The 56,489-nt window shown below is 62.4% G+C and carries 50 protein-coding genes (2 of these 50 running past the window's edge); 24 read left to right on the top strand and 26 right to left on the bottom strand.

All coding sequences use genetic code 11. The annotated features are described in order from the left end of the window. Positions 1 to 978: the 3' portion of a molecular chaperone DnaK gene (gene dnaK, locus ACB028_RS01475; RefSeq protein ID WP_042028401.1), read on the top strand. Its footprint begins 951 nt before the window's first position; only the last 978 of its 1,929 coding nucleotides appear in the window; its start codon lies off the left edge, out of view; it ends in the stop codon at positions 976 to 978. 106 nt (positions 979 to 1,084) lie between these two features. Then, positions 1,085 to 2,227 (top strand): molecular chaperone DnaJ, encoded by a 1,143-nt coding sequence (dnaJ, locus tag ACB028_RS01470; RefSeq protein WP_042028402.1) that lies wholly within the window; start codon positions 1,085 to 1,087, stop codon positions 2,225 to 2,227. An 82-nt stretch (positions 2,228 to 2,309) separates the two neighbouring features. On the opposite strand, the gene ACB028_RS01465 is transcribed toward dnaJ, so the two are convergent. The 3 genes from ACB028_RS01465 to ACB028_RS01455 all read right to left on the bottom strand — a co-directional run bounded on the left by ACB028_RS01465 (position 2,310) and on the right by ACB028_RS01455 (position 4,164). Continuing rightward, a complete protein-coding gene (locus ACB028_RS01465) occupies positions 2,310 to 3,038 on the bottom strand; it encodes an MgtC/SapB family protein (RefSeq protein ID WP_371143316.1) in 729 nt (242 codons plus the stop codon). Positions 3,039 to 3,244: 206 nt separating this feature from the next. Then, on the bottom strand, positions 3,245 to 3,619 hold the full coding sequence (locus ACB028_RS01460) for a hypothetical protein (RefSeq protein ID WP_371143315.1): 375 nt from the start codon (positions 3,617 to 3,619) through the stop codon (positions 3,245 to 3,247). A gap of 359 nt (positions 3,620 to 3,978) precedes the next feature. After that, positions 3,979 to 4,164 (bottom strand): DUF2892 domain-containing protein, encoded by a 186-nt coding sequence (locus ACB028_RS01455; protein ID WP_026456403.1) that lies wholly within the window; start codon positions 4,162 to 4,164, stop codon positions 3,979 to 3,981. 107 nt (positions 4,165 to 4,271) lie between these two features. On the opposite strand from ACB028_RS01455, the gene ACB028_RS01450 reads away from it, so the two are divergent. The 5 genes from ACB028_RS01450 to ACB028_RS01430 are packed head-to-tail and all read left to right on the top strand — an operon-like array spanning position 4,272 to position 9,649. Continuing rightward, positions 4,272 to 4,586 (top strand): ArsR/SmtB family transcription factor, encoded by a 315-nt coding sequence (locus ACB028_RS01450; RefSeq protein WP_371143314.1) that lies wholly within the window; start codon positions 4,272 to 4,274, stop codon positions 4,584 to 4,586. Then, positions 4,586 to 4,999, top strand: coding sequence for a YeeE/YedE family protein (locus tag ACB028_RS01445; RefSeq protein ID WP_026456402.1), 414 nt, complete (start codon positions 4,586 to 4,588; stop codon positions 4,997 to 4,999). The genes ACB028_RS01450 and ACB028_RS01445 overlap by 1 nt, the downstream gene beginning before the upstream one ends. Before the next feature lie 13 nt (positions 5,000 to 5,012). Beyond that, entirely contained in the window at positions 5,013 to 5,447 is a 435-nt protein-coding gene (locus ACB028_RS01440) for a YeeE/YedE family protein (protein WP_042028409.1), read from the top strand. Positions 5,448 to 5,487: 40 nt separating this feature from the next. Then, on the top strand, positions 5,488 to 6,513 hold the full coding sequence (locus ACB028_RS01435; RefSeq protein ID WP_371143313.1) for an efflux RND transporter periplasmic adaptor subunit: 1,026 nt from the start codon (positions 5,488 to 5,490) through the stop codon (positions 6,511 to 6,513). Further along, entirely contained in the window at positions 6,476 to 9,649 is a 3,174-nt protein-coding gene (locus ACB028_RS01430) for an efflux RND transporter permease subunit (protein WP_371143312.1), read from the top strand. The genes ACB028_RS01435 and ACB028_RS01430 overlap by 38 nt, the downstream gene beginning before the upstream one ends. Before the next feature lie 69 nt (positions 9,650 to 9,718). Here ACB028_RS01430 and ACB028_RS01425 read toward each other — a convergent pair whose 3' ends face one another. Beyond that, entirely contained in the window at positions 9,719 to 12,202 is a 2,484-nt protein-coding gene (locus ACB028_RS01425) for a diguanylate cyclase domain-containing protein (protein ID WP_371143311.1), read from the bottom strand. Positions 12,203 to 12,667: 465 nt separating this feature from the next. Here ACB028_RS01425 and ACB028_RS01420 point away from each other — a divergent pair, with 465 nt between their 5' ends. Further along, positions 12,668 to 13,684, top strand: a complete 1,017-nt coding sequence (locus ACB028_RS01420; RefSeq protein ID WP_371143490.1) for a lipoate--protein ligase A — start codon at positions 12,668 to 12,670, stop codon at positions 13,682 to 13,684. A gap of 189 nt (positions 13,685 to 13,873) precedes the next feature. Further along, positions 13,874 to 15,568, top strand: coding sequence for a pyridoxal-dependent decarboxylase (locus ACB028_RS01415; protein WP_124240136.1), 1,695 nt, complete (start codon positions 13,874 to 13,876; stop codon positions 15,566 to 15,568). 124 nt (positions 15,569 to 15,692) lie between these two features. Here the strand turns inward: ACB028_RS01415 and ACB028_RS01410 are convergent, their stop codons facing one another. The 3 genes from ACB028_RS01410 to yiaY all read right to left on the bottom strand — a co-directional run bounded on the left by ACB028_RS01410 (position 15,693) and on the right by yiaY (position 18,022). Then, positions 15,693 to 16,322 (bottom strand): NAD(P)H-binding protein, encoded by a 630-nt coding sequence (locus ACB028_RS01410; protein WP_342009533.1) that lies wholly within the window; start codon positions 16,320 to 16,322, stop codon positions 15,693 to 15,695. A 65-nt stretch (positions 16,323 to 16,387) separates the two neighbouring features. Beyond that, positions 16,388 to 16,726 carry an outer membrane protein assembly factor BamE gene (gene bamE / locus ACB028_RS01405; protein WP_026457574.1) on the bottom strand — a complete coding sequence of 113 codons (339 nt, stop codon included), beginning with the start codon at positions 16,724 to 16,726 and terminating at the stop codon, positions 16,388 to 16,390. A gap of 144 nt (positions 16,727 to 16,870) precedes the next feature. Beyond that, positions 16,871 to 18,022 carry an L-threonine dehydrogenase gene (gene yiaY, locus ACB028_RS01400; protein ID WP_371143310.1) on the bottom strand — a complete coding sequence of 384 codons (1,152 nt, stop codon included), beginning with the start codon at positions 18,020 to 18,022 and terminating at the stop codon, positions 16,871 to 16,873. Between the two features lie 392 nt (positions 18,023 to 18,414). Between yiaY and udp the strand changes: the two genes are divergently transcribed. Then, complete coding sequence (udp, locus tag ACB028_RS01395; RefSeq protein WP_042072075.1) at positions 18,415 to 19,170, top strand: uridine phosphorylase; 756 nt, start codon at positions 18,415 to 18,417, stop codon at positions 19,168 to 19,170. 138 nt (positions 19,171 to 19,308) lie between these two features. On the opposite strand, the gene ACB028_RS01390 is transcribed toward udp, so the two are convergent. After that, positions 19,309 to 20,040, bottom strand: a complete 732-nt coding sequence (locus ACB028_RS01390; protein WP_371143309.1) for an RluA family pseudouridine synthase — start codon at positions 20,038 to 20,040, stop codon at positions 19,309 to 19,311. A gap of 163 nt (positions 20,041 to 20,203) precedes the next feature. Here ACB028_RS01390 and rihA point away from each other — a divergent pair, with 163 nt between their 5' ends. Both rihA and ACB028_RS01380 read left to right on the top strand, forming a co-directional pair. After that, entirely contained in the window at positions 20,204 to 21,139 is a 936-nt protein-coding gene (rihA, locus tag ACB028_RS01385) for a pyrimidine-specific ribonucleoside hydrolase RihA (RefSeq protein WP_371143308.1), read from the top strand. A gap of 33 nt (positions 21,140 to 21,172) precedes the next feature. Then, positions 21,173 to 21,643, top strand: coding sequence for a hypothetical protein (locus tag ACB028_RS01380; RefSeq protein WP_371143307.1), 471 nt, complete (start codon positions 21,173 to 21,175; stop codon positions 21,641 to 21,643). Between the two features lie 86 nt (positions 21,644 to 21,729). Here the strand turns inward: ACB028_RS01380 and ACB028_RS01375 are convergent, their stop codons facing one another. The 3 genes from ACB028_RS01375 to ACB028_RS01365 form a co-directional block, all read right to left on the bottom strand. Then, positions 21,730 to 22,026 carry a helix-turn-helix domain-containing protein gene (locus ACB028_RS01375; RefSeq protein WP_124240130.1) on the bottom strand — a complete coding sequence of 99 codons (297 nt, stop codon included), beginning with the start codon at positions 22,024 to 22,026 and terminating at the stop codon, positions 21,730 to 21,732. Continuing rightward, entirely contained in the window at positions 22,023 to 22,553 is a 531-nt protein-coding gene (locus tag ACB028_RS01370) for a DUF1523 family protein (RefSeq protein WP_201940221.1), read from the bottom strand. The genes ACB028_RS01375 and ACB028_RS01370 overlap by 4 nt, the downstream gene beginning before the upstream one ends. Positions 22,554 to 22,722: 169 nt before the next feature. Further along, positions 22,723 to 24,345 (bottom strand): methyl-accepting chemotaxis protein, encoded by a 1,623-nt coding sequence (locus ACB028_RS01365; protein WP_371143306.1) that lies wholly within the window; start codon positions 24,343 to 24,345, stop codon positions 22,723 to 22,725. A gap of 231 nt (positions 24,346 to 24,576) precedes the next feature. On the opposite strand from ACB028_RS01365, the gene ACB028_RS01360 reads away from it, so the two are divergent. After that, positions 24,577 to 25,209, top strand: coding sequence for a LysE family translocator (locus tag ACB028_RS01360; RefSeq protein WP_026456777.1), 633 nt, complete (start codon positions 24,577 to 24,579; stop codon positions 25,207 to 25,209). Between the two features lie 63 nt (positions 25,210 to 25,272). Here the strand turns inward: ACB028_RS01360 and ACB028_RS01355 are convergent, their stop codons facing one another. From ACB028_RS01355 to ACB028_RS01345, 3 genes are read right to left on the bottom strand one after another with little or no spacing between them, the layout of a single operon-like run. Then, a complete protein-coding gene (locus tag ACB028_RS01355) occupies positions 25,273 to 26,484 on the bottom strand; it encodes a cation:proton antiporter (RefSeq protein WP_371143305.1) in 1,212 nt (403 codons plus the stop codon). Positions 26,485 to 26,523: 39 nt separating this feature from the next. Then, positions 26,524 to 27,627 carry a beta-N-acetylglucosaminidase domain-containing protein gene (locus ACB028_RS01350; protein ID WP_371143304.1) on the bottom strand — a complete coding sequence of 368 codons (1,104 nt, stop codon included), beginning with the start codon at positions 27,625 to 27,627 and terminating at the stop codon, positions 26,524 to 26,526. A gap of 39 nt (positions 27,628 to 27,666) precedes the next feature. Further along, positions 27,667 to 29,394, bottom strand: a complete 1,728-nt coding sequence (locus ACB028_RS01345) for a potassium/proton antiporter (protein WP_042028431.1) — start codon at positions 29,392 to 29,394, stop codon at positions 27,667 to 27,669. 355 nt (positions 29,395 to 29,749) lie between these two features. Here ACB028_RS01345 and ACB028_RS01340 point away from each other — a divergent pair, with 355 nt between their 5' ends. Further along, positions 29,750 to 31,021, top strand: a complete 1,272-nt coding sequence (locus ACB028_RS01340; RefSeq protein WP_371143303.1) for a diguanylate cyclase — start codon at positions 29,750 to 29,752, stop codon at positions 31,019 to 31,021. 98 nt (positions 31,022 to 31,119) lie between these two features. On the opposite strand, the gene ACB028_RS01335 is transcribed toward ACB028_RS01340, so the two are convergent. The 5 genes from ACB028_RS01335 to ACB028_RS01315 all read right to left on the bottom strand — a co-directional run bounded on the left by ACB028_RS01335 (position 31,120) and on the right by ACB028_RS01315 (position 34,038). Beyond that, a complete protein-coding gene (locus ACB028_RS01335; protein ID WP_124240348.1) occupies positions 31,120 to 31,266 on the bottom strand; it encodes a hypothetical protein in 147 nt (48 codons plus the stop codon). Next, entirely contained in the window at positions 31,263 to 31,952 is a 690-nt protein-coding gene (locus tag ACB028_RS01330) for a M15 family metallopeptidase (protein ID WP_371143302.1), read from the bottom strand. The genes ACB028_RS01335 and ACB028_RS01330 overlap by 4 nt, the downstream gene beginning before the upstream one ends. Before the next feature lie 52 nt (positions 31,953 to 32,004). Further along, positions 32,005 to 33,132 (bottom strand): succinyl-diaminopimelate desuccinylase, encoded by a 1,128-nt coding sequence (dapE, locus tag ACB028_RS01325; protein WP_042028436.1) that lies wholly within the window; start codon positions 33,130 to 33,132, stop codon positions 32,005 to 32,007. 22 nt (positions 33,133 to 33,154) lie between these two features. Then, positions 33,155 to 33,505, bottom strand: coding sequence for an ArsC family reductase (locus ACB028_RS01320; RefSeq protein ID WP_223380230.1), 351 nt, complete (start codon positions 33,503 to 33,505; stop codon positions 33,155 to 33,157). A gap of 218 nt (positions 33,506 to 33,723) precedes the next feature. Next, positions 33,724 to 34,038, bottom strand: a complete 315-nt coding sequence (locus ACB028_RS01315; protein WP_042072059.1) for a hypothetical protein — start codon at positions 34,036 to 34,038, stop codon at positions 33,724 to 33,726. Positions 34,039 to 34,323: 285 nt separating this feature from the next. On the opposite strand from ACB028_RS01315, the gene dcuC reads away from it, so the two are divergent. Together dcuC and ACB028_RS01305 are read left to right on the top strand one after the other, a co-directional pair. Next, on the top strand, positions 34,324 to 35,700 hold the full coding sequence (dcuC, locus tag ACB028_RS01310) for a C4-dicarboxylate transporter DcuC (protein WP_042028438.1): 1,377 nt from the start codon (positions 34,324 to 34,326) through the stop codon (positions 35,698 to 35,700). A 104-nt stretch (positions 35,701 to 35,804) separates the two neighbouring features. Further along, positions 35,805 to 36,944: a M20 family metallopeptidase gene (locus ACB028_RS01305; protein ID WP_371143489.1), complete on the top strand. Its 1,140-nt coding sequence runs from the start codon at positions 35,805 to 35,807 to the stop codon at positions 36,942 to 36,944. A gap of 77 nt (positions 36,945 to 37,021) precedes the next feature. Here the strand turns inward: ACB028_RS01305 and ACB028_RS01300 are convergent, their stop codons facing one another. The 3 genes from ACB028_RS01300 to asnS form a co-directional block, all read right to left on the bottom strand. Then, the gene (locus tag ACB028_RS01300; protein WP_371143301.1) at positions 37,022 to 37,678 is read right to left on the bottom strand and encodes a hypothetical protein; all 657 of its coding nucleotides are present in this window, start codon (positions 37,676 to 37,678) and stop codon (positions 37,022 to 37,024) included. Positions 37,679 to 37,803: 125 nt separating this feature from the next. Then, a complete protein-coding gene (locus tag ACB028_RS01295) occupies positions 37,804 to 39,147 on the bottom strand; it encodes an anaerobic C4-dicarboxylate transporter (protein ID WP_042025567.1) in 1,344 nt (447 codons plus the stop codon). A 365-nt stretch (positions 39,148 to 39,512) separates the two neighbouring features. Further along, positions 39,513 to 40,913, bottom strand: a complete 1,401-nt coding sequence (gene asnS / locus ACB028_RS01290) for an asparagine--tRNA ligase (protein ID WP_042025569.1) — start codon at positions 40,911 to 40,913, stop codon at positions 39,513 to 39,515. A gap of 188 nt (positions 40,914 to 41,101) precedes the next feature. On the opposite strand from asnS, the gene ACB028_RS01285 reads away from it, so the two are divergent. Beyond that, entirely contained in the window at positions 41,102 to 41,446 is a 345-nt protein-coding gene (locus ACB028_RS01285; protein ID WP_026457027.1) for a hypothetical protein, read from the top strand. Here ACB028_RS01285 and ACB028_RS01280 read toward each other — a convergent pair. Further along, complete coding sequence (locus tag ACB028_RS01280) at positions 41,443 to 42,258, bottom strand: HAMP domain-containing protein (protein ID WP_216992697.1); 816 nt, start codon at positions 42,256 to 42,258, stop codon at positions 41,443 to 41,445. The two genes, ACB028_RS01285 and ACB028_RS01280, sit on opposite strands and share 4 nt — an antisense overlap. Positions 42,259 to 42,400: 142 nt before the next feature. After that, positions 42,401 to 43,675 (bottom strand): adenosylmethionine--8-amino-7-oxononanoate transaminase, encoded by a 1,275-nt coding sequence (gene bioA / locus ACB028_RS01275; protein WP_371143300.1) that lies wholly within the window; start codon positions 43,673 to 43,675, stop codon positions 42,401 to 42,403. Between the two features lie 188 nt (positions 43,676 to 43,863). Between bioA and bioB the strand changes: the two genes are divergently transcribed. The 5 genes from bioB (at position 43,864) to htpX (ending at position 48,699) form a co-directional block, all read left to right on the top strand. Beyond that, complete coding sequence (gene bioB, locus ACB028_RS01270) at positions 43,864 to 44,961, top strand: biotin synthase BioB (protein WP_371143299.1); 1,098 nt, start codon at positions 43,864 to 43,866, stop codon at positions 44,959 to 44,961. After that, complete coding sequence (gene bioF, locus ACB028_RS01265; RefSeq protein ID WP_371143298.1) at positions 44,958 to 46,154, top strand: 8-amino-7-oxononanoate synthase; 1,197 nt, start codon at positions 44,958 to 44,960, stop codon at positions 46,152 to 46,154. Before bioB ends, bioF begins: the two co-directional genes overlap by 4 nt. Then, positions 46,147 to 46,968 (top strand): malonyl-ACP O-methyltransferase BioC, encoded by an 822-nt coding sequence (gene bioC / locus ACB028_RS01260; RefSeq protein WP_371143297.1) that lies wholly within the window; start codon positions 46,147 to 46,149, stop codon positions 46,966 to 46,968. Before bioF ends, bioC begins: the two co-directional genes overlap by 8 nt. 71 nt (positions 46,969 to 47,039) lie before the next feature. After that, the gene (gene bioD / locus ACB028_RS01255) at positions 47,040 to 47,717 is read left to right on the top strand and encodes a dethiobiotin synthase (RefSeq protein WP_371143296.1); all 678 of its coding nucleotides are present in this window, start codon (positions 47,040 to 47,042) and stop codon (positions 47,715 to 47,717) included. Between the two features lie 109 nt (positions 47,718 to 47,826). Beyond that, entirely contained in the window at positions 47,827 to 48,699 is an 873-nt protein-coding gene (gene htpX / locus ACB028_RS01250) for a protease HtpX (protein ID WP_042025577.1), read from the top strand. 60 nt (positions 48,700 to 48,759) lie between these two features. On the opposite strand, the gene ACB028_RS01245 is transcribed toward htpX, so the two are convergent. Next, the gene (locus ACB028_RS01245; RefSeq protein WP_042072046.1) at positions 48,760 to 50,472 is read right to left on the bottom strand and encodes a methyl-accepting chemotaxis protein; all 1,713 of its coding nucleotides are present in this window, start codon (positions 50,470 to 50,472) and stop codon (positions 48,760 to 48,762) included. A 229-nt stretch (positions 50,473 to 50,701) separates the two neighbouring features. Further along, complete coding sequence (locus ACB028_RS01240; RefSeq protein ID WP_371143295.1) at positions 50,702 to 52,510, bottom strand: MOSC N-terminal beta barrel domain-containing protein; 1,809 nt, start codon at positions 52,508 to 52,510, stop codon at positions 50,702 to 50,704. Positions 52,511 to 52,874: 364 nt separating this feature from the next. On the opposite strand from ACB028_RS01240, the gene ACB028_RS01235 reads away from it, so the two are divergent. Together ACB028_RS01235 and nifJ are read left to right on the top strand one after the other, a co-directional pair. Further along, entirely contained in the window at positions 52,875 to 54,521 is a 1,647-nt protein-coding gene (locus ACB028_RS01235) for an NAD(P)-binding protein (protein WP_371143294.1), read from the top strand. Next, positions 54,518 to 56,489, top strand: the 5' portion of a protein-coding gene (gene nifJ, locus ACB028_RS01230) for a pyruvate:ferredoxin (flavodoxin) oxidoreductase (RefSeq protein WP_371143293.1). 1,604 nt of this gene lie beyond the right edge of the window; the window shows 1,972 of its 3,576 coding nt (coding positions 1–1,972); its start codon is at positions 54,518 to 54,520; the stop codon falls past the right edge of the window. Before ACB028_RS01235 ends, nifJ begins: the two co-directional genes overlap by 4 nt.

Here is a 56,489-nt window from a genome sequence, read left to right as displayed (position 1 = left end):
GAGCCGGTTCGTGTCGCCCTGAAAGACGCCGGTCTGGCAGTAGGCGAGATCGACGACGTCATCCTGGTGGGCGGTCAGACCCGTATGCCGCTGGTTCAGAAGACCGTTGCCGAGTTCTTCGGTAAAGAGCCGCGCAAAGACGTCAACCCTGACGAAGCCGTGGCCATGGGTGCTGCCATCCAGGGTGCCGTACTGTCCGGTGACAAGACCGACGTACTGCTGCTGGACGTGACCCCGCTGTCTCTGGGTATTGAGACCATGGGTAGCGTGATGACTGCGCTGATCGAAAAGAACACCACCATCCCGACCAAGAAGTCCCAGGTGTTCTCTACTGCCGAAGACAACCAGTCTGCCGTGACCATTCACGTGCTGCAGGGTGAGCGCAAGCGCGCCAGCGACAACAAGTCCCTGGGCCAGTTCAACCTGGAAGGCATCCGTCCGGCACCGCGTGGTCTGCCGCAGATCGAAGTGACCTTCGACATCGATGCCAACGGTATCCTGCACGTCTCCGCGAAAGACAAGGAGACCAACAAGGAGCAGAAGATCACCATCCAGGCCTCTTCCGGTCTGTCTGATGAAGAGATCGAACGCATGGTACGCGAGGCCGAAGCCAACGCGGCCGAAGACAAGAAGTTCGAAGAGCTGGTGCAGACTCGCAACCAGGCTGACGGTCTGGTCCACTCCGTGCGCAAGCAGATCACCGAAGCCGGTGATGCCCTGCCTGCCGACGACAAGACCAAGATCGAAGCCGCGGTCAGCGAGCTGGAAGCTGCCCTCAAGGGTGACGACAAGGCTGCCATCGAAGCCAAACAGCAGGCTCTGCTGGAAGCGTCCCAGAAGCTGATGGAAATTGCCCAGCAGCAGGCTCAGGCACAAGGCACCGCCGGTGCTGATGCCGGTCAGTCCTCCTCTTCTACCAAGGCTGACGACGACGTGGTCGACGCCGAGTTCGAAGAAGTGAAAGACGACAAGAAGTAAGCCCTACCCAGATGGGCGAGGTCCGCTTCGCCCATCGGCTTAAGTCTATGAATTCACGGGCGTTGGGTGACCAACGCCCGTCTGCATAACTGCTAACAGGATGAGTATGTCGAAGCGCGATTTCTATGAAGTGCTGGGGGTATCGAAAGATGCCGACGAGCGCGAGATCAAGAAGGCGTACAAGCGTCTGGCCATGAAGTATCACCCTGATCGTAATCAGGGCGATGCCAATGCCGAAGAGAAATTCAAAGAGGTCAAGGAGGCCTACGAGGTCCTGACCGATGCCAACCTGCGTGCCCGTTACGATCAGTATGGTCATGCCGGTGTCGATCCGAGCCAGGGTGGCGGCGGCCACGGTGGCTTTGGCGGCGGCGCCGATTTCGGCGACATCTTTGGCGATGTGTTCGGTGACATCTTCGGTGGCAGCCGTGGCGGTGGTCGTCGCGGCCCGGCCCGTGGTGCCGATCTGCGCTATACCATGGAACTGACCCTGGAAGAGGCGGTGCGCGGTGTCTCCAAGGAGATCAAGGTACCGACCCTGGTCCACTGTGAGGTGTGTAACGGCTCCGGTGCCCACACCGGGAGCTCTGCCCAGACCTGCCCGACCTGCCACGGCTCCGGCCAGGTACAGATGCGTCAGGGTTTCTTTGCAGTGCAGCAGCCCTGCCCGCACTGTCACGGTCGCGGCAAGATCATCAAGGATCCGTGCCGCAAGTGCCATGGCGAAGGGCGCTACCAGAAGACCAAGACCCTGTCGGTCAAGATCCCGGCTGGCGTCGATACTGGCGATCGCATCCGTCTCTCCGGCGAAGGGGAAGCGGGGGAAGCCGGCGCACCGGCTGGCGATCTGTATGTGCAGGTGCACGTCAAGGAGCACGAGATCTTCGTGCGTGACGGCAACAACCTCTACTGCGAAGTACCCATCAGCTTCACTGCGGCAGCCTTGGGCGGCGAGATTGAAGTGCCGACCCTGGACGGCCGGGTCAAGCTCAAGGTGACCCCGGAGACCCAGACCGGCAAGATGTTCCGCATGCGTGGCAAGGGCGTCAAATCCGTGCGCTCCGGCCAGGTCGGGGATCTGATGTGCAAGGTGGTGGTGGAGACCCCGGTCAAGCTGACCGAGCAGCAGAAGGAGCTGCTGCGTCAGCTGGACGAGTCGTTCAGCGGTGCCGCCGCCAAGACCCACAAGCCGAAATCGGAAGGCTTCTTCGAAGGGGTGAAACGCTTCTTCGACGATCTGACCAGCTGATGTTCGCGACCCAGATATAAAGAGCCGGCCCTGTGCCGGCTCTTTTTTTGCCTGTTCTTCGCCAAAGCCCAATGTATCTGTGTCAATCCGCGGTGCTGGCATGCCAGAACACCTGCTTGATATGAGGGTGAATACTCAGCTTTTGCATCAGGGCATCGAGCTCGTCGCCGTCGATGGAGGTGGCGAGCAGCACCGCCGAGATCTCCAGATCCCGCTCGCCGAACGGCGCTATATCCAGCTCGCTCAAGGGGTAGTCGGCCCGCTCCAGCATCTCTTCCAGCCAGTGCAGCACCTCTTTCTGGTGCTCGCGGGAGGTGAGCGCCGTCACCTTGCAGGTCACCTCGGTATCGAGATTGTCTACCGGGCGGCGGTTGATCTGGTTGACCAAGGGGCGCAGCAGGGTGTTGGCGGCCAGTACGAACAGGGCGCCGAGCACCGCCTCCATGGCGAGGCCGGCACCGCAGGCCGCCCCGACGGCTGCAACGCCCCACAGGGTGGCTGCCGTGTTGATACCTCGGATATTGCCCGATTCGCGCATGATGACGCCGGCGCCGAGAAAGCCGATGCCGGAGACGATATAGGCCACCACATGAACCACGCCATAAGTACCGCCATGCAGGTCGTGGATGCGCTGGGCCAGATTGACGAACAGGGCCGCGCCTACGGCGACCAGCACGTTGGTGCGAAGGCCGGCGGTACGCTGGCGATACTGGCGCTCCAGCCCCACCAGGCTGCCGAGCACGAAGGCCAGCAGCAGGCTGGCCAGGGTGTCGCCCAGGGCGATCACATCGAGTTGTTGCCACATTTTCATGGTTTGCTCCTTCCGGTTGCGAATGGCCTTGCTGCAGGCAAGTGGCTCTGTTGAGCGATCCCGTTGCCAGCAGCTGGCCGTCTCGTGCGCCAGCGACCATGTCGACATGAAAAGGGCGCACGAAGACATGACCCGCCCATGGAGGATGCAAGCGGGTCGTTGGAATGGATGGAAAGGGGCCGGCAGGGCCGGCCCCGGATGTCAGGTCAACTGAGCACGGTCTCGGGGTCGCGACGGGGACGCAGCTCCCAGCGAACCGGATGCTGAACCCCGACCTGGTGCACGAACTGCACCAGATAACGACGCTGGGGCGGGGTGCAGTCGAGGCTCAGTACCAGCTCCCGGCTACCGCCGCGCCCCGGTCGCAGAGACTGAAAGGGATGCAGGCCCGATGGTTGCAGGGTGTGATTGACCATGTCGAGCACCTGCTCCATATCGGCGCGATCCTGGCAGCGGATCTGCAGCCGGTAGTGGTGGCGATGTTGCCTGCGGCGCAGCCAGAACGGCAGCAAACCACGGCCCAACCAGCTCAGTAGGGGATGGGTCCGGACGGTGACAGACGATGTTGAAACAAAACGCATAGCAGCCTCCTTGTGGGAAGCAGAAACTATGCAGGCAAGGTGTCCCGGCCTTGGCCAAGTCACCTGACGTCAAGTGTAAAAAGAGAAAGAGGAGTGGATTTCCGCTTCTCGCAGGGCTGCGAGCAAGCGGCAGAGGAAGACCTGCGGCTAGCTCGCGACCCGGGTACCGACGACGAGGGTCGGTCTACAACTGTCACTTGATGAGTTGCCCACTGATGGTCTCCGCTATTGATAAGAGGCAGGGATCATAGCCAACTAACCAGGCCGGGTAAACCTTCAGGCTCTTTTGGCAACATCTTGCAACAATTGGGCGTTGCCAGGGCCATGCCTGCCTCTTCATGCGGCACCTCGGATCCACGCTATTTAAACCCTATTCGCTTGAGGATCATGGCCGCCGGGCAGAACCCGGTGAACGCGCTCTGGATCAGGTTGACCCCGACGAAGACGCTCAACCAGACAAAGCCCGGGTGAACCCAGTGGGTCAGTGCCAGCGACAGCAGCAGCATGCAGCCTGCGACTATCCTCACGCCATTGTCTACCGTCATGTGTTGCTCCTTTCCTTGGTGTTGGCTGAATATTAAATTAGATGTTGCTAATTTAGTTTTTATTTATAGAATAAAACCAAATATAAGCAACTACTAATTTACTGCTTATGACACAGTTCGATGAGATGACCCGTCACGCGAGCGCGGCGGCTGCGTTACTCAAGGCCCTGGCTCATCCGGAGCGGTTGATAGTGCTCTGTCAACTGGTGGAAGGGGAGAAAGGGGTCGGCGAACTGCTGGCCCACAGCCAGCTGGGGCAGTCGGCCTTTTCCCAGCAATTGTCGGTATTGAAGCGTCACGGGCTGATCCAGTCCCGCAAGGTCTCCCAGCAGATCTTCTACTCGCTGGCGAGCGAAGCGGCGGTCGATGTGCTCGGGGCGCTGCAAGCCCATTTTTGTCACTCTGAAAATAAGGAATCTTGATGATGGAAACGCAATGGCTGCTCTCCTTGGGCGGGGGCATGCTGGCCGGATTGGCCGCTCTGATCCTGTTGTTGTGCAACGGCCGGGTCGCCGGGATCAGCGGCATTCTGGCGGGTGCTCTGCAACAAAAGCAGGCCTGGCGCTGGCTCTTCTTGCTGGGACTGGGGGCGGGAGCTTGGCTGGCTCTGACCCTGGGGTGGGCCAAGATGCCCGACTTCACGGCCCTGCCTGGCTGGCCGCTGGTGCTGCTGGCGGGTCTGTTGGTTGGCGTCGGTTCCCGCCTTGGCAATGGCTGCACCAGTGGTCACGGCATCTGCGGCATGGGTCGCCTGTCCCGCCGCTCCATCGTGGCCACCCTCACTTTTATGACGACCGGCATAGTGACCGTGTTTTTGACTCACCATTTCTTCTAAGAGGCTGATTGCCATGAATTTGCTGACAAGTTTGCTCGCCGGTTTGCTGTTTGGTATGGGGCTGGCCATCTCCGGCATGGTGGATCCGGCCCGGGTCACAGGGTTTCTCGACCTGGCGGGCAATTGGGATCCCAGCCTGGGATTCGTGATGGGGGGCGCCCTGCTGGTGTTTACTCCGGGTTATCTGCTGCTGGTCAAGCCGCGGCGTCTGAGCCTGCTGGGCAATCCCATCGCCGTGGTGCCCAAGCCGGTGCTGGATCGTCGTCTCATCGGTGGCTCGGCTCTGTTTGGTATCGGCTGGGGGTTGGTGGGGATTTGTCCCGGGCCAGCCTTGAGTCTCATTTCCAGCGGCCAGCCCATGATATTGTTGTTCATTGCGGCCATGGTGGCCGGGATCTTGCTGGTAGACAAGGTATGGGTGAGGGCGAGCCAGCCTCGCATTGCCTGATGACATAGCGCGAATCACCATCCAGGGAAGGAGGATTATCATGGGCAACATCCGTTTGCTGGGGGCCGTACTGCTGGCCATGACATCTCCCCTGGCTGGGGCCGCCGAGGCTGGTAACGTCGAGGTGCTGACCGTCTCTCCTCGCCAGATCAGCGACTGGCTGACGCTGGATGGCACTGTCAGCGCCATCAATCAGGGCACGGTGGCGGCCCAGACCAGCGGCCGTGTCTCCCGCATGCTGGTGGATGTGAACGATGAGGTGCAGGCCGGGCAGCCTCTGCTCGAGATCAGCGGCAAGGAGCAGTTTGCCGCCGTCACCGGTGCGCAGGCGCGTCTGGCCCGGGCCCAGGCCCAGCAGGTGGAGGCCGAGCGCCAGCTCGCCCGCTTCCAGGCCCTCATCGCCAAGGGAGTGATCACCCGCGCCCAGCTCGACACGGCCCAGGCCAGCGATCGCGCCGCCCGCGCCGAGGTGAATGCCGCCGAGGCGGCCCTCACCCAGGCCCGCGAGGCCTACGGCTATACCCGCATCCTGGCGCCCTACGCCGGGGTCGTCACCAAACGGCTGGTGGAGCTGGGGGAGACGGTGGCCCCCGGCACCCCGCTGCTCTCGGGCTTCTCCCTCGATGCCTTGCGAGTGGAACTGGAGCTGCCCCAGTCCGCCCTCGCTCTGGCCGGTCAGCCTGTGGATGTGCAGGTATTGCTACCGGATGGCAAGGCCGTTACGCCCCTCAAGTTGACCCGCTTCAACTACGCCGACAACCAGAGCCACGCCTTTCGCCTGCGCCTCGATCTGCCGCCAAAAACCGCCAGGGTACTGCCCGGCATGTGGCTCAAGGTGCAGCTCAAGCGAGGTGAGCGCCAGGTGCTGCAGCTCCCGGCCAAGGCCCTGCTGCGCCAGGGGGAGTTCAATGGTGTCTACCTCAGGCAGGGAGATGGCTGGGCCCTGACGCCGGTGCGGGTCGGCGATTGCTGGCAGGGACTGTGCGAGATCCTGGCCGGCCTGCAAGGGGGTGATCGGGTGGCGGCAGATGCCTGGGCGCGCCAGCAGGAGGTCGCCCATGAGTGATCACAAGCTGGGACCGGCCGGGCGACTGGCGGCGCTGTTTCAGGGCTCGGCCATCACGCCGCTGCTGGCACTGGTGGGGCTCTTGCTCGGGTTGTTTGCGGTGCTGGTGACTCCCAAGGAGGAGGAGCCGCAGATCGATGTCACCTTCGCCGATGTCTATATTCCCTTTCCGGGCGCTAGCCCCGCCGAGGTCGAATCCCTCGTCACCACCCCTGCCGAACAGGTTATTTCCCAGATAAAGGGGATAGACACCCTCTACTCCTTCTCCCGCTCGGACGGCGCCCTGCTGGTGGTGGTGTTCAAGGTGGGGGTGAGCCGCGAGCAGGCCATCGTCGATCTCAACAACCAGCTCGATTCCAACCGGGACTGGCTGCCCCAGGGGCTTGGCGTCGGTCAGCCGCTGGTGAAACCCAGGGGGATCGACGATGTGCCCATCGTCAGCTTGACGCTCTGGAGTAAGCAGCTGGTCGCCGCCGAGCTGACCCGGGTTGCCCACGAGCTGGAGACCGAGCTCAAGCGCCTGCCCGGCACCCGCGACATCTACAGCCTGGGCGCGCAGCGCGCCGTGCTGCGGGTGATGCCGGATCCGGCGGCCCTCAGCGCCCATGGCATCAGCTGGGGGGAACTCAACCAGCGTCTTGCCGCCGCCAACCAGGTGGGTAGCGAGCAGGCCATCGTGCAGGACAACCGGGAGATCAAGGTGCAGGTGGGCCAGTTCCTGCGAAGCGAGCAGGAGGCCCGCGAGCTGGTGGTGGGGCTCCATGAAGGCAAACCTGTCTACCTCGGCGATGTGGCCCAGGTGTCGCTTGGGGAGGAGACCCCGACCCAGCGCAGCTGGATGGGGCAGGGGGATCGCAGCTATCCGGCGGTGACCCTGGCCATCGGTAAACAGCCGGGGCAGAACGCGGTGGAGGTGGCCAAGAGGGTGGAGGCCCGGGTCGAGAGCCTCAAGAACCGGCTCATCCCGGCTGGCGTCGAGGTGACGGTGACCCGTGACTACGGCGTCACCGCCGAGACCAAATCCAACACCCTCATCGGCAAGCTCATCTTCGCCACCACCGCGGTGGTGCTGCTGGTGCTGGTGAGCATGGGCTGGCGCGAGGCGCTGGTGGTGGGCATCGCCATCGTTATCACCCTGGCGCTGACCCTGTTTGCCAGCTGGGCCTGGGGCTTTACCCTCAACCGGGTGTCGCTGTTTGCGCTGATCTTCTCCATCGGCATCCTGGTGGATGACGCCATCGTGGTGGTGGAGAACATCCACCGCCATCGCGGTCTTGGCAAGGGCTCCCTCAAAGCACTTATTCCGGGCGCGGTGGACGAGGTAGGGGGGCCGACCATTCTCGCCACCCTTACCGTCATCGCGGCCCTGCTGCCCATGGCCTTTGTCAGCGGTCTGATGGGCCCCTACATGAGCCCCATCCCCATCAATGCCAGCATGGGGATGCTTATCTCGCTGCTGGTGGCTTTTATCTTCTCCCCCTGGCTGGCGGGCCATCTGCTCAAGAGCGAGGGGCATGTCGCCCACGGCGAGGCCAGGGCCGGCCTCTTTCACCGACTGATGACCCCCTTCCTGATCGGTGACGGCGCCAGGAGCGCGAGACACAAGCTCTGGCTGGTCATCCTGCTGCTGGTGGCGGGAGCCGCCGCCATGCCCATGGTGCAGTGGGTGGTGCTCAAGATGCTTCCCTTCGACAACAAGTCGGAATTCCAGCTGGTGCTCGACATGCCGGAGGGGGCGACCTTGGAGCAGACCGAGCGCACCCTGCTGGCGGTGGGACGGGAGCTCGCCAGGGTGCCCGAGGTGAAGGATTATCAGGTCTATGCAGGCAGCGCCGCCCCCATCAACTTCAACGGACTGGTGCGCCACTACTTCATCCGCAGCGGTGCCAATGTGGGGGATATCCAGGTCAATCTGGTAGACAAGCACGAGCGCCATCGCAGCAGCCACCAGCTTGCCCGGTCGGTGCGCGCCCCCTTGCAGGCCATCGCCGCCGCAGCCGGCGGCAATCTCAAGGTAGTGGAAGTGCCCCCCGGCCCGCCGGTCTGGTCACCCATCGTAGCGGAAGTGTATGGCCCCACGCCGAAGCTGCGTGAAGCGGCGGCGCGCGACGTGCAGGCCCGTTTCGTGGCGACGGCGGATCTGGTGGATGTGGACATCTATCTGACCGACCCTCAGCCCAAATGGCGGCTGGTGATCGATCGCAGCAAGGCGGCGCGCTTCGGGGTCGAACTTGGCGATCTGGTGGCCACCCTCAACGGCGGCGTGGGCTATCAGGATGCCAGCTGGCTGCACGGTCAGGGGGCCAAGTACCCGGTGCCCATTCGCCTCGAGCTGGCGGCCGGTGACAAGCGGGATCTGGTCGGTATCCTGGCGCTCAAGGTACGCAGCCAGAGCGGGCAGCTCATTCGGGTTTCCGAGCTGGTGAGTCGCCGCGACGAGGTGGCCCCCAGCTATATCATGCACAAGAACATGCGGCCCATGGTGATGGTGGTGGCCGACATGGGGGGCCACACCGACAGCCCGCTCTACGGCATGTTTGCCGCCGGGGAGGGTATCGACTTGCCCCAGTACTATGTGCAGCAGCCGGATAAATTGGGGGAAGTGGCACTGTTGTGGGACGGGGAGTGGAAGATAACCTACGAGACCTTCCGCGATATGGGCATTGCCTACGGAGTGGGGATGATCCTCATCTATCTGCTGGTGGTGGCCCAGTTCCGCTCCTATCTGGTGCCGCTCATCATCATGGCGCCCATCCCGCTCACCCTGATCGGAGTGATGCCGGGCCACGCCCTGCTGGGGGCCCAGTTCACCGCCACCTCGATGATCGGCATGATAGCCCTAGCCGGGATCATCGTGCGCAACAGCATACTGCTGGTGGATTTCATCGAGCAGCAGCGCAGCGCCGGTATGGCGTTCGAGCAGGCGGTGATCGGCGCCGCTCAGGTGCGGGCCAAGCCCATCCTGCTGACGGCGCTGGCGGCCATGATCGGTGCCCTGTTCATCCTCGATGACCCCATCTTCAACGGCCTGGCCATCAGCCTGATCTTTGGCATTCTGGTCTCCACCCTGCTCACCCTAGTGGTGATCCCGCTGCTCTACTACAGCCTGCTGTCAGGTCGTCATCAGGAAACCTGATCAATCCGCAAACCGAGAGACGAAGGGAGGTCCCATGACCTCCCTTCGTCTCTCTTGCACCGCTCGGCATTACGGGGTGGCGAAGACCAGGGTATCGCCGTGCAGGTAGAGGTGCGCCTTGACCTGGGCGAAGTAGCTGCGATCCGTCTTGTTCATGTGGCCGACCACCAGCTCCTGCAGGATGAAATTGAGGAAGGCGTGGTTGTCCAGCTCCTCCATCGATGCATCCGCCAACGTCTGGGCCTGGGCCAGCAGGCGTCTGTGCTCCTCCTTGTGCTGGGCCTTGTCATGAAAATCGATGGCCTCGAGCAGTGTCTCTTCAAAGGCGAAGTGGCGGCGGGTGGCATCAAACAGCGCCTGCAGGGCCTGCCTGAATGCCTCCGGCTCCTGCTCGCGGGTTTTCATTCGCCTCAGCAGCCGGTTGGCCAGCACGAACAGCTGGTGGTGTTCGGCATCGATGCGGGGATGCCCGCACTGGTGGCTCGCATTCCACTGCAGGGCTCCCTGATCGAGCGCCAAATCCGGCGCATAGAGGCTCACCTGGCCGCGCCCGCCGTGCTTGGTCTGGTACATGGCCAGATCGGCGTGGTGCATCAGCTCCCTGGCCGTGCGGCCATGCTCGGGATAGAGGGCGATCCCTATGCTGTTCGAGATCCGCAGCTCCCGGCCGCAGCTCAGATAGTAGGGGGCGAGCAGATCGCGCTGGAGTTGCTCCGCCCGCGGCAGCGCCTCGGCCCCCATGCCCGGCAGCATGATCACGAACTCGTCCCCGCCAAGGCGGGCCACTATTCCCCCCTTGCCGATAAGCCGGCTCATCCGCTCGGCCACCATGATCAGCAGCGCATCCCCCACCTCGTGGCCCAGGGTGTCGTTGATCGGCTTGAAGTGATCCAGATCGATAAAGAGCAGGGCCAATGGCTGGGCCTGATGCTCCGCCAGCGCCTGATTGAGCCGTTTGTGCAGCAGGCGGCGGTTGGGCAGGTTGGTGAGGGGGTCGTAGAAAGCCAGACGCTCCATGGTCTGGGCGACGGCGGCCTGCTCGGTGATGTCCCGGGTGACCCCTATGATGGCATCGGGCTCGCCTGCCTCGTTGCCATGCAGGGTGGTGACCGTTTCGGTCGTCAGGCTCTGCCCATCTTTGTGGTGAAGTTCGAGGCGGATGACGCGCCGGGTCTGGGCATGATCCCCACGCTGCCAGGCCGCCAGCGCCAGATCCAGCTCCTCGTCCAGGCGCTTGATCGATGCCTCCGGCATCACCTGTGGCAGGGAGAGGCTCATGGCCTCTTCCCGGTTCCAGCCACAGAGCTGGCTGATGGCCGGGCTCAGGTAGTTGAAGCGGCGGGAGCTCACCTCCATGGTCCAGATCACGTCGGCGCTGTGCTCCGCAACGAAGCGGTAGTGACGCTCGCGCTGCGCCAGTCGCTGGGTGAGTTGCTGGCGCTCACGGCTCTCCCGGCGCAGCCTCAGGTAGAGGTAGCAGAAGACGCTGACCAGGGTCAGCAGGGAGAAGCCGATCAGCAGGGCAAGGGAGATGCGCTGCTCCAGTTTGCGCAGTTGCCGGTTGTCCTGGGCCTTGTCCGGGTTATAGAGGAAACGGCCCAGATCAGGCTGGTTGGCGATAAGGCCGAGATTGAGATAGGTGTGGGCAATCTGCTGCCAGCGTCCCTCGTACATGTAGCCTATCTCCACCAGATTGGGCTGGAGCAGCCGCTCGGTTTCGTCGGCCTCGAAGGCAAGTTGCTCGCGACCTGAGCCGCTGGGATGGCGGCTGAGCAGCCAGTTGATCACCTCTTCCTGATGTTCCATGGCGTAGCGCCATCCCTTAAGGCTGGCCTGATGAAAGGCCAGCACCCGATCCGGGTGCATCTGGAGTTCGCGCTCAGAGGTAAACAGGATATTGCCGTAGAAGTCGATCTCGCTGTCGATGGGGCGCAGGAGGCGATAGGGGAGCCCCTGGCGTTGCAGCTGGTAGGCATCGTCTGTGCCGTAAGTGGCGATGGCGTCAGCTTCCCCTTGCAGCAGGGCAGAGCTCCCCCTTTGGTAGGGCACCAGGGTGGGTGCGGCATCCGGATAGCGGGTGTGCAGATAGGCGATCAGTTCCTTGGACGAGGGATCCGGGCTCACGCGTTTTTGTGCCAGATCGGAGAGGTGCAGGATATTGCTGTCCGGCAGGGTCAGGATGGCCAAGGGGGAGTGCTGCATCATGGCCGCCAGGGCGACGACCGGTTTGCCGGCGACGCGGGCCAGCAAGAGATCGCTGTTGCCAATACCGTAACCGGCCTGGCCCGAGAGCACTGAGTCTGTGGTGTCCATGCCGGGCTCTCCTTCGCGCAGTTCGACCTGCAAACCGGCATCCCGATAGAAACCCTTGAACTGGGCGGCATAGTAACCGGCGAACTGGAACTGGTGATGTCCGTTGAGCTGCAGTGTGAGCTGTTCGGTGGCGAACAGTTGAGGGGAAAACAGGAGAAGAGTGGTGGATCCGAACAGCAGGCGGACAAACCGGGAACATCGATGCCAGGCAGGGAAAAGGAGGGCGTGGGCTCGAGTCATACAGGGGTCCCCTCGATAGCGGCTGCTATCGCCAGAGTAATCAATTCCATTGGGGGGGGATAGGGGGCAGGCGCACCTTTAGGAGCAAAATGAGACTGCCAATATGTCGTTTTTGTGTCGTTCATCACGATTGGAGTTGGAGTATCGTTATTATGGCTACAAACGAACCCCATAACAACCCGGTTGCAGGCCTCTTGTTGTTCAAGACTGGTGCGTTTGACCCTGATTTTGCGCTGACTTTGTACTGAATGACGCTTTTTTTCAAGTAATCCGTCAATAAATGAGCGAACGGGGCGAGATAGTCATTTGAGTGTTGTTTGCCTGTGTCTGGCATGTTGACCGAGTGTAGAAAAAATGGAGTGAAATGAGCCCGTAACGACACAACAAGCCGGGACGGGATAGGGGGGCAAAGGAGAGGGGCCGGGTGGTATCATGGCCCTCTCTTTTTCGTTACGAGGCAACGGCATGGCTACTCTGCGTCTGCTTATCTCCGATTCCCACGATCCCCACTTCAACCTGGCGGTGGAGGAGTGCATCTTCCGCCAGATGGACCCGCACCAGCGGGTGCTCTTCCTGTGGCGCAACGCCAATACCGTGGTGATCGGCCGCGCCCAGAACCCCTGGAAGGAGTGCAACACCCGCCGGATGGAGGAGGACGGGGTGACCCTGGCCAGGCGCAGCAGCGGTGGTGGCGCCGTGTTCCACGACCTTGGCAACAGCTGCTTCACCTTCATGGCGGGCAAGCCCGGCTATGACAAGAGCATCTCTACCGCCATCGTGCTGGATGCCCTGGCACGGCTCGGGGTCGAGGCCTTCGCCTCCGGCCGCAACGACTTGCTGGTGGCCACCCCGGATGGGGATCGCAAGGTGTCGGGCTCGGCCTACCGGGAGACCCTGGATCGCGGTTTTCACCATGGCACCCTGCTGCTCGATGCCGATCTCGGCCAGCTTGCCAACTACCTCAATCCCGATCCCAAGAAGCTGGCGGCCAAGGGGATCACCTCGGTGCGCAGCCGGGTCGCCAACCTAAGCGAGCTGCTCCCCGGTATCGACCATCAACAGGTGAGTCAGGCCCTGTGCGAGGCGTTTTTCAGCCATTATGGTGAGCAGGTTCAGCCCGAGCACATCTCCCCCGAGCGGATGCCAGACTTGCCGGGTTTTGCCGAAACCTTCGCCCGCCAGCGCAGTTGGGAGTGGAACTTTGGTCACGCCCCGGCGTTTACCCATCTGCTGGAGGAACGCTTTGGCTGGGGTGGGGTAGAGCTGCATTTCGATGTGGAGAAGGGGGCCATCAGTCGTGCCCGGCTCTTTGGCGACATCCTGGATCCTGCCCCGTTCGAGCTGCTTGGCGAGCGTCTGATCGGCTGCCCCTATCAACCCGAGGCGCTGGAGGCGTGCCTGCAACCCTGGCTTGCGGCCTACCCGTCCCGGCACGATGAGTTGGCCGAGTTTGTCACCTGGTTGCGGACGGCGCTGCGTTGATCGACTTGCCAGCCAAAGTGTGAGCCAGGTAACAAAACGTGAAGGGGTGCTCAAAAGGCCCCTTTCTGCCAGCCCCCGTCATCACTCATTCATGACAAAAAGTAGGGGAGCCCATTAGATATTGTCGCTGTTGATGGTGTGATCCGAGCGGTATAAGAACCGCACACTTGCAGTACTAATGGTATAAAAATGAGTGACCTGGTTTATCTGAAAGATGAAGGCGTCAACGCCGTTCACCCCGATTTTGCTGCCCGTTTTGCCACCGTCAAAGCCAATTTTTTCTCACGCGATCCCGATCTCTGGCCTGTGTTCCGCGAACCCGGTTTTGCCACCCTCAATGAATTTCGTCGTCGCGGTCTGGCCCCCGATGCCCGCCTGAATGCCTGGCCGGACGGCCGCGCCCGCCTCGCCGATCTGTGCGAGACCATGCCGGTGCCGGCGGCCATGCGTACCCCGGGCGAGCCCATGGCCGAACTGCTGTTTGCCGGTGCACTGTCCAAAGACTGGGAGAACCCCTCGAGCGTCGAGAACGTCATCACCATGTCGGCGGATCCCGCCATCTACGGTGCCCAGATGGGCATTTTGGCCAATCCCAACCTGGTCTACTCCGAATACGCCGGGGTGGCCGAGGAGCTGGAGAAGAAGGTGGTGCGCCAGATTGCGCTGCTGGCGGGTTACGACCCCGAGCGGGCCACCGGCATCTTCACCCAGGGGGGGACCTTCTGTAACCTCTACGGCTACCTGCTCGGCATTCGCAAGAGCCTGCCCGAGGCCAAGCACAAGGGGCTCGGCCACTATCAGGACTACCGCATCATCAACTCTCAGGGCGGCCACTACTCCAACATCACCAACCTCTCCCTGCTCGGGGTGGACATCGAGAACAAGACCATCCGCATTCAGGTCGGCGAGAACAACGACATCGATCTGGTCGATCTCGAGCGCACCCTGACCGCCTGTTTTGCCTTGAAGCACGTGGTGCCCACCATCATGCTCACCATGGGCACCACCGACACCTTCGGGGTGGATCAGGTCAAACCCGTGGTGGACCTGCGGGATCGCCTGTGCGAGCGCTTCGAGGTGGCGGTCAAGCCCCACATCCACGTGGACGCCGCCATCGGCTGGTCGATGATCTTCTTCCTCGATTACGATTTTGCCGCCAACCCGCTGGCCATTAACGCCGCCACCCTGGCCGGTATCGAGCGCAACGTGGCGCGTTTTGCCGAGCTGAAATATGCCGACTCCTTCACCGTCGACTTCCAGAAGTGGGGCTATGTGCCCTACACCTCGAGCCTGGTGATGATCAAGGAGCAGGACGATCTCAAGGCGATGGAGAACGATCCGGAGAACTTCTCCTATTTCGAGCGCGACATCCAGGGCCACACCCACCTGCAGTCCACCATAGAGTGCTCCCGCGGGGCGAGCGGTCTGTTTGGCGCCTACGCGGCCCTCAACTACCTGGGGGTCGAGGGGTATCGCACCGTGCTGGCCCACTGCCTGCAAAATGCCAACTACTTCCGCTTCCGTCTGAGCCAGCTTGGCAACGTCAAGCTGGTGGCCCAGGAGAACCAGGGACCGAGCGTGGGCTTCAAGATCTACAACCCCGAGTGGGTGCAGGATCCGGAGGCCGAGTTCGCCTTTGAGCTGGCTCGCAGCCCCGATCCCGCCTACAAGGCGCGGCTGGCGCGCAACACCGACTGGCATCGCCAGATCTTCAAGGGGCGCGGCAAGGTGGGGCTCTACACCAACTGGGTCGAGGCGGTGGCCCGCTCCGACTACGACGCGCGTGGGCGTTACTCCTACATTGCCGGGGAAAAGGCGGTGTTTATGAACCCGGCCTGCGGCCGCGAGCAGATCGACGCCTTTATCGAACACCTTCGCGGCTAAGCAGGGGGCGTTATTGCCAGTCACACAAGCTGACAGCGGGCTGCGTCGAAAACGCGCCAAGTAACGCGCCAAGTAAAAAGGGCAAGCCAATGGCTTGCCCTTTTACATTGTCGTAGAGCCGGGATCAGAGGGCCAGCAGCCGCTCGTTTTCGACGATCTCGATCCCTGCTGGTTGGCGGGCGAGCATGAGCATGGCGTGAGCCACCTGATGGGCCTCGATGGCACGCCAGCGGGTCAGTTTGCCCCGCAGCAGCGGGCGAAACAGCGGGTAGATAGCCTGAAAGCACTGCTCCGAGAGGCGGGGAGGGGAGCGATGGCCGAGCAGCATGGCGGGGCGCACGATGGCGAGCCGCTGCCAGGGCAGGGCCAGCAGGGCCTGCTCCATCTGCCCCTTGGTGCGCGGATAGAGGGCCGGGGAGTCGGGATTGGCCCCCAGGCTCGAGACTACCACAAGACGCTGACAGCCGTGGCGACGGGCCAGATCGGCAAATGCCAACACATAGTCGAGATCGACCCGGCGAAACGCCTCGGCAGAGCCTGCCGCCTTGCGAGTCGTGCCCAGGGCGCAGAAGGCGAGATCCACCGGCTGGGGCAGGGCCACTTCGGCCAGCTTGTCGAAGTCCACCGGCAACCAGTGGTGGGGGGCCTCTCCCGGTTTGCGACAGAGCAGGGTCAGCTCATGCTCGACGGGCATCTGCTTTACCAGCTCGCGGCCGATCAATCCGCTGGCCCCGGCTATCAGAATACGGCTCATGGCGTTCTCCCTGGCATCATGCCTTCACTAAAACAAAACCGGCGCGAGGCCGGTTTTGCGATATATCAGAGCGGGGTATTGAAGGCTGCGGGCAGCGGGAAGTCCCCCGTCACCGTGGTGAGTCTGTCATTGGCGAAGGTCAGAGTGAGCTCCTTGCGCTCTTTCTCGCCGCGCCCCGGCTGGAATTCATAGAGATAGTACCAGGTGTTGGGATCGAAGCCGTCGCGCAGCATGGGGGTCCCCAGTACATAGCTGACCTGCTCGCGGGTCATGCCCTGGCGCAGTTTGTCGACCTGTTTTTGTTCCACATAGTTGCCCTGGGGAATATCGATACGATAGACCAGGCTGCAACCGGAGAGGGTGAGGGCGGTCAGGGCCGCGGCAATCAGGTGTTTCATCCGCATATCGAGTTCAGATCATCCATACAGTCTTTTTTGGCTCGGCAAATCATACCGACTCCCTCCACGGAAGTAAAAAGCCATTGATCCATCAGCCAATAAAAAGGGCCGCATTGCGACCCTTGCTGAGATGGTGCAACCATGACCCGGTTACATGGCCGCACGGAAGATGGCGACGATCTCCTCGTGGCTCGCCTGTTTCGGGTTGGTGAAGCCGCAGGCATCTTTCAGGGCGTTGCTGGCCAGGGTGTCGAAGTCATCGACCTTGACGCCGAGCTGTTCGAGGCCGGCCGGGATCTTGACATCGCGGGCCAGGGCCTTGATGGCCTCGATGGCGGCGGCAGCGCCCTGCTCGTCGCTCATGGCGCTGACATCCACACCCATGAAACCGGCCACATCCTTCAGACGGGCGGCGCTCACCTGGGCGTTGTAGGCCTGAACATGGGGCAGCAGCACGGCGTTACAGACCCCGTGTGGCAGGTCGTAGAAGCCGCCGAGCTGGTGGGCCATGGCGTGCACGTAGCCAAGGCTTGCGTTGTTGAACGCCATGCCGGCCAGGAACTGGGCATAGGCCATCTGCTCGCGGGCGTGCAGATCATCGCCCTGGTTGACGGCGGTGCGCAGGTGTTTGGCAATCAGCTGGATTGCCATGACGGCGCTGGCATCGGTCACCGGGGTAGCGATGGTGGAGACATACGCCTCGATGGCGTGGGTCAGGGCATCCATGCCGGTGGCGGCGGTGAGGCCAGCGGGCTTGGCCAGCATCAGCTCGGGGTCGTTGACCGACATCAGCGGGGTGACGTGCTTGTCGATGATGGCCATCTTCACGTGACGGGCCTCGTCGGTGATGATGCAAAAACGGGTCATTTCGGAGGCGGTGCCGGCCGTGGTGTTGATGGCGATCAGCGGCAGTTGCGGCTTGGCGGAGCGATCCACCCCTTCGTAGTCCTTGATGTTGCCGCCGTTGGCCGCCACCAGGGCGATACCCTTGGCGCAGTCATGGGGGGAGCCGCCACCCAGAGAGATGACGCAGTCGCAGCAATTGGCCTTGATCATCGCCAGACCCGCTTCCACGTTGCTGGTGGTGGGGTTGGGCTTGGTCTCGTCAAATACCACGCTGTCGATGCCGTTTTGTGCCAGCAGGGCGGTGAGCTTGGTCACTACGCCGATTTGGTTGAGGATCTTGTCGGTGACGATCAGTGCCTTGCGGTAGCCGTAACCCTTGATGTCGGCCGCCGCCTCTTGCAGACAGCCTGCACCCATCAGGTTGATCGCGGGGATATAGAACTTGAATGTTGCCATGATGGAATTCCTGTCGTTAGCCATTAAGTGGTATGCGGGCTTCAACATAGCACCCAGAGAGGGGATGGAAAGGGGTCAATGGTATCTGTTTTACAACTTTATGGACTCGATCACGTACTGGCAAAACGGGGTACGACAGGGATTGACAAGGGGGAGAGACAAATGGCGACACGAAAAACGTTTTCCAATTAATTCATCAAGTTAGCAAACGTTTTGCGCGCAATTTGCGACTGTCAATGCATGGAAGTGTGAGGCGCTTCAAGGAATTGGCAGACGCTTTCGCCCATAGTTGGCCCTTCCCCGAACAGGGGAGCAGGCTTGAAACCTATTATTAAGAATCATCTTATCGTGCGCCCGGACCATGTTTGGCAGGGGGCAACCAGGAGTCCACTATGTCTGATGTTTTTCACTTGGGTTTGAAAAAGGCTGATCTGCAAGGCGCCACCCTGGCGATCGTCCCCGGTGATCCCGAGCGCGTGAAGCGCATCGCCGAGCTGATGGACAACCCTGTGCTGCTGGCCAGCCACCGTGAATTCACCACTTGGCGCGGCGAGATGGACGGCAAGGCCGTCATCGTCTGCTCCACCGGCATCGGTGGCCCGTCCACCTCCATCGCCGTGGAAGAGCTGGCCCAACTGGGGATCCGCACCTTCCTGCGCATCGGCACCACCGGCGCCATCCAACCGCACCTGAACGTGGGCGATGTGATCGTCACCACCGGCTCCGTGCGTCTCGACGGTGCCAGCCTGCACTTCGCCCCGATGGAATTCCCGGCCGTCGCCGACTTCGAGTGCACCACTGCACTGGTCGAGACCGCCAAGGAGCTTGGCTCCAAGCTGCACGTGGGCGTGACCGCTTCCTCCGACACCTTCTACCCGGGTCAGGAGCGTTACGACACCTTCTCCGGTCGCGTGGTACAACGCTTCCAGGGCTCCATGAAGGAGTGGCAATCCATGGGCGTGCTGAACTTCGAAATGGAGTCCGCCACCCTGCTGACCATGTGTGCCAGCCAGGGCCTGCGCGCGGGCATGGTGGCCGGTATCATAGTGAACCGCACCCAGCAGGAGATCCCGAACGCCGAAACCATGGCGAAGACCGAATCTGATGCCATCAAGATCGTGCTGGGCGCTGCCCGCAAGCTGATCTGATCGCCCTCTTTGTAACGAAGAGTACCGAGTGGGGGGTGGGGGCCGTTGCGAAAGCGCGGCCCCTATCTTTATCCACCGTTTCTCTCGTTTCCCTGTTCTTCCGTCCGCTCACCGTCTACTTTCTCATCCACTCGCTTGTCAGAAGGGGCAGACACACCTTGCCGCCATGGGCTCACCGCTTACCGGATGGACAAAATCGAGTTCGCTGGCGTGCAGCATCAGCCTTGGCGCCGTTTGTGTGCCGGGTCGTTCCATGCCGCCATAGAGATCGCAGCCGAGGATAGGGTGGCCCAGCCACTGGCTGTGAATGCGCAGCTGGTGGGTGCGCCCCGTCTCCGGCACCAGCCTGACCCGGGTCAGGGGAATGGCGCCCTGCTCCCCCTGGCGCATCAGGCGTTCCACTACCTGAAAGCGGGAGCGGGCCGGTTTGCCGCTGTTATCGCAGATCTTCATCAGGGGAAAGAGCGCCGGATCCTTGGCGATGGGCGCTTCGATCACCCCCTCGTCTGCCGCCAGATGGCCGCACAGCAGGGCGTGATAGGCCTTGCTCACGGCACGCTGGCTGAACTGGTGGCAGAGGGCGGCATTGATAGCCTTGTTTCTGGCCACCACCATGATGCCCGAAGTGCCAAAGTCGAGGCGGTGCACCAGAGTACAGCCGGGATACGCCTGCACCAGCCGATGGTGGACCGAGTCGAGGTTTTGCGGGTTCTTGCCCGAGAGGCTCAGCAGGCCGCTCGGCTTGTTGATGAGCAGCAGGTGCTCGTCTGCAAACAGGATCTCGATGGCAGCCTCGCAGGGCGGGGCGATAAAGGTATCGACGATAACGGACATAAGGGACGCGGGCTGGAAAAGGGGGGAGGGAATCATACCCGAACGGGCGGCGCGCGGCGAATCGGGGTGGGCACACGGTAGATCGCGATGCTAACTGCTTGATTAGTCGGGAGGGCGCCATTTTGTGACTCCCTCCCGAGTTAATCCGGCCGCCGCTTGTTAAGGTATGGCTCCCTGTCATGTTGTAAGGAGTCTGTCCATGGCGTTGCCCGTTATTCTCGATTGTGATCCCGGCCACGATGATGCCATCGCCCTCATTCTGGCATTGGCCAGCCCCGAGCTGAAGGTGCTGGCAGTGACCACCAGCGCTGGCAACCAGACGCCTGACAAGACCCTCAACAACGCCCTGCGCATCCTCACCTTGCTGGGCCGCCACGACATTCCGGTGGCGGCGGGGGCGCCCAAACCCCTGGCCCGCGAGCTCATCATCGCCGACAACGTACACGGGGAGTCGGGCCTGGATGGCCCGAAATTGCCGGATCCCGCCTTTGCCCCACAGGCGATGACGGCACTCGAATTGATGGTCAAATGCCTGCGCGAGAGTCCCAAGCCCGTGACCCTGGTGCCGACCGGACCGCTCACCAACATAGCCCTGCTGCTGGCGGCCCACCCCGAGCTCAAGTCCAAAATAGCCCGCATTGTGCTGATGGGGGGCGCGGCCGGACCGGGCAACTGGATCCCGGCGGCGGAATTCAACATTTATGTGGACCCAGAAGCGGCCGATATGGTGTTCAACTCAGGGATCCCCATCACCATGTGCGGCCTCGATGTGACCCACGAGGCGCAGGTGATGGACGAGGATATCGAGCGGGTGCGCGCCATCGCCAATCCGGTGGCCCAGTGCGTGGCCGGTCTGCTCGACTTTTTCATGATCTACCACCGGGATCCCAAGTGGGGATTTGCCGGTGCCCCGCTGCATGATCCCTGCACCATCGCCTGGCTACTGGCCCCCGAGCTGTTTCAGGGCATCGAATGCCGGGTCGATATCGAGACGCAGGGGGCACATACTAGCGGCATGACGGTGGTGGATCGCTACTGTCTCACCGGCAAGCCGGCCAATGCGCTGGTGTTGCTGGGGCTGGATCGCCCGGGCTTTATCGACTTGCTGGTCACGCGGCTGCGCGCCTTTGACTGAGCACAGACTCACTCTCAACAGAAGGGACAGGGAATGTGGAAGACAGGGTTGGCACTGTTGGCCGGGTTGCAACTGAGCGGCTGTGCGTCGCCGTTCGAGCGGATGTGGCAGGGACTGGCCACCTGCGATCTCGCCGAGCTCTATGTCGATGGCGAGACCGGGCAGGCGGCCAATGCGCAGCTCGGGAAGTACGTCCCCTACAAGGTGAGCGACGGCTTTGCCTGGTACAAGCTGCATGAAGAGTTGCACGGCTTGCCGGTGGTCGGTTTTATCGTGCCGGCTTCCACCTTCGAGGTGCACGCCCTCTTTATCGATACCCCCATCGCCAACGCGCGGCGGCTGACCCACAACGCCTATGGCAGCGAGTTTGCCGACGAAACCCTGCACGACGAGGGCAAGGCTCCCCTGCTGCTGCGCGACCCCAACAACCCCAAACGCACCATCATCGACTGCACCCGTGGCGAGTCGGAAGGGGAGCAGGGGGATGCGACCCTGCCAGAATAGGGGCAATTCGGCGCACAAATCCGGCGTACAAAAAAAGAGGGGCCAGCCCATCCGGCTGGCCCCTCTTGTGATCTTTTAACCCAAGCTCAGGGATAGCTCAGGGTCTCCTTGATGACCGGCAACCTCACGGCAATCCACTCGGGATTGATGGGGCCCCAGTCGCTGATGCGGTAGTGCCCCTGCAGATGGCGGGCCCCCTCGGTTTGCTCGAAGCCGCAGCAGATATCGAGATCCGCCAGTGCCGCCAGGGTGTCCTGGGCGGTGCGCCGCGGCATGCCGGTGGCCGCCATGATGGCGGGGACCGTATCCGTGCCCTGGCTTATCAGCCAGGCTACGTAGAGGCGGCGGTAGAAGCTGGTGCGGGTCTTGCTCGATTCAGTCATATCTCGTCCTCGAGGCGATCGAAGTAGCGCCAGGTGGCCAGCGCAGCCTTGCCCATCACCAGGGCCCAGACACAGAACCAGAACCAGCGGAAGAAGCTCCAGGTGGAGGCGTCGGGCTCTGTGCTCTCAATCTTGGTGACGTTGGGGAACATGGAGAACATGTTCACGCGCCAGCCGTAGGAAGTAATGATGGCCAGGCGCTTTTCGAACTCCATGGATTTGGCCTTGGCCTGGACGTCGGCGGCGTTGAACTTGAAGTAGAAGGGCCAGCCCCACTCGGTATCTTCGTTGCGGAACACCCGGATCTGCTCACCGGGACGCTCGGTGTAGATGTAGTAGACGTCGGTGGTGGGGCCATCGGCCGGGTTCTTCTTGCTGATGGGGCCATCCTTGTCGGTACGTTTCACCTCGACCCCAGTGATGGTGGCGATGGTGTGCTCCGGCAGGTAGTAGTCGAGCCAGGTGGCAGAGAGCAGGGCGATCAGGCCCAGCAGAATAAAGGCGGGTTTCTTGAATTTCAGGCTCATGGATGTGCTCGCGTGAGGGGGAGTAACGTGCCTCTACCATACTCACATTTGGCGGAGCGGCCTAGCCCCTTATGGCACCACAAGCCAAAAAATGGCGTTTAAAACAGAAACAAACCCTTCACCTTAGCAACAAAAAAGGCCCTTGCGGGCCTTTGAAAACGGATGGCTATTACAGTTGGAACTGGGCGAGCTGCCTGCGCTGCTGCTCGGCCAGCTGGGAGAGCTCCTGGCTGGCGCTGGCGCTCTGGCTGATCCCGGCAGAGCTCTGGCTCACTATCTCGTGAATGTTGGAGATGTTGCGGCTGATGTCCGCGGTGACGCAGGACTGCTCCTCGGCGGCGGTGGCCACCTGGGCGTTGGCGTCATTGATTTGCTGCACCGCGCCGGTGATCCCGCCAAGCAGGCTCTGTACCTCGGCCGCGAGACGCTGGTTGTGCTCAAGGATGGTCAGGGTCTCCTGCACCCCCTGGTTGGCAGAGAGGGACTGGCTCTGCAATTGCTCTATGATGCCCTGGATCTCCTTGGTGGACTCCTGGGTGCGAGCCGCCAGCATCCGTACCTCGTCGGCTACCACCGCGAAGCCGCGACCGGTTTCACCGGCGCGGGCGGCCTCGATGGCGGCGTTGAGGGCCAGCAGGTTGGTCTGCTCCGAGATGCCCTGAATGACTTCAATCACCTTGCCGATCTGCTCGGACTGGGACTTGAGCCGGGCCACTACGGCGGCGGCGCTCTCCAGACTGCCCGCCATGCGATCGTTGGCGGCTACGCTCTCGCCAAAGAGGGTGAGCCCCTGCTCGACCCGGCTGTTGGCATCGCGGGCCAGATCGTCGGCCACGGCGGCGTTGTGGTTGACGTTGTCGGCGGTGCTGGAGAGTTCGGTGACCGCCGAAGCAACCTGTTCGATCTCGCCACGTTGCTGCTGGGCGTTCGCCTCGGCCTGGGTCATCACGGCGGCGAGCTCGGTGGCGGCGGAGGCCACATTCTGGCTGATGCCGGTCAGGGTCTGGATGGTGTTGCCGAGCTGGCTCAGGGTGAGGTTGATGTCCCGCGCCAGGTGTGTCACTTCGTTGTTGCCCTCTTCATTGGCACGGACGTTGAAGCGGCCCTGGGCCATGGCGCGCATCACCCCCTGCAGCTGGCTGATAGGTTGCACGATATGACCTGACAGCCACCAGCCGCAGGCCAGGGCCGCGATCAGGGCGGCGACCGTCAGCAGCAGGGCATGAAATAGAGCCTCATCATAGTGTTCCTGCTCCCGGACCAGTTCGCCCTGGATCAGCTGGTTGATGTGGGCGGACATGCCATCGATCTCCTTGTTCAGTTGCTCGCCCAGCTGGCGGAAATGGAGGCGGGCCGCCTCAAAGGCAACCGGATCCGCATTGCCCTGATGTTGCAGTGCCAGCAGCGGCATCATCTTGCCGCGCAGATGATCCAGATAGGCTTGCAGCGCCGCCATTACCTGGCGGTTATCCTGCTCGGCCCCCTCTATCACCAGACGGGCGAGAATGCCCCGGATCTCTTGCTCGGCTGCGTTGAGGCTGGCGGGCAGCTCGGCGAACTGCTTGGCGTCGTAGAGGCCGTAGATGGCATTGGTGCGCATCCGGTAGGCGGCATGGATCAGGGTGGCAATGTCATCCTTGTGGCGGATCACGCTGGCGGTTGTGTCATTTATCTCCCGAATGGCGTTGTCGACTTCCTGTTTGCTGAATCCGGCGGTGATGACCATCAGCAGACTGGCAAGGAGTAATGGAACGAGAACTTGAAGGCGAATTGATAGATTATTCAATGACATAAAAGGCTCTAATCGGAAGAATGGCAAAGTTCGGCATCTTACACAGACGCGACAAGGGTTGTCACAGACTTTGTTGCCGACGTTGGAGGTAGTTACAGTTTTTTCTTGTGGTAAAAGAGCGAGATAGACGACACTGTCTGGCCAACTTGGTATAAGTTCGACCAATCTGATTGGATTGGGTCTGTCAGTTCCCGTTTTGTCCCTGTTCTATGCGTTCCATGGAGGTGTTGTGTGTCCAGCTGGATTGATCCGGCCATTCTGGCGTTGTTTATTCCCACTTTTTTCTTTGTCTCCGTGACCCCCGGCATGTGCATGACCCTGGCGATGACCCTGGGCATGAGCCTGGGAGTGCGCCGGGCCCTGCACATGATGTGGGGGGAGCTTATCGGGGTGGGGCTGGTCTCGGTACTGTCGGTGATCGGGGTGGCGGCCATCATGCTCAACTACCCGGGGATCTTCGCCGCGTTCAAATACGTGGGGGGCGCCTATCTGATGTGGCTCGGCATCCAGATGTGGCAGGCCAGGGGCAAGATGGCCATTCCGGCGGATCTCTCGGCGGGCCAGCAGACCAGCGCCATGGGACTGGCCATGCAGGGCTTCGTGACCGCCATCGCCAATCCCAAGGGGTGGGCCTTCATGATCTCCCTGCTGCCTCCCTTTATCTCGGCAAGCAAGCCGATGGCGCCGCAGATCTCGGCGCTGGTGGCCCTTATTCTGCTCATCGAGTTCTCCTGCCTGCTGCTCTACGCCAGCGGTGGCCGCACCCTGCGCCACTTCCTCGCCAGGAGTGGCAACGTCACCCTGATGAACCGCATCGCCGGCACCCTGATGTTGGGGGTCGGCGTCTGGCTGGCGCTGGGTTGACAAAAAGTGCATGAAAAATGCCCCCCTCTTTGGCAAAAGAGGGGGGCATTTTTGTGGGGGGCGTCAGGCCTTGCGGGTGAAGCGTCTGACCCAGGGATTGGCGCTCACCCCGTGCAGAATGACGCTCAAGATAATGGTGCAGAGCACGGTGGCGATGACGGGCAACTGGCCCGTCAGGGCCGGCTGATGCTGCAGCACCATGACGGCGAAGACGATGCTGGCCAGCCCCCTTGGCCCGAACCAGCCGATAAAGAGCTTGAGTTCCAGGGATTGACCCGTGCCCAGCAGGCTCAGCCAGACCGGCACCATGCGCAGCATGGTGAGGCTGGCGGCACCATAGAGCCAGTACTGCCACTGCAGCAGGATGGGCAGCAGCGGCATCATGATGGCGCCAAATACCATCCAGATAACCACCGAGAGCAGATCACCGTACCCTTCACAGCTGTCCAAGTAGGCGTGCTTGTGCTCCCCCAAGCGATGGCCGATCAGCAGCCCCCCGACAAAGGCGGCGATAAAGCCGCTGCCACCTAGCGTCTGGGCCAGGGCAAAACAGAGCAGGGCCAGCCCCGGCATGGTGAGCTGGCGCCACAGCGGCAACTGCCAGCCATTGAGATAGGAGAGTTTGAGCAATCGGATGGTCAGGGTGCTGAGCACGAAGGCCACCAGCACCCCTATGCCTATCTCTTCCAATAACAGGGTCACGGCCAGGGTGGCGGTGCCCGCATGTTGTTCGGTGGGGGCGATCAGGGCGAGCAGCAGCAGGAGCACTGGCACACAGATGCCATCGTTGAGGCCGCTCTCCTGATTGAGCCCCTCCCGCACCGCTGCCGGTACCGCCGGATTGCTCACCACCGCCTTGCCGAGCGCCGCATCGGTCGGAGCCAGTATGGTAGCGAGGATCGCCACCTCCAGCAGTGGCAGTTCGGGAAACAGCAGGCGGCCGAACAGGGTACCCGTCAGCAGGGTCAGGGGCAGGCCGATGAGCAGCAACCGGACGGGGAGCTGGCGGTTGGCCAGCAGCACCTGCCAGTTGGTGTTGGCAGCGTCGTTGAACAGCACTATGACCAGGGCCAGCTCGGCCAGCAGTTTGAGCCCTTCGCTGTCGATATCGAGGGAGAGCAGGCCCAGACCGCCAGAGCCCAGCACGCCGCCCACCAGCAGAAACAGCAGGGGACCGTTGATGAGCTTGGATTCGAAGCGTCCGGCAATCAGGCTGTAGAGCAGTAAAAAGGCGGCGAGCACCGCCAGGTTCTGGTAGATCACAGACGCCTCCATGGGCTCTCCTCCTCGTTACTCCCTGCCATCATAGGGACGTCAATCGGTCAGGCAGTCCGGATCGAACACATATTTCCCCTCCAGCCAGCCCACGATCTCGTCGACGCAGGCCTGGTCGCGAAACGGCAGGTAGCGCGCCTTGAGGTGGCTTATTTGTTCCGGGGTGAGCTGGGCCAGGCCTATATCTTGGAAAAGCGGCAAGTCGGCGTCGATCATCGCCGAGATCTGCGGACCGCAGGTGGCGTTGAGAGAGGCGTGCAGCGCCTTGTCCGGGTCGTACTGCTTGCCGAGCCGATAGCTCATGGGCAAGGTGGCGAGCGGCAGGGCCGAGAGGGCTGCCTGCTTCATGGGATTGACCGCATGACCGCTGACCAGATCCGCAAGCTCCGCGGGGCGGTTTTCGAAGGCGCGCAGATGCAGAAAGTTGCTCGCCTTGCTGCCATCGTTGACCGGGTAGTTGTCCCACAGGAAGGGCTTGCGCCCGAGCAGCTCGGTCACCTGCTTAAGGTGCGCCGCCGGGTATTCGCTCGAGCAGACCCTGGGGCCGGTCCAGAAGATCTCGAAGCGGCGGTCGAGCTGCTCACCAATATCTTCCAGATAGCGGGGAGGCATGGCGCCAAACACCTTCTCCAACACGGGATCAGTCGAGTAGTAGCTGGGGCAGAAGATGAGCCGGCTCGCCTTGCTGTGAGCCGCGATGTCGTGGGCGATGGTGAGCTGATGATGGGCGAGATCCGGGGTATCCCCCTTCATGTCGTCAAACAGCACAGCCAGAATGTCGGGCTGGAGTGTCTCTTCGATGAGGCGCACCTTCTCGAGCAGCGCCGGGCGCTTTCGCTCGTAATCGTGGTGGGCTCCCATGGGGCTCAGGCCTACCCCGAAGGCGAGGCCGTTGTCACGGCACTGCCGGGCGAGGCGGGCCAGATCTGCCAGCTGTTGTTCTGGCCAGGGCTGGGCCCAGTGCTTGCGCAGATAGCCATCCTCTTTCGGGGCATAGATATAGAAACCATAGCCGTGACGAGGCAGCCACTGGGCGTAACGGGCACGTGCCTGCCAGCTCCATCCCTTGCCAAAGAAGCCTTCGATCACCCCCAGATTGGGGAAGGGGGCCTGGGGGCCGGACAGCATGTTTTGATATGGCATAACTTCTCTCCCTTCTCGTTTGGAGGTCGGGACCCGGGGTTACACCGGATCTTCTTCCTGGAAACGCACCCCGATTTTGCTCGGCACGCTCTCGTCCATTTCGGCCACGGTCCAGATCAGGCCCTGCCATTCGATGTTGTCACCGACCACCAGATTATCGCCCAACAGGGAGGCAATAAAATCCCCCAGCGTCTGATCCGCCACCTCGCTCACATCCAGCCCGTAGAGGGGGGCAAGATCAATGAGGCGGGCGGAGGCTTCCAGCAGGAAGTCACCGAAGAAGCGCGGGCCCAGATCCTGCTCCGGCGCCTGGCTGAACAGCTGGCCGAGGGCGGGGAGATCGTGCTCGTGGCCGATGACGCAGAGGATGTCATCGGCCAGCAGGCAGGTACTGCCCGAGGGGTGCAGCAATTCGCGGCCGCGAAACAGGGCGCTGACCCGGGTGCCGGCGGGCATCTTGAGATCCCTCAGCGGCGAGCCGATGCACCATTTCTCGGCTCCCAGCCGGTAGACGAAGGTCTCCCACTGGCTGTCGAGATCGATCTCGAGGCCGGAGCGGTTGATGGGGGACGGGGGCGCCGGCACCTCGACTCGTGCCAGCCTGGAGGCCAGCGGCAGGGAGCTGCCCTGCAGGATGAGGGAGACCAGCACCACGAAGAAGGCCACATTGAAATAGAGCTGGGCATTGGGCAGCCCCGCCATCATGGGGAAGACCGCCAGAATGATGGGCACGGCGCCGCGCAGCCCCACCCAGGAGATGAACCAGCGCTCGCGGGGGGCAAAGTTCTTGAACGGCAGCAGACCAATCCAGACCGATACGGGGCGGGCAAACAGGATCATCCACATCGCCAGCGCCAGGGCCGGCAGGGCGATGGGCAGCAGCTTGTGGGGGGAGGCGAGCAACCCCAGCACCAGGAACATGCCGATCTGGCTGAGCCAGGTCAGGCCGTCCAGCACCGACAGCGTGCTGCTGCGACTGCGCAGGGCGAGGTTGCCGAGCAGCAGACCGGTGAGGTAGATGGCGAGGATGCCGCTGCCCCCCACCGCCGTGGTGAGAGCGAAGATCAAGAGGCCACCGCTGACGGTGAGCAGGGGATAGAGGCCGGGAGCCAGTTTGGCGTTGTTGATGAGCTTCCATAGCAGCCAGCCGCCGGCCAGGCCTATGCCGGCCCCCATGCCAAATTGCTGGAGCAGTTGCAGCAGCAGGAAACCGGCATCCAGCCCCTGTTGGGCGGTGGCCAGCACCTCGATCAGGGTGACGGTGAGAAACACCGCCATGGGATCGTTGCTGCCCGACTCTATCTCCAGGGTCGCGCTGACCCGCTCGTTGAGGCTGCGCCCGCCAAGCAGGGAGAAGACTGCCGCCGCATCGGTGGAACCGACGATGGCGCCGATCAGCATCCCTTGCAGCAGATTGAGGTCAAACAGCCAGGCGGCGGCCAGACCCGTCAGGCCCGTGGTGATGGCGACGCCCACGGTGGCAAGCGACAGGGCAGGCCAGAGTGCCACCCGAAAGGACGAGACCCGGGTGCGCATGCCGCCGTCGAGCAATATGATGGCCAGCGCCAGGTTGCCCACCAGATAGGCGACCGAGTAGTCGGCAAACTGGATGCCACCGGGTCCATCTTCCCCCGCCAGCATGCCGACTGCGAGAAAGATCACCAGGATGGGAATGCCAAGGCGGGAAGAGAGAGCACTCAGCAGGACGCTGGCTCCCACCAACAGGGCACCGATGAAGAAGAAACTGTTGATGGTGACGGCATCCAAGGGCGAACTCCTTCCTGGCTGGTGTAAAGTAGGCACATTATATGCAGCAAATGTGACAATGTGGCGATTTTGTGTCTCGAATTTGCAATTCATTACACTTCTCCGCCTCTGGCCGGACGCAGTCTGTCGGTACACCTATGAATCCCTTCCCCCGCCCCCGCCGACATCCTGCCATCCCGGAAGCGGTTTTTTGTCCTATTTCTTTCCCCTCTCAATTCGCGTCGTCCGCCCGATATGTGCCCCCCGTCCGGTTTTCGAGATGACTACTGCTTGAAATGTTAATAAAAAACCGTTTTCTCAGCGAACTGAGGTATATTCCGGCCATGATGCAATTGACGCTTGGATCGGAATAATAATGTTACAACTCAGACGGTTATGGTGGCTCCTTGCCCTCTTGATGGTGACCTCGCTGCTCCTGGTCGCACTGTTTGAGTGGGGCCCCAGACGCCATCTGGTGATAGTGCCGAGTGACAACTGGGAGGTCGCTACCATCGACGATCGCCCCACGGGGGGCGACTCGGTAGCAACCCTGGCGGCGCAAGGCACCGGGATGACGTGCGAGCTGGGGAGCAAATACCGCTGGCCCTATTGCGAGCTGGCGATCACCCTCACCGCCCCCGAACAGGGGATCGATCTCTCCGATTTCGATAACCTGATCCTGCAGCTGGAAGGAGAGGGGCCGAGTGACGCCGCCTGGCGTATCTATCTGCGCAACTACCACCCCGACTACTCCCGGGCCGGGGATCCCGTCTCCCACAAGGTCAACGCCATCCTGTTCGACCCCAAACAGTACCCGGGGCGGGTCGAGATCCCCCTCAAGCTCTTTACCCCCACCACCTGGTGGCTGACCGACTACGACATTCCCCTGATGCAGCAGGGCCAGGATCTGAGCCGGGTCTTCGCCATCGAACTGGCGACCGGCTCCGGGGCGGCGCCGGGCCACTATCAACTCAAGGTGGAGACGCTGATCTTCGAGGGGCCCTGGATGTCGCCCACCCTCTTTTATCGGGCCCTCTTCATCGGCTGGAGCCTGTCGGTGATCTCCCTGCTGCTGATGGATTATCTCGGGATGCGACGACGCCTGGCGAAGTTAAGCAGGCAAGCCAGGCAGACCATGGCGCGCAACCGGGATCTCGAGCTGGAGTACCGGATGGCCAGCAACCAGGTGCGATATGACCCCCTGACCGGGGCATTGAGTCGCTATGAGGGGGAGTCCAGGCTGGTGCACCACGGCGGCGAGATGACCCTGGTGTTTATCGATATCGACCACTTCAAGCAGATTAACGACAGCCACGGTCATCCGGTGGGTGACGAGGTGCTCAAGTGCCTGGTGAGCGAGTTGCTGCTGCAACTGGAGGATGGGGACATGCTCTGTCGCTGGGGCGGGGAGGAGTTCGTATTGCTGCTGCCCGGGCGCTCATTGGCCTGGGGCCAGGCCCTGGCCGATCGCCTGCGTCTGGCGATGGTCGAGAGTCGCAACTGGCCGCTTGGGATGGCAGTCACCGCCTCGTTCGGGGTGGCAAGCCGCCGGCCTGATGAGCCGCTGCTCAAGACGTTGCAGCGCGCCGACATGGCGCTCTATCGCGCCAAGGGGGCGGGGCGCAACCGGGTAGAGGTCGCCGACTGAGGCGGATAAAAAGCGGCGGCCAGCCTCTGCTGGCCGCCTGTGAAGCGTGGTTGTGGCCCGGGATGCCGCCATCCATCGGGCCGGGTTTATTCGCGAAGTCAGTCGTCCTCGTCATCCTTCACTTCGCGGATCTTGTCCTTGTACTTGGGCAACTGCTTTTCCAGCTGTTTCATGTCCTTGATGGCATTGAGAAACAGCCCGAGCAGGAAGAGCAGTGGCAAACCTATCCAGAGCCATAAATTCATAATGTCGTCCTCTCGTCACTCTCGATAGTCACATAGCGGGCCAGGATCTCGTCGAGATGGGCCAGTATGGTCTCCTTGCCTTCAATATCCGCCTGTTGCAGGCAAAGTGCCAGCGCATCCGGTTCGAGGCGCAGTTCCCGCGATTCGGGGGCAAAACTCAGATGCCAGGGTTCATAGGCAACGCCCTGGTCAGCCCCGACCGGCTTGTCATACGGCAGGAAGAAGCCAAAATCGTTCATCCGCTCGCCGAGCCATTCGCTCAGGTCGGCAAACCAGCCCCCCTCTTCGTACTCCCAGGGCTCCAGCGCCAGCTTGGTGCCCGTGGGCAAGCAGTCCGGGTCGTAGATATCGAGATCCGTGCCCCAGTGATGGCGGCTGGTGCCCGGCAGGGCGCTCCAGCGCAGGATGGCGTGCAGCCGCTCCTCGTCGCTCAGTTGCAGGGCATCGATGGGCTGGCTGGTGGCATCCAGCAGCGGCCGCTCGCCGCGCCACTTGCCGTTCCAGATGGCGAGCTGGCGCTCGAAGCTGCGCCAGCTGGAGGCCGCCTGCAGGTTGAAGCCGTCGTGGGCCGCCGCCACCTGCATGTCGTTGAAGGCCGCCGCAGTGGCGGCGGTCAGGCGATGGGGCCCGCGCCCCATCAGGATAAGATGGCTCTCGTCGAGCCCCAGCAGTTGATCCTGGGTCATATCACAGTCCCTCCGATGGGTCTTGGAAGAGAAAAGCGTTGCTGGTCCGGGTTCACGCCAGCAACCGCGTCAGTACCCCTTGATACATGTCCGCCAGGAGATCCAGATCTTCGGCCTTCACGCACTCGTTCACCTTGTGGATGGTGGCGTTGACCGGACCCAGCTCAATGACTTCCGCCCCGGTGGGGGCGATAAAGCGCCCATCAGACGTTCCCCCCGTGGTGAGCAGAGCCGGCTGCTGGCCGTTGACCTGCTCGATGGCGCCCACGGTCGCCTCAAGCAGAGCGCCGGTGTCGGTGAGGAAGGGCTGGCCGGAGAGGGTCCACGTGAGCTGGTAGTCGAGGCCGTGTCGGTCCAGCAGCGCCTCGACCCGCTCGCGGATATCCGTGTCGGTGAGTTCGGTGCTGAAGCGGAAGTTGAACTGGACGTGCAGCTCTCCCGGAATGACGTTGGAGGCGCCGGTGCCAGCCTGGATGTTGGCGATCTGGAAGCTGGTGGGGGGGAAGTAGGCGTTGCCCTCATCCCACACGGTGGCGGCAAGTTCCGCCAGCGCCGGCGCCGCCTTGTGGATCGGGTTGTCCGCCAGATGGGGGTAGGCCACGTGGCCCTGCACCCCGCGCACCAGCAGATCGCCGGTGATGGAGCCGCGTCGGCCATTTTTCACCACGTCGCCCACCTGATTGGTGGAGGAGGGCTCGCCGACGATGCACCAGGTGATCTTCTCCTGACGTGCCTCCAGGGTGTCGATTACCCGGGTGGTGCCGTTGATAAAGGGCCCCTCTTCATCTGAGGTGATGAGAAAGGCAATCGACCCCTGATGATCCGGATGTTCGGCCACGAAGCGCTCGGTGGCCACCACCATGGCGGCCAGTGACCCCTTCATGTCGGCGGCGCCGCGCCCGTACAGCACACCATCTTGAATGGTCGGCTCGAACGGCGGGGTGTGCCATTTATCGAGCGGCCCGGCCGGCACCACGTCGGTGTGACCGGCAAAACAGAATAGCGGCCCTTCGCTGCCACGTCGTGCCCACAGGTTGGTGGTGTCCTCGAACACCATGGGTTCGATGACAAAACCAAGACGAGCGAGGCGCTCGCTCATCAGGGTCTGGCACCCTTCATCCAGCGGGGTAACGGAGGGGCGGCGGATCAGATCCTTGGCCAGTGCGATGACATCCGACATCGGTGTTCCTTAAATGCAGAGGTTAACGAGAGAAGAGGGATTGGTAGTTGTCAGCCTTGAACCCCAGGGTCAGTTCGCCGTCGCGGTCCAGCAGCGGGCGCTTGATCATCGCCGGGTGCGCCAGCAGCAGGGCACGGGCCTTGTCGTTGTCGAGCCCCTGCTTCTCCTCTTCCGGCAGGGCGCGGAAGGTGGTGCCACGGGTGTTGAGCAGGGCTTCCCAGCCGAGCTTGGTGAGCCAGCCATCCAGCGCGGCCGGATCCAGGCCATCGGCCCTGTGGTCGTGAAAGCGGTAGTCGACACCAGCCTCATCCAGCCACTTGCGGGCTTTCTTGATGGTGTCGCAGTTTTTGATGCCATAGAGGGTGGTGGCCATGGGGAGTCCTTGTCTGCGGGCACGGGCCCTGAAATCGGAAACTTGAGATCGATACGGGAAATCAAGGAGAGGCACGATTCTGGCATTGTGGCGATCCCAAGGCAATCACCGGGGCATGCCAGTTGGTCGTTGCAGACCGGAAAATGGCGGGCAAACAGGGGGCTGATAGCCAAAACGCGCCTTCAGGCGCGTTTGGGAGGAGGGAAGGAGCGGCAGGATCAGTGCAGCGTGGTCCACTCGTGATCAAAGACCCGGGCACGTTCCCAGGGGGCGTCCGGCAGACTGGAGGAGAGGCCGGTATATTTGCCCACATCGTCCACCACGATGGCGGAGAGGATCGGCAGATTGTTTTCGGTGCAGTACATGCGAATACGCTGCAGCAGGGTGCGCAGCTCGTCCTGGCACTGTTCCAGCCCAGCCTGTCTGGCCAGTTTGGAGTAGCGAATGGTGGTGCGTTCCCTTGCAGACTCGATGAGGATGTCCCACAGCTTGTAGTCGCAGCTTGAAGTCTCTGCGGTGGCTTGGCTTGTCATAACTCTCTCCGGTGCGAAATGGTCGCTAGGTGTCGATGCGCATCTTGGCGGCTTCAGGGCTCTCTGATGTTGATCCAACGCAAAAAAGAGACCAGTTATGTCGCACGATTCGTGAATAATCTCAGGCAATATGCATGAATCAGTTTAAATATCGAAATTTTGTTAACTGATCGACATATTATGCTGCTAAATGGCGGCGAGTTCACCTTTATTGATGGGGATCAAAGGCTGCTGGCAGAGGGCACACTAGATTTCGCTTTTCGATAAATCTGTCAGGAGTCTGTGTTGGAACTTCTATTCGTCCTGTTCGTCCTGGTGGCCGTGGTTTACGGCATCATCAAGGATTACAACCCGCAAGCCGTGCTGGCGCTGGCGGGCATGGCCATTTTCACCCTGGCCTACTGGTTGGGACTGCACCCCATACTGCCTGCCGACAAGAGCACAGGCTTCGCCCTGTTCGACCTGTTCGAGGTGTTCAAGGGGATCTTCTCCTACCGCGCGGCCGGGCTGGGTCTCACCATCATGGCGGTGGCCGGCTTTGCCACCTACATGTCCCATATCGGTGCCTCCCAGGCGCTGGTGCGGGTGGCGGTCAAACCGGTGGCGGGCATTCAGTCCAGCTACCTGATGCTGGCCATCTGCTACCTGGTGGCGGTGTTCGTCTCCCTGTTCGTCACCTCGGCGACCGGCCTTGGCCTCTTGCTGATGGTCACCATGTACCCCGTGATGCGCAACCTCGGCATCAGCCCTGCTTCCGCCTGCGGCGTCATCGCCACCTCCCAGGCGTTCGAGATTGGCCCGACCCAGACCAACGCCATCTTCTCGGCCGGCCAGTCTGGCATGGATCCCACCAGCTACTTCGTCGACTACCAGATCTGGCTGGTGGCCCCCATGCTGCTGGTGACCATGGTGCTGCACTTCTTCTGGCAGCGTCACTGCGATCGCAAAGATGGCTGGGATCCGGCCTTGCATCGCGGCGAGCACGCCGAGCTGGACGAGAAGGGAACGGACGAGGTCAAGGCGCCGACCTGGTATGCCCTGCTGCCCATCATCCCCTTCGTGCTGATGATGACCTTCTCCAAGCTGCTGGTGAGCGACATCAAGATGAGCGTGGAAGTGGCCATGCTGCTGTCGGTCTTCATCGGCATGCTGTGCGAGCTGTTGCGTTCACGCTCGGTGCGTACCTCCTTCGCCGGCCTGTCGAGCTTCCTCGACGGCATGGGCAAGGTGTTCGGCCCTGTGGTGGCGCTTATCGTCTGCGCCGAGCTGTTTGCCGAGTCCCTCAAGGCCATCGGTGCCATCGACACCTTGCTGCATTCGGCCAGCGACGCCGGCATCGGCAGCGGTCTGATGACCCTCGTCATGGTGGGCCTCATCATGGTGGCGGCCGTCATCATGGGCTCCGGCAACGCGGCCTTCCTGAGCTTCTCTACCCTGGCTCCCGCGGTGGCGGCCAAGTTTGGCGTGCCGGCGGTGACCATGTTGCTGCCGATGCAGCTGGCCTCCAGTATCGGGCGCAGCATCTCCCCCATTGCGGCCGTGGTGATTGCCTGTGCCGGTATCGCCAAAGTGTCGCCCTTCGTGGTGGTGAAGCGCACCAGTGTGCCCATGGCGGGGGCGCTGATCACCGCCCTGACACTCAACTACCTGCTGTTTATGTAATGGTTTTTTGACAGTATTGGCGAGGCGGGCAGCCAGGCTGCCCGCCTCTTTCACTCTGTTGCCGACGATGGCCCCCTCATGGGGGCCGTTGCATGGAGAAGATGATGACCGATGTAAAAACACCCTTTTCCCTCGAGACCTATCTGGCGGATCTGGCCCCCCTCATCAACCTGGATTGCGGCACCCGCACCCCGGCCGGAGTAGCCAGGGTCGCCGACATCATGACCGAGAAATTCGAGTCCATCGGCTGGCAGGTGCGCCGTCACCAGTTCGCCGCCGAATGTGGCCCCTGTCTCGAGATCACCAATGCGCCGGGCGCCGATCACTACGATGTGATGCTGATTGGCCACATGGATACCGTCTTCCCCGAGGGGACGGCGGCCAAGCGGCCGCTGAAAATCGAGGACAATCAGGCCTTTGGCCCCGGGGTATCGGACATGAAGAGCGGCCTGCTCTCCCTCTGGTATGCCCTCAAGGGGATGGACCCGGCTGTATTGGCCAAGCTCAGGGTGCTGGTCTGCTGCAACTGCGATGAGGAGATTGGTTCCCCCTGGTCGAAAGCGTGGCTGGTGGAGAAGGCCCGCCAGAGCGCCTGCGTGCTGGTGGCCGAGGCGGCCCGCCCGAACGGGGATCTCATCAGCGCCCGCAAGGGCAATGCCAAGTACCGGATCACCTTCCATGGCAAAGCCTCCCATGCGGGCTCTGCGCTGGCGGAAGGGATCTCGGCCATCACCGAGCTCGCCAACTGGGTACTTGCCATCAACCAGCAGGTCAACATGGAGACGGGCACTACCATGAACGTGGGGGTGGTACAGGGGGGCACCGGGGTCAATGTGGTGCCGGACTATGCCGAGGCCATCGTCGACCTGCGTTTCTGGAGCAATGAAGAGGCGGCCGCCGTGCACGACAGGCTCGGCTTTATGGCCAAGAACCCCTTCCTGCCGGGTTGCCGGGTCGAGGTGGATCGCCAGACCTTCAAGCCGGCAATGCGCCCAAGTGGCGACACCCAGGCGCTAATGGCACTGGTGGAGGCGGCGGCCAAAGAGGAGGGGATCCCCTTCAACTGGCTGGAGGCGGGCGGCGGATCGGATGCCAACTTTACCGCCGCGGCCGGAGTGCCGTCGCTGGATGGCTTTGGCCCCATGGGCGGCGGTTTTCACTCCGAGGCCGAGTTTTTGCTGCTCGATAGCATAGCGCCGCGCATTCGCCTGCTGCAGCGGGTGCTGGGCAAGCTGGCCAAATAGCCCTGCGCAAGGACCATGAAAACGGGAGGCGGATGCCTCCCGTTTTTTATCCCTGCGATTGGCCAGAAGGGCGTGGCTCACGCCTCCTCTTCGGCCAGATAGGCGAGGTTTCCCTCCTGCTCCACCTGCCAGCGAGCGAGTTGCACGGGGGCGCTGAACCCGGGGCCATCGGTCACCATGGTGTGAAACTCCCCCTGCTCGCCGCAGGCATCGAAGCCTTGGCTTGCCGCCAGTTGCTGCAACTCGGCGATGGTTTCGCCATCGAGCCCCCGGCCGACCCAGTCGGGTGTCAGGAAGCGGGTATCGACGCAGGAGAGGTGTGCCACTATCCCGCGGGTCAGCAGATCCGCCAGCAAGCCGTCGCGGGATTGTTGCCAGAGCGGGGTATGAACCGTTATCCCGAGCGGGCGGCAGCGCTCGCGGATCCAGTTGCTGGCGCCCCCCACGCTGTCGATATCGCCGGTGACGACCCCATCGATGGCCCACTCCCGGCGTAGCTGGGCCAGCGCATCTTCATAGCCTAGCTCGAACGGTGCCTCGATGGTGACCAGCCGGTGGGGGAGATCGAGGGCGGCCGCCTGGCGGCGAATCTGATGCAGTGGATGGGCGAGAAAGCGGGGTTCGGGCGGCGCAAAGGTCACCAGTGCCACCACCTGATGGCCCTGTTCACGAGCATGGCAGAGGGCCTGCATAGCATCTTTGCCGCCGCTCCAGAGCAGGATGACGCGAGACATGGGGTTCCATTTTTGTGAAAAAAGAGAGGAAGCATGCTACTAGGGCGTCGACTGCTTGGCAAAGCCGCACGGGCCCAAAATGACAAGCCCCCGATGACGGGGGCTTGCGGGATGGGAGTGTCCGGTTACAGCAGTATGCTGGTCAGGATATAGCCCAGGGTACAGGAGGTGATCACCCCGATAAGACCCGGGATGATGAAGCTGTGGTTGATGATGAACTTGCCGATGCGGGTGGTGCCGGAGCGGTCGAAACCGATACAGGCCAGATCGCTCGGATAGGTCGGCAGCACGAAGTAGCCGTAGCTCGCCGGCAGGAAGGCGATCAGAAGCTTGGGCTCGACACCCAGCGCCAGACCCATGGGGGCGATGGCGGTGAGGGCCGCGGCCTGGCTATTCACCAGCTTGGAGATGAGGAACAGCACCAGGGCGTAGGTCCAGGGCTGGGCCTGAACCACGTGGGCCAGGGTCTCCTTGAGCAGCGGCATGTGGGCCTGGAAGAAGGTTTCGCTCATCCAGGCAACCCCGAATACGGAGAAGATGGCGACCATGCCGGCCTTGAACACGGCACCGTTGGAGATCTCGCCCGGCTTGACCTTGCAGACCATCAGGATGAAGGCGCCGGCGATCAGCATCATCATCTGGATCACCAGGTTCATGGAGAGGGGACCTGTCTTCTCCTTGATGGTGAAGACGGGTCGCAGACCCTCATAGGCACCCAGCATCACCACGGCGGCGATGGCGGCGAAGAAGATCCAGGTCGACCAGTAGGCCTGTTTCGGGAACTTGGTGTTGAGCAGGGTTTCACCGCCACCATAGATGAAGGCGCGCTGTTCCGGATCCTGGATCTTGGCCTGGAACTCCTCGTCCTTGTCCAGATCCTTGCCGCGACGCAGGCTCCAGAGGGCGGCGACGATGACGCCGGTCAGGGAGGAGGGAATGGCGACCATCAGGATGTCCAGCAGACCGTAGGCCTGACCGATGCCGTGGGCCGCCGCCAGGATGGAGACCATGGAGACCACGGCCACCGAGACAGGCGAGGCGCAGATGGCCATCTGGGAGGCAACGGAAGCCACCGCCATCGGACGCTCGGGGCGGATGTTCTTCTGCAGCGCGATGTCGGCGATGATGGGGAACATGGTGTAGACCACGTGGCCGGTACCGCACAGGAAGGTGAGGGTCCAGGTGGTGAGCGGGGCCAGTATGGTGATGTATTGCGGGTGGCGGCGCAGCAGGCGCTCTGCCACCTGCATCATCAGGTTGAGACCGCCGGCGGTCTGCAGGGTGGCGGCACAACCGATCACCGCCAGAATGGTCAGCATCACCTGTACCGGCGGCTCGCCCGGCACCAGACCGAACACGAAGGTCAGCAGGAACAGACCGATACCACTGATGAGACCGAGTCCCATGCCCCCAAAGCGAGTACCCAGCAGCAAACAGCCGAGTACTACCAAAAATTCCATCAAGATCATTCCATTACCTCGTGTAATTGAATCCATGCCTGAGTTGTGTCGGGCTCATGGATCTGAATAGCCCGTTTTTTATTTAGCCCTAAAGGGTTAGTCGGTATTTTGCCCGCCGGAAAAGGGCAAAAAATTGAGATACTTCAATAAGTCGACGTTTTCTGATTTAACGCCTTAAAAACCACGTATTAACTTAATTGTCATTTTGCCGTGCCGGAGCAGGTACGTATGACACTTGTGGTCTGGCGGAAAGTGGATAAATACCGTGCGACCTTGCAAAACCCAAGGACAGGATGGGGTCAGCGGCCGGGTAGGGGAGAAGCAGATAGCAAAAAGCCGACCCCGGGGTCGGCTTTGTCGGCAAAGGCCTGTAATCAGAACTCTGCGGTGCGCGGGGTACGCGGGAAGGGGATCACGTCGCGCACGTTGCCCATGCCGGTCACATAGACCACCAGACGCTCGAAGCCCAGACCAAAGCCGGAGTGCGGCACGGTACCGTAGCGGCGCAGGTCGCGATACCACCAGTAGTCTTCCTTGTTCAGACCCATCTCGGCCAGGCGGGCATCCAGCACGTCCAGACGCTCTTCACGCTGGGAGCCACCGATGATCTCGCCGATGCCCGGGGCCAGTACGTCCATGGCGGCAACTGTCTTGCCGTCGTCGTTGAGACGCATGTAGAAGGCTTTGATGTCTTTCGGGTAGTTCTTCACCACCACCGGAGACTTGAAGTGCTCCTCGGCCAGATAGCGCTCGTGCTCGGAGGAGAGATCGATACCCCAGGAGACCGGGAACTCGAACTTCTTGCCGCAGTTTTTCAGCACTTCGATGGCGTCGGTGTAGTCGATCTGGGCGAAGTCGGAGGCAACGAAGCGCTCCAGACGGCCAATGGCGTCCTTGTCAACGTGCTGGGCGAAGAACTCCAGATCGTCGCGGCGCTCGGTCAGCACGGCGTTGAAGACATACTTCAGCATGGCTTCGGCCAGGGCGGCGTTATCTTCCAGATCGTTGAACGCCACTTCCGGCTCGACCATCCAGAACTCGGCCAGGTGACGGCTGGTGTTGGAGTTTTCGGCGCGGAAGGTCGGCCCGAAGGTGTAGACCTTGGAGAGGGCGCAGGCATAGGTTTCGGCGTTCAGCTGGCCGGATACGGTCAGGAAGGCCTCTTTGCCGAAGAAATCTTCGTTGTAGTCCACCTTGCCAGCGTCGGTACGCGGCAGGTTTTCCAGATCCAGGGTGGAGACGCGGAACATCTCGCCGGCACCTTCGGTGTCGGAGGCGGTGATGAGCGGCGTGGCAACCCAGATGAAGCCCTGCTCGTGGAAGAAGCGGTGGATGGCTTGTGCCAGGCTGTTACGCACCCGGGTCACGGCGCCAACGATGTTGGTGCGCGGACGCAGGTGGGCTTGCTCGCGCAGGTACTCGATACTGTGGCGCTTGGCGGCCATGGGGTAGGTGTCCGGGTCTTCGACCCAGCCGACTACCTTGACGTCGGTGGCCTGCAGCTCGAACGCCTGGCCGCTGCCCTGGGATTCGGCAACGACGCCGGTCACTTCCACGGAGCAGGCGGTGGTCAGACGCAGCACTTCATTCTCGTAATTGGCCAGGGTATTGGGGACGACGGCCTGTACCGGATGGAAACAGGAGCCATCGGAAATGGCCAAAAATGAGATCCCCGCCTTGGAATCACGGCGAGTCCGGATCCACCCTCGTACAGTCAGGGTGGTGCCAACCGCATGTTTACCGGTCAGCACATCTACTACGGATGCGTGCGTCATCGAAATATTGTCTCCAGCTTGTTCTTGCAGCGCTATGGGTCTGGCCCGGGCATTCAAGGGCCCATCATGGCAGACTAAGCCGTTAATCTTACCCGTGCAGGTTTGATAAACAAGCAAAAATGTCGGACTCTGCTGGGGTTTACAGCATGTTTTGCACGAGACGAGAGTCATCAACGCAGGAGAGGCGGGTGAAAGAGCGACGACGTGGACCGGATTGGCTGACCAGGGTATTGCGAGGGCTGGTGCTGCTCTGCTGGGGCGGCTTTATCGTGCTGCTCTCCCTCTATCACTATGCTCGCCCCGAGATAGCCTACGGCTTTCTGGTTTATGGCGGCATTGAAGTGCGAAACTACTGGGAGCCGGCGTTGACCCCCTGGCTGGTGTACGGATTGTGGGGATGTTGCGCCCTCACCCTGGGAGTCTTGCTGCTGGAGCGCAAGCGCAGCCGGCGTCGGGACGATGCCCGCCATATCAATCTGGCCATCCTGCTGCTGATTTTGCTGGCCAGCCTGCTTTTTTATTACGTCGGTTAGCCCGCCGCCCGGTCGTTTTCTTCGTCCGGCTTCTTGGGGCGCTTGCCCAGCTGGCGCTCCACGCTGTCGAGCATCTGGTTGTAGGCGAGCGCCACCCGGCCAATCTCGTCACCGTCGTCCCCCTCCAGGCGGTGGCCGAAGTCGTGCAGATCAGTGGCCTCCTCCATGGAGCGGGTCAGCTGGTTGAGGGGGCGAACGATCCAGGTGCGAATGACCCAGAGGGTGAGCAAGAGCCCCAGGCCGAAGATGACGGTGAGGCTCAGCGCCGAGGTGAGGATGTTCTGCTCGACCCGGGTAAAGAGGGAGTCGAGGGAGTAGTCAAAGCGCACTGCCCCCAGCACGCTGTTTTCCGCCACCTGGTGGCAACTGGTGCAGTCGGTGCCGCGAAAATCCTTTCTGGCCAGCAGCGGTTGAGTCACCACCAGCCGGCTGTGCATGCCGTCGTGTACCACCTCCAGACTGCCTTTACCTGCCAGCGCCAGCTCATCGAACCTGTCTTTGGGGTGCTCGCTCTCGAAGCCGGGACCATACTGCTTGCTCACCCCCTCGCCGCGCACGATGCGGGCATCTTCCACATGGGCGTGCTCCAGAAACTTGGTGCGCAGGGTATCGCGGGCATCCATCTTGCCGGTCAGCATCAGCATGTTGAGGCCGTCGAAATAGGCTTCGGTCTGCTCGCGGCTCTGCTCCTTGATCAGGGTCAGGATGAGGTCGCGCTCCCGTACCGCCTGATAGGCCGCAGAAAAGACCAGCACCATGGAGAAGATGAACAGCAGGAAGAAGTTGATTTTGGCAGCAATGGAGAGGCGCATGGAGAGTCGATCTGTATGGTAAAACCGCTACAGTCTACCCTCCCGTGCGCCTCAGGTCTGGTGTTTTGCTCACATTCTGGCTAATGGACCCAGATTAAGTTGCCATTGCAATGCAACAAATGGCGATGCTCGTCCGTCAGCCTCAATACTCACCCTGATGGATGGCCTCATGAATCGCGCGGGTCAGCACGCCGAGCTCTTCAGGAGTGATGACAAATGGCGGCATCAAGTAGATGAGCTTGCCAAAGGGGCGGATCCAGGCCCCAAGTGACACAAACTTGCGCTGGATGCGTGCCACGTCCACCCGCTCCTTCATCTCCACCACGCCGATGGCGCCGAGTACCCGCACGTCCGCCACCGCCGGGTGCAGGGTCAGCTCGACCAATTCGGTGCGCAGTTGGTGCTCGATGGCGCGCACTCGCTCCTGCCAAGGCGAGGTCAGCAGCAGCTCGATGGAGGCATTGGCGACCGCACACGCTAATGGATTGCCCATAAAGGTGGGGCCGTGCATAAAGACCCCCGCTTTCCCGTCGCAGATGGTGCGGGCGACATGTTCGGTGGTCAGGGTCGCCGACAGGGTCAGGTAGCCCCCGGTGAGCGCCTTGCCCAGACACATGATGTCGGGGCTGATGCCGGCCCAGTCGCAGGCAAACAGTTGGCCGGTACGGCCAAAGCCGGTGGCAATCTCGTCGGCAATCAAGAGCACGCCGAACTCGTCGCACAGGGCGCGCACCCACTGCAGGTAACGGGGGTGATAGAAGCGCATGCCGCCCGCCCCCTGCACTATGGGTTCGAGCACGATGGCGGCGATTTCCTCATGGGTGTCTGCCATAAGCGTCGCCAGCTCCACCACGCAACTCTCGTCCCACTCGGCGTGAAAGCGACAGCTCGGTGCTGCCACGAAATGGTGCTCGGGCAAGAACCCCTTGTAGAGCTCGTGCATGCCGCCATCGGGATCGCACACGCTCATGGCGCCGAAGGTGTCACCGTGATAGCCGCCGCGCAGAGCAATGAATTTGGCTCTGGGCGAGCCCTTGGCGTGCCAGTACTGCTGGGCCATCTTGAGCGCCACCTCCACTGCCACCGAGCCGGAGTCCGCCAGAAACACCCGATCCAGCCCCTTTGGAGTGATCGCCACCAGCTTGCGGCAGAGCTCCACTGCCGGGGTATGGGTCAGGCCGCCAAACATCACGTGGGACATCTTGCCGAGCTGGGCGGTGGCGGCCGCATCGAGCTCCGGCACCTGATAGCCGTGCACGCAGGCCCACCAGGAGCTCATGCCATCCACCAGTTCGCGGCCGTCGCTGAGGGTGAGAGTCACTCCCCTAGCGCTGGCCACTTCATAGCAGGGCAGGGGGTGGGTGAGAGAGGTATAGGGGTGCCACACATGGTGCAAATCGAATTCTTGATTGGTCATTTGTTGTTCTGTTGTCAATTGGTTTGATCTGGTTGGTGTTGACAGTCTACGCTCGCTCTCTACACTAGCCAACAATTTCAGCCACTTGGCTCTGCCCGCATCCCTGTTTGCCCGGGCCAGGTGGCGAGTTTTGCACGCACTCCAGGGAGGCGGCGCAGGATCCCACCAATAACAACCGGAAGCCATGTATGAATGCTCTCACCCGGGGCGGCCACGCCCTTCGTCACGACTGGACCCTCGCCGAGGTTCAGGCCCTGTTTGCCCTGCCGTTCAACGACCTGCTGTTCCGGGCCCAGACGGTGCACCGTGCCCATTTCGATCCGAACGAGGTACAGGTGAGCACCCTGCTCTCCATCAAGACCGGCGCCTGTCCGGAGGATTGCAAGTACTGCCCCCAGAGCGCCCGCTATCACACCGGGCTTGAGGCCGAGCGGTTGATGGAGGTGGAGAAGGTGCTGGAGCGGGCCCGCGAGGCCAAGGCCAACGGGTCGTCGCGTTTTTGCATGGGGGCGGCCTGGCGCAACCCCAAAGAAAAAGACATGCCCTACATCATCCGGATGATCGAGGAGGTGCGCGGGCTCGGCATGGAGACCTGCATGACCTTGGGCATGCTCACCGCCGATCAGGCGGCGCGCCTCGGGGCTGCCGGCCTTGATTACTACAACCACAACCTCGACACCTCGCCGGAGTTTTACGGCGACATCATCACCACCCGCACCTATCAGGACCGGCTCGATACCCTGGAGCACGTGCGCAGCGCCGGCATGAAAGTCTGCTCCGGCGGCATCGTCGGCATGGGGGAGCAGGCCAAGGATCGGGCGGGCCTCTTGATGGCGCTCGCCAACCTGCCGCGCCACCCGGAGAGTGTACCCATCAACATGCTGGTCAAGGTGAAGGGGACGCCGCTGGAGAACCAGGAAAACCTCGATCCGTTCGAATTTATCCGCACCATCGCCGTGGCGCGCATCATGATGCCTGCCTCCCATGTGCGCCTCTCAGCCGGACGGGAGAAGATGAACGAGCAGATGCAGGCCATGTGCTTTATGGCGGGGGCAAATTCGATTTTTTATGGCTGCAAGCTGCTGACCACCCCGAATCCGGACGAAAACAGCGACATGCAGCTGTTCAAGCGGCTCGGCATCCGCCCCGCCCAGCGGGCCCAGAAGCCGGATCAGGTGCAAGAAGAAGAACTGCTGGCCGAGGTGAGTCGCCAGAGCGAGCCAAGGGAGCTCTTCTATGACGCCACCAAAACGAAGACCCCCAGTGCCAGCGGCGCTCGCTCATGAACGCCCCCGTGGTAAAGGGCCCCTTTGCGCTGGGAGAGGCGCTGGCAGCGCGTGAGCAGGCCGCTCTGCTGCGCAGCCGCGTTGCCACCGACGGGGCGAGCGGCGGGCGACTCAAGGTGGCGGGGCGAGAGTACCTCAACTTCTCCGCCAACGACTATCTGGGGCTTGCCGATCACCCCGCCATCAAGGCCGCCTTCAAAGAGGGCATCGAACGCTATGGCGTGGGCGCGGGCGCCTCGCCGCTAGTGACCGGCTACAGCCGCGCCCATCAGCAGCTGGAAGAGACGCTGGCTGACTGGCTCGGGCTGGAGGCGGTACTGCTCTTCAACTGCGGCTTTTCCGCCAATCAGGCGGTGCTGAAAGCCTTGCTCGGCAAGGATCACCTGCTGTGGCAAGACAGGCTAAACCACGCCTCCCTGCAGGAGATGGGCAGCCAGCTTCCCTGCAAGATGAAGCGCTTTGGCCACAACGATATGGCGGCCCTTGAACGTCAACTTGAGCCAAACCGCGGGCTCATCGTCTCGGAAGGGGTGTTCAGCATGGACGGGGATCAGGGTCCTTGGCGCGAGCTCGCAGCCCTGGCCGCCCGAAGCGGCAACTGGCTGATGATTGACGACGCCCACGGCCTCGGCGTGCTGGGAACCGAGGGGCGTGGCACTCTGGCGGCGCAGGGGGTGGATCCTGCCCGAGTGCACATCCAGATGGGGACCTTCGGCAAGGCGCTGGGTGTAGCCGGCGCGTTTGTCGGCGGCAGCCGTGAGCTGGTGGAGTATCTGGTGAACTTCGCCCGCCACTATGTCTACAGCACCCATATGCCGGCTGCCCAGGCGTGCGCCGTGAGCCAGAGCATCGAGCTGGTGCGCGGGGCCGAGGAGTCCCGTGCCCGGCTTGCTCGCCTTATCGCCCGCTTTCGGCAAGGGGCACAGGCATTGGGCTGGCAGCTTGGCGCGAGCGATACCCCGATCCAGCCGTTGCTGGTGGGGGAGAGCGGTGCTGCCTTGCGACTAGCCGAGCGGCTGCGGGGGCGCGGCGTCTGGGTCGGTGCCATCCGTCCGCCCACTGTGCCGGTCGATACGGCGCGTCTTCGCATCACCTTGAGCGCCGCTCACAGGGATGAGGATATCGATCGGCTGCTTGATGCTCTTGGTTCTTGCCCCTTTGTCTACAGCGCGGGAGGCACCCGGGATGCATGAGCGTTTTCAGTCGGTCGACAAGGCCCGCCTCGCCCGCCGCTTCGGCGCCGCCGCCCGACACTACGATGCCCACGCCCGCTTTCAGCAGGAGGTGGGGCAGGCGCTGCTGGGGTTGATGCCGCAGGGGCCGACCAGTCTGGTTGGCTGCGATGTGGCCCGCGCCGGGCTGGATCTCGGCTGCGGCACCGGATATTTTCTGCCCGCACTCGCCGATCGCTGTCAGAGCCTGGTGGGGCTGGATCTCGCCCCCGGCATGCTGGCCCGGGCCGTAGAGCGCGGCAGCGGCGCCCGCCTGGTGTGTGGCGATGCCGAGCAGTTGCCCTTTGCCGACGAGGCGTTTGATTGGGTCTTCTCCAGCTTGGCCCTGCAGTGGTGCGAGCGGCCGGCCCAGGCCTTTGGCGAGCTGATGCGGGTGCTCAGACCCGGTGGCCAGCTCTTTTTCTCCACCCTGCTGGACGAGTCGCTCTGGCAACTGCGCACCGCCTGGCAACAGGTGGACGGCCGTGCCCATGTCAATCGCTTCCTCAGCCTGCCACAATTGGAGCAGGCGCTGGCGGCGGCCGGGGTCACCGCTCCCCGCTTGCAGTGCCAGACCTGGGATCTTGCCTATCTTGACGTGACGCAGCTGCTGCGTGATCTCAAGGGCATCGGTGCCAACGAGGTCAATGACAACCGGGCCAACAGCGGCGTGGGTCTGAGCGGCCGCGCCCGCTTACAGCGTCTTGGCCAGGCCTACGAGGCCTTTCGTCAGCCGGATGGCCAGCTGGTCGCCAGCTATCGGGTCTGTCTTGGCCGGATCGACAAACCGCTCTGACGCGAAGCGGATGTTGGAATTGCGGCGTGGCAGGCGCAGTGAGCTCGCTGTCACGCCAGGGAGAGAAGAAGATGAAATCATTTTTTATTACCGGCACGGATACCGACGTGGGCAAGACCCTGGTGGCCCGCACCCTGCTTAGGGAGTTCAGCGCCCAGGGGATCCGCTGCGCGGGTTACAAACCGGTGTCAGCGGGCTGTGCCCGTACTCCTGAGGGGCTTCGCAACCTCGACGCCGTGCTCTTGCAGGAGGCGGCGAGCCTTGTGCTGCCTTACGATCTGGTCAATCCGTTTGCCTATGAGCCCCCCATCGCCCCCCATATCGCCGCCAGCGAAGTACGCCAGCCCATCGACATGCAGGGGATCAGCGAGGGGCTGCGCAAGATTGAGCAGGCCGGGGCCGAGCTGACCGTGGTGGAAGGGGCGGGAGGCTGGTATCTGCCGCTGGATCGCCAGCATCTGATGTCGGACTGGGTGAAGCAGGAGAACATGGCGGTGATCATGGTGGTGGGGGCCAAGCTGGGCTGTCTCAACCATGCGCTGCTCACCTTTGCCGCCATTCGCAACGACAACCTGCCGGTGGCGGGCTGGGTTATCAACCGGCTGCATGGCGCCATGAGCCATTATCAGGAAAATCTGGACACCTTGAGAGGCTTGATACCTGCTCCGTTTTTGGGTGAAATCCCCTTTGTAAACAATCCACTTGAAGCGAATTTGCAGGGACGGCTGGATATCTCCCCACTGCTGTGACGACACATTCAGCGAACATTCATCGAATTTTCCTAGAATGTGGGCATTAACATGGGCAGGAGAGATCCGTTTTCCCCACCCGTGTCCCTTATTTTCACAAGGAGTCTATATGAAGCGAATAATGCTATTCCTGGTGACCAACCTGGCCGTCATGCTGGTGCTGGGGGTGGTACTCAACATCCTGTTCTCGGTTCTGGGGATCAACAAGTCCAGTATTTCCGGTCTGTTGGTATTCTGTGCCGTGTTCGGTTTTGGGGGCTCCTTCATCTCCTTGCTGATGTCCAAGTGGATGGCCAAGCGCAGCTATGGCGTCCAGGTCATCGAACAGCCCCGCAACGAGACCGAACACTGGCTGGTGAGCACTGTAGCTCGTCAGGCCCGTGAAGCCGGCATCAAGATGCCGGAAGTGGGTATCTACGACTCCCCCGAGATGAACGCGTTCGCCACTGGCGCCCGTCGTGACGACTCGCTCGTCGCTGTTTCGTCCGGCCTGCTCTACAGCATGAGCCGCGATGAGGCGGAAGCCGTGCTGGCCCACGAGGTGAGCCACGTGGCCAACGGCGACATGGTGACCCTGACCCTGATCCAGGGGGTGGTGAACACCTTTGTGATGTTCTTCGCCCGCATCGTGGCCGGCGTCATCAGCAACTTCTTCAGCTCCAACAACGAGGAAGAGAGCAGCAGCACCGGCGGTTTTGCCTACATGATCACTGTGTTCGTGCTGGAAATGGTGTTCGGCGTGCTGGCCTCCATGATTGTCATGTGGTTCAGCCGTCAGCGTGAGTTCCGCGCCGATGCCGGCGCCGCCAAACTGGCCGGCCGTGACAAGATGATCGCCGCCCTCGAGCGCCTCTCCCGCGGTGCCGAGCCGCAGATGGAAGGCGCCATGATGGCCTTCGGCATCAACGGCAAGCGCTCCATGAGCGAGCTGTTCATGAGCCACCCGCCCATCGAGCAGCGCATCGCCGCCCTGCGCGGTTAAGCGACCCTGCCATGAAAAACGGCTGCCCTCGGGCAGCCGTTTTGCTTTTAGGCCTCAGGCTCAGAGCTTGAAGTGGGCCATCTCCTGGCGCAGCAGCCGTGACAGCTGCTTGAGCTTGGCCGCCTCCTGGGAGACGTGGCGCGCCGCCTCGCCCGACTGTTCGGAGAGGGAGGTGATATTGCCCACGGTGGAGACCACCTCGTTGGCGGCGGTGGATTGCTCGCGCAGGGTGTGGCTGATCTCCCCCATCAGGCCGGTCAGGTTGGCGGCGTGGCTCTGGATGCTGGCGATGGCCTCGCCGGTCTGGTTGGCCAGACTCACCCCGCGCGAGACGTTGTTGACCGTGAGCTCCATGCTGCGGATGGAGGTGTCCGCCCCGCTCTGGATCTTGCCTATCATGCCGGTGATCTGCTGGGTCGAGGCCGCCGAGCGGCTGGCGAGGTTGCGCACCTCGTCGGCCACCACGGCAAAGCCGCGCCCTTGCTCCCCGGCCCGGGCCGCCTCGATGGCGGCGTTCAGGGCCAGCAGGTTGGTCTGGTCGGCGATGCCGCGGATCACCTCGATGATGTCGGAGATCTGCTGGGTATGGTTGTTGAGGTCGGCAAGGCTGCTGGCGGCATCCCCCACCGTGCTCGAGATGTTCTCTATGCTGTCCAGGGTCTGTTTGATGACGCCGGCCCCCTGCTCCAGGGTATCGGCGGAGACCTTGCTCAGCTCGTCGGCATGGGTGGCGTTGTCGGAGAGGTGGCTGATGCTCACCACCAGCTCTTCAATGGCGGCCGCCATGGTCTGGGTGCTGCTCTGCTGGGAAGTGGCGAAGTGGGCCGTCTGCTCGGCAATCTGGGCAATGCTGTCGGCCGACTCCGACAGCTCGCCGCTGGAGTGGGAGACCTGGGCAATGATCCCCTTGAGGGTGGTCTGCATGCCGGCCAGCAGCGCGATCAGGCTATCTTTGGCCCCGTTCGGTACCTTGATCGGGCGGGAGAAATCCCCCTGTGCCAGGTTGTTCAACTCGCTTCTGAGCTGATCGACCGAGGTGCCGACCAGATCGAGCAGCGCCTTGTAGGTTCGCCACAGGAAGAACATCAACACCAGACCCAGGGCGATGAAGAGGTAGCGCAGCATGGTCGCGAGGCTTGCCGCGTCATCCACCGCCTGTTGGGTACGGGTCTCCATCAAGACGTAGAAGTCGTCGATGGGAGACATGATGCGCCCCTTGTTCTGGTGATAGGCCTTGTCATGCATCATGGCGATCGCCTGTTGCTGGTTGGCGGCCAGATCCCCATCCTGTTGCTGCACCAGCTTGAAGGCGGCCACCTCGGTGTTGACCAGGGCATCGGAGTTGTTCTTGGCCTCGTTGAGTTTGGCCATCTCCTCTTCGGTAAAGCCGGTGTCCTTCATCAGATCGATGAGGCTGCGGCGCAGGCCGCTGTCGGGTCGCGGGTTCTGGCCCGTGGCGGCGACAAAATCCCAATAGATGCGGTTGTAGCCTTGCGGCCGGTTCTGCTCCCCGTTGCGAATGGCCAGGATCCGCATGTACTGCTGTTCGTAGGCGGGATCCTTGGTGATCACATAGGTGCGGGCCAGCCGGGTCAGATCGTCGGAGGATTGCCTCAGCTCGTCGGCCAGCAGATAGGATTGGTAGCGTTGCTGATAGTTGTGTTCGAGCCTGCTTTCCGACCAGCTGTAGGCAAAAAATACCAGTGACAGCAGGATCAGGGTGACAACCGACAGCAGCAGGTTGAGCTGAAAGGCGGGTCTGTTTTGTTCCATGGTTTGAGCGTTCCTTATTCGCGCCAAAGATACCCCCTTGGGCAGACGGCAGAACCCGCTGTCTTGATGGGGTTTTATTTTTGTTGTGAGTATAGGTGGCTGGTTGGACGGAACAGGGTGCAGGCCAAGAAAAGCGATGTGACGCCGGGAGAGAGATGGTGAAGCAGGGAGATAAAGAGGGAATCCAGGCGGAACAAGGGAGCCGGGAGCCTGGCTCCCGGCCTTTTGATTAACGGGGGCCGATCACCAGATCGGTGAGCGGCACGGCGCAGCAGGTGAGGATCTTGCCTTCGGCCCGCTCGGCGGCCGTGATGGCGGGGGCATCCGGGTGCTCCACCTCGCCTTCGAGCAGGGTCTGCTTGCAGCTGCCGCAGATCCCTGCGCGGCAGCTCCAGGGCAGCTCCACTCCCTGCTTATGGGCCTGATCCAGCACGGTCCCCTGATTGTTGCCGGCAAAGGCGCGCTCGCCGATGCGCAGCTGCACCGCCTGATGGGGACGAGCGACCGAGAGAATGGCGCCACCAAAGCTCTCCTGCTGGATGCGTTCGGCGGCAACGCCCAACCCCAGCAGGCGAGCCGTGGCATCGGCCATAAAGCCGTGGGGACCGCAGACAAACACTTCGCGTCCTGCCAGATCTTTCACCTGTTTGAGGTGTTCATCGGCAAGCCGTCCCTTGAGCCCCTGCCAGTGCTCATCGGGCTGGCTCAGGATCAGGGTGAGGGTCATCCCCTGGCGCGCCATGGCGTGCAACTCGTGGGCGGCCGGAATGTCCGCCTCGCTGCGGCACAGGTGCATAAAGTGAACATCCCCGAGCTCTGCGCGCAAGCCTAAGGTACGGGCGATGGAGAGCATGGGGGTCACCCCCGAACCTGCCGAAAGCAACAGCAAGGACCGTCCTGCCCCCAGGTGAAATTCCCCGGCCGGGTCGCTTGCCAGCAGACGGTCACCCACCTGCAACTGCTGGTGCAGCCAGTGGGAGATGCGGCCATCGGCCACCTTCTTGACGCTGATGCTGTAACGCTCCGGCTGATCCGGGCTGGCGCTCAGGGTATAGCGGCGTTGAATGCGCTCGTTTTTGATGTCCAGGCTGATGGGCAGGTGCTGGCCCGGCAGATAATCCGGCAAGGGCTCGCCGTCGGCCGCCTCGAACCAGAAGGTCTCCAGATCCCGGGCCAGGGGCTCGCGGGCCACGCACACCAGCTCGCGCTTTTTCGGGGCCGCGTTGGGATAGACGGGGGCGCGGACGGTCTCCAGCACCTCTATCTCGCTGCCCGCCTCGATCCACCCTTCGTTCAGGGCCACCAGATTCTGGCCGAAATAGACCTCTCCATCCTCGCCCCGGCGATAGCGGGTGAGGGTGGCCAGCGGCTCTTTCAGGGCATTGAAGCGATCCGTGCCCGCCTCAACCGTGGTCATGATGCAGCGGCTGCACGGCTTGGCCACCAGAAATTCCACCTCGCCGATGCGGATCCGCTTCCAGCTGTCCTCCTCGAAGGGGCGAGTGCCGCTTGCCACCAGGTTGGTGCGAAACTGGCTCATCTGGTGCAGGGCATCGGATCTCAGGTTGAGATCCTCAAGCGAACCCTGGCTGATAAGCAGCAGGGGGTAGCCGTCGGCAAAGCTGACCCGGGTGCCTGTCTTCTCCCGAAAGCGGCTGGACTCTTCGCCGAGCCAGAGCAGCTGCACCCTTTCCCCTGCCACCCGGCTTAGCCATGCATCGGCCAGAGGGTGGGTATGCAGGGCATTGAAGTTGTCCTTCCAGACGCCGGTGGCCTGCGGAGTCAGGCTGAACTCGGTCTCCAGCAGGCTGAGCGGCTCGAACCCCGGATAGCGCAGCAGCAGGCCGCCATCAATGGGGGTGGCCTGCACTTGTTGCAGCTGGGGGTGGGTGCGGGCGGTGATGAAGGTGCTATCGGGCTTTACCACCATGTAGCGGCGATCCCCCAGCAGACCCTCCTCGGTGACCCGGGCGCGGGTCAGCGCCATGCCTGCGGTCGATTTGACGGGATAGAGATGAATGCTGTCGAGGGTTGGCATGTCCGGCTCCTTGTGACGTGGCTGCGTTGCCCGGGAAGAGGGCAACATAACGGTTTATGGCGTGAGCGGCAATTGCGGCAGGTTGCGGATTTTGGGGGTGGCGATGACAGGCCGCTGGCGCGTTCACGATGACGACCCGTTTGCATGGGTGCTACATGGGTCACAATTCGGACGCGATTGCCCATAAAATGCAACATTTTTTTGATCCCGATCGGCCAAGGCGTACAAAAAACAGTCCACTATCGGGTCAGCTTCCAGTTTCTGACGCTTTCGCTTCTTCCCCTTCCGGCCACCGTCTGCCCAGGCTACACGGTATCAAGCGCATTCGGATGGGGCCTGTCCCACAACAAGAAGAAAGCAATGTATGAGCAAACAACTGGATATGACCCCATTGCCGGATCTCTCCCTGAAAACGGGAACAGGCCCGGTGCGTACCCGGCTACCCGTTTGGCGGCCGGCCCTGCCACCCTGCAATCACGCCTGCCCGGCCGGTGAAAACATTCAAGCCTGGCTCTCCCTGGCCCAGGCCGGGCGCTTTGAAGCGGCCTGGCAGACCCTCATCGAAGAAAATCCTCTGCCTGCCGTCCACGGCCGGGTCTGTTATCACCCCTGCGAGAGCGCCTGCAACCGCGCCCGGGTGGATGAAGCCGTCTCCATTCACGCCATCGAACGCTTTCTTGGTGACGAGGCGCTGGCCCGGGGCTGGCAGCCTGCGCCCCCCGCGCCCGCCAGCGGCAAGAAGGTGCTGATCATAGGGGCGGGCCCCTCCGGGCTTTCTTGCGCCTGGCACCTCAACCGGCTCGGTCATCAGGTGGAGATCCGCGAGGCGGGCCCGCTCGCCGGCGGCATGCTGCGCTTTGGCATTCCCGCCTATCGATTGCCCCGCGACGTGCTGGATCGGGAGGTGGCCCGCATCCTGGCCGCCGGGGTGACGCTAACCCTCAACCACAAGGTGGAGGATGTGCTGCGTGAGCGCGACGAGGGGGGCTTTGACGCCGTCTTTATGGCCATCGGCGCCCATCTGGCCAAGCGGGTCGATATTCCGGCCCGGGAGGCGGGCAAGATCCTCGATGCGGTGAGCTTTCTCGAGCAGGCAAGCCTGGCCGAAGAGCAGGGGCTGCCGCTTCCCAAACTGGGGCGGCGGGTAGCCATCTACGGTGGCGGCAACACCGCCATGGATGCGGCCCGCACCGCCCGCCGGCTTGGGGTCGAGGAGGCGATGATCATCTATCGCCGCGACCGGGATCATATGCCGGCCCACGCCTTCGAGGCCGACGAGGCCGAGGAGGAGGGGATCAAGATCAACTGGCTGCGCAGCATTCGCCAGCTCGACAACACCAACATAGAGGTGGAGGTGATGGCGCTGGATGCTGAGGGCAAGCCGGTGCCCACCGGCCAGTTCGAGACCCTGGAGGCGGACTCCCTCATTCTGGCGCTGGGTCAGGAGGTGGATCTTTCCGTGCTGGAGAGCATTCCGGGCGTGCGGGTCAACAAGGAGGGGGTGGTTCAGGTTGGCGAAAACCTGATGACCGACGTGCCGGGTCTCTTTGCCGGCGGCGACATGGTGCCCTCCGAGCGCACCGTCACCATCGCCACCGGTCACGGCAAGAAGGCGGCGCGCCACATGGATGCCTGGCTGCGGGGGCGCCACTACCAGAAGATGCTCTCCTATCCGCTGGTGGGGCCGGAGCAGTTGCAGCTCTGGTTCCAGACCCATGCGCCCGCCAGCAGCCAGCCGGTGAAACCGACCTGGGCGCGGGACGACTTTGGCGAGATCATTGGCGGGCTGGACGAGACGGCGGCCCGCTACGAGGCGGCGCGCTGCTACTCCTGCGGCAACTGCTTCGAGTGCGACGGTTGCTACGGCAGCTGCCCCGAGCAGGCCATCGCCAAGCTGGGGCCGGGCCACGGTTATCGGGTGGATGCCGAGCGTTGCACCGGCTGCGGCGCCTGCTACGACCAGTGTCCCTGCCACGCCATTGAGCTGCGCCAACCACAGGAGTCCCTATGAAACACGAACTGATCATGGTCGACGGCAACGAGGCCGCGGCCTGGGTGGCGTACCAGCTGAGCGAAGTGTGTGCCATCTACCCCATCACCCCGAGCTCGACCATGGCCGAGCTGGCCGATGCCTGGGCGGCGGAGGGGCAGACCAACCTCTGGGGCAACATCCCCACCGTGGTGGAGATGCAAAGCGAAGGGGGGGCGGCCGGTACCGTGCATGGCGCCCTGCAGGCGGGGGCGCTCGCCACCACCTTCACCGCGAGCCAGGGGCTGATGCTGATGCTGCCCAACATGTACAAGATCGCAGGCGAACTGACCTCAGCGGTGTTCCATGTGGCGGCCCGTTCGCTGGCGGCGCAGGGGCTCTCGATTTTTGGTGACCATCAAGACGTGATGGCGGCGCGCAGCACCGGCTTTGCCATGCTTGCCTCCGGTTCGGTGCAGGAGGCGCAGGATCTGGCGCTGATTGCCCATAGCGTCACCCTGCAGTGCCGGGTGCCCTTTATCCACTTCTTCGACGGTTTTCGCACCTCCCACGAGGTGAACAAGATCACCGCCCTGCATCGGGATGAAATTCGCGCTCTTATCGACAACGACTGGGTGCGCGCCCACCGTGCCCGTGCGCTCAACCCGGATCATCCGGTGATGCGTGGCACCGCCCAGAACCCGGATACCTATTTCCAGTCCCGCGAGAGCGTCAACCCCTTCTACGAAGCGGTACCGGCGCGGGTGCAGCAGTGCATGGAGAGCCTTGGCAAGCTGACCGGCCGCCACTACCAGCTGGTGGAGTATCACGGCGCCCCCGATGCCACCGACGTCATCGTACTGATGGGTTCGGGGGCGGCCACCGCTCGCACCACGGTGGATTGGCTCAACCGGCAGGATCGCAAGACCGGGGTGCTGGTGGTGCGCCTCTATCGCCCCTTCCCGGTGCAGGCACTGCTCGATGCCTTACCCGAGAGCGTGCGCCGCATCGCCGTGCTGGATCGCACCAAGGAGCCGGGAGCTGGCGGCGAGCCCCTGCTGCTGGATGTGCAAAGTGCACTGATTGACGGCTTGCAGCGCGGCCTTATCAAGCGGTTGCCCTGGCTGAGCGGCGGTCGCTATGGCCTCTCTTCCAAAGAGTTCACCCCCGCCATGTGCGCCGCCGTGTTTGAGGAACTGGCCTCCGATGCACCGCGCCCGCGCTTTACCGTAGGGATAGTGGATGACGTCTCCGGCCTCAGTCTGGCCTGGCACCCCATCGGCGATCTGGAGCCTGCCAGCCGGGTGCGGGCGCTCTTCTTCGGCCTCGGCGCCGACGGCACAGTCGGCGCCAACAAGAACAGCATCAAGATCATCGGCGAGCTGGAGGGCTTCCACGCCCAGGGCTACTTCGTCTACGACTCCAAGAAGTCGGGCTCGCGCACCGTCTCCCACCTGCGCTTTGGCCCCGAGCCCATCGACGCCCCCTGGCTTATCGAGCAGGCGAGCTTTATCGGCTGCCACCAGTGGGGCTTTGTGGAGTCGGTGGACTTGCTCGAACACGCTGCAGAAGGGGCAACCTTGCTGCTTAACGCGCCTTTTGAGGCCGATGCGGTGTGGGATCAGCTGCCCGAGCGGCTGCGGGCCCGTATTCGCGCCCTCAATATCCAGCTCTACTGCATCGACGGGGATAGAGTGGCCGAGCAAAACGGCATGGGCAATCGCATCAACACCGTGATGCAAACCTGCTTCTTCGCCCTGGCCGGCATCTTGCCGCGGGATGAGGCGATTGCGCTTATCAAGGAGAGCATAGAGAAGAGCTATGCCCGCAAAGGGCCCGAGGTGGTGGCGCGCAACTTCGCGGCGGTGGACGATACCCTGGCCCACCTCTACCGGGTGAGCATCCCGGACGGGGAGGACGAGGCAGGCGACTATCCGCTGCCCCTGGCCCCCGGCGGCAGCGAGTTTGTCCAGCGGGTCACAGGCGAGATGCTGGCGGGGCGCGGCGATT

It is taken from the genome of Aeromonas sp. S9(2024) (genome assembly GCF_041403185.1).
Taxonomy (GTDB): domain Bacteria; phylum Pseudomonadota; class Gammaproteobacteria; order Enterobacterales; family Aeromonadaceae; genus Aeromonas; species Aeromonas enteropelogenes.
Note: the sequence above shows the minus strand (reverse complement) of the source record. Positions and strands in the feature narration are given on the sequence as shown.

Bases quoted from the DNA above. Each gene is read 5' to 3' on its own strand.
- bioB (WP_371143299.1), top strand. From the start codon at position 43,864: ATGAATGCTCTCACCCGGGGCGGCCACGCCCTTCGTCACGACTGGACC.
- ACB028_RS01315 (WP_042072059.1), bottom strand. From the start codon at position 34,038: ATGACAAGCCAAGCCACCGCAGAGACTTCAAGCTGCGACTACAAGCTG.
- ACB028_RS01390 (WP_371143309.1), bottom strand. From the start codon at position 20,040: ATGATTCCCTCCCCCCTTTTCCAGCCCGCGTCCCTTATGTCCGTTATC.
- bioC (WP_371143297.1), top strand. From the start codon at position 46,147: ATGCATGAGCGTTTTCAGTCGGTCGACAAGGCCCGCCTCGCCCGCCGC.
- ACB028_RS01440 (WP_042028409.1), top strand. From the start codon at position 5,013: ATGAATTTGCTGACAAGTTTGCTCGCCGGTTTGCTGTTTGGTATGGGG.
- ACB028_RS01380 (WP_371143307.1), top strand. From the start codon at position 21,173: ATGTGGAAGACAGGGTTGGCACTGTTGGCCGGGTTGCAACTGAGCGGC.
- dnaJ (WP_042028402.1), top strand. From the start codon at position 1,085: ATGTCGAAGCGCGATTTCTATGAAGTGCTGGGGGTATCGAAAGATGCC.
- ACB028_RS01305 (WP_371143489.1), top strand. From the start codon at position 35,805: ATGACCGATGTAAAAACACCCTTTTCCCTCGAGACCTATCTGGCGGAT.
- ACB028_RS01280 (WP_216992697.1), bottom strand. From the start codon at position 42,258: ATGCGCCTCTCCATTGCTGCCAAAATCAACTTCTTCCTGCTGTTCATC.
- ACB028_RS01350 (WP_371143304.1), bottom strand. From the start codon at position 27,627: ATGCCATATCAAAACATGCTGTCCGGCCCCCAGGCCCCCTTCCCCAAT.
- yiaY (WP_371143310.1), bottom strand. From the start codon at position 18,022: ATGGCAACATTCAAGTTCTATATCCCCGCGATCAACCTGATGGGTGCA.
- bioF (WP_371143298.1), top strand. From the start codon at position 44,958: ATGAACGCCCCCGTGGTAAAGGGCCCCTTTGCGCTGGGAGAGGCGCTG.
- ACB028_RS01445 (WP_026456402.1), top strand. From the start codon at position 4,586: ATGATGGAAACGCAATGGCTGCTCTCCTTGGGCGGGGGCATGCTGGCC.
- ACB028_RS01295 (WP_042025567.1), bottom strand. From the start codon at position 39,147: ATGATCTTGATGGAATTTTTGGTAGTACTCGGCTGTTTGCTGCTGGGT.
- ACB028_RS01430 (WP_371143312.1), top strand. From the start codon at position 6,476: ATGCCTGGGCGCGCCAGCAGGAGGTCGCCCATGAGTGATCACAAGCTG.
- ACB028_RS01455 (WP_026456403.1), bottom strand. From the start codon at position 4,164: ATGACGGTAGACAATGGCGTGAGGATAGTCGCAGGCTGCATGCTGCTG.
- ACB028_RS01425 (WP_371143311.1), bottom strand. From the start codon at position 12,202: ATGACTCGAGCCCACGCCCTCCTTTTCCCTGCCTGGCATCGATGTTCC.
- ACB028_RS01340 (WP_371143303.1), top strand. From the start codon at position 29,750: ATGTTACAACTCAGACGGTTATGGTGGCTCCTTGCCCTCTTGATGGTG.
- dapE (WP_042028436.1), bottom strand. From the start codon at position 33,132: ATGTCGGATGTCATCGCACTGGCCAAGGATCTGATCCGCCGCCCCTCC.
- ACB028_RS01235 (WP_371143294.1), top strand. From the start codon at position 52,875: ATGAGCAAACAACTGGATATGACCCCATTGCCGGATCTCTCCCTGAAA.
- ACB028_RS01410 (WP_342009533.1), bottom strand. From the start codon at position 16,322: ATGAGCCGTATTCTGATAGCCGGGGCCAGCGGATTGATCGGCCGCGAG.
- bamE (WP_026457574.1), bottom strand. From the start codon at position 16,726: ATGCGGATGAAACACCTGATTGCCGCGGCCCTGACCGCCCTCACCCTC.
- ACB028_RS01375 (WP_124240130.1), bottom strand. From the start codon at position 22,026: ATGACTGAATCGAGCAAGACCCGCACCAGCTTCTACCGCCGCCTCTAC.
- bioA (WP_371143300.1), bottom strand. From the start codon at position 43,675: ATGACCAATCAAGAATTCGATTTGCACCATGTGTGGCACCCCTATACC.
- ACB028_RS01330 (WP_371143302.1), bottom strand. From the start codon at position 31,952: ATGACCCAGGATCAACTGCTGGGGCTCGACGAGAGCCATCTTATCCTG.
- ACB028_RS01355 (WP_371143305.1), bottom strand. From the start codon at position 26,484: ATGGAGGCGTCTGTGATCTACCAGAACCTGGCGGTGCTCGCCGCCTTT.
- ACB028_RS01450 (WP_371143314.1), top strand. From the start codon at position 4,272: ATGACACAGTTCGATGAGATGACCCGTCACGCGAGCGCGGCGGCTGCG.
- ACB028_RS01335 (WP_124240348.1), bottom strand. From the start codon at position 31,266: ATGAATTTATGGCTCTGGATAGGTTTGCCACTGCTCTTCCTGCTCGGG.
- ACB028_RS01240 (WP_371143295.1), bottom strand. From the start codon at position 52,510: ATGCCAACCCTCGACAGCATTCATCTCTATCCCGTCAAATCGACCGCA.
- ACB028_RS01370 (WP_201940221.1), bottom strand. From the start codon at position 22,553: ATGAGCCTGAAATTCAAGAAACCCGCCTTTATTCTGCTGGGCCTGATC.
- ACB028_RS01300 (WP_371143301.1), bottom strand. From the start codon at position 37,678: ATGTCTCGCGTCATCCTGCTCTGGAGCGGCGGCAAAGATGCTATGCAG.
- ACB028_RS01245 (WP_042072046.1), bottom strand. From the start codon at position 50,472: ATGGAACAAAACAGACCCGCCTTTCAGCTCAACCTGCTGCTGTCGGTT.
- ACB028_RS01465 (WP_371143316.1), bottom strand. From the start codon at position 3,038: ATGAAAATGTGGCAACAACTCGATGTGATCGCCCTGGGCGACACCCTG.
- ACB028_RS01460 (WP_371143315.1), bottom strand. From the start codon at position 3,619: ATGCGTTTTGTTTCAACATCGTCTGTCACCGTCCGGACCCATCCCCTA.
- htpX (WP_042025577.1), top strand. From the start codon at position 47,827: ATGAAGCGAATAATGCTATTCCTGGTGACCAACCTGGCCGTCATGCTG.
- ACB028_RS01365 (WP_371143306.1), bottom strand. From the start codon at position 24,345: ATGTCATTGAATAATCTATCAATTCGCCTTCAAGTTCTCGTTCCATTA.
- ACB028_RS01415 (WP_124240136.1), top strand. From the start codon at position 13,874: ATGAGTGACCTGGTTTATCTGAAAGATGAAGGCGTCAACGCCGTTCAC.
- rihA (WP_371143308.1), top strand. From the start codon at position 20,204: ATGGCGTTGCCCGTTATTCTCGATTGTGATCCCGGCCACGATGATGCC.
- bioD (WP_371143296.1), top strand. From the start codon at position 47,040: ATGAAATCATTTTTTATTACCGGCACGGATACCGACGTGGGCAAGACC.
- asnS (WP_042025569.1), bottom strand. From the start codon at position 40,913: ATGACGCACGCATCCGTAGTAGATGTGCTGACCGGTAAACATGCGGTT.
- ACB028_RS01435 (WP_371143313.1), top strand. From the start codon at position 5,488: ATGGGCAACATCCGTTTGCTGGGGGCCGTACTGCTGGCCATGACATCT.
- ACB028_RS01320 (WP_223380230.1), bottom strand. From the start codon at position 33,505: ATGGCCACCACCCTCTATGGCATCAAAAACTGCGACACCATCAAGAAA.
- udp (WP_042072075.1), top strand. From the start codon at position 18,415: ATGTCTGATGTTTTTCACTTGGGTTTGAAAAAGGCTGATCTGCAAGGC.
- ACB028_RS01420 (WP_371143490.1), top strand. From the start codon at position 12,668: ATGGCTACTCTGCGTCTGCTTATCTCCGATTCCCACGATCCCCACTTC.